Source organism: Mesorhizobium vachelliae (assembly GCF_033977325.1).
Classification (GTDB): Bacteria; Pseudomonadota; Alphaproteobacteria; order Rhizobiales; family Rhizobiaceae; genus Mesorhizobium; species Mesorhizobium vachelliae.
Map to the genome: position 1 here is coordinate 220,867 of NZ_JAVIIR010000010.1, position 46,688 is coordinate 267,554.

43 protein-coding genes are annotated in these 46,688 nt (G+C 65.0%); 28 read left to right on the forward strand and 15 right to left on the reverse strand.

What is annotated here, in order from left to right:
• Positions 1-120: 120 nt before the first annotated feature.
• The 7 genes from RFM41_RS21890 to RFM41_RS21920 all read right to left on the reverse strand — a co-directional run bounded on the left by RFM41_RS21890 (position 121) and on the right by RFM41_RS21920 (position 5,709).
• On the reverse strand, positions 121-291 hold the full coding sequence (locus tag RFM41_RS21890; RefSeq protein WP_320250961.1) for a hypothetical protein: 171 nt from the start codon (positions 289-291) through the stop codon (positions 121-123).
• A gap of 55 nt (positions 292-346) precedes the next feature.
• Complete coding sequence (locus RFM41_RS21895) at positions 347-1,510, reverse strand: YncE family protein (protein WP_320250963.1); 1,164 nt, start codon at positions 1,508-1,510, stop codon at positions 347-349.
• Entirely contained in the window at positions 1,507-2,340 is an 834-nt protein-coding gene (locus RFM41_RS21900; protein ID WP_320250965.1) for a creatininase family protein, read from the reverse strand. Before RFM41_RS21900 ends, RFM41_RS21895 begins: the two co-directional genes overlap by 4 nt.
• Positions 2,341-2,367: 27 nt before the next feature.
• Positions 2,368-3,648 carry a GNAT family N-acetyltransferase gene (locus RFM41_RS21905; protein ID WP_320250967.1) on the reverse strand — a complete coding sequence of 427 codons (1,281 nt, stop codon included), beginning with the start codon at positions 3,646-3,648 and terminating at the stop codon, positions 2,368-2,370.
• Positions 3,648-5,051 (reverse strand): lipopolysaccharide biosynthesis protein, encoded by a 1,404-nt coding sequence (locus RFM41_RS21910; protein WP_320250969.1) that lies wholly within the window; start codon positions 5,049-5,051, stop codon positions 3,648-3,650. The genes RFM41_RS21905 and RFM41_RS21910 overlap by 1 nt, the downstream gene beginning before the upstream one ends.
• Before the next feature lie 123 nt (positions 5,052-5,174).
• A complete protein-coding gene (locus RFM41_RS21915; protein ID WP_320250971.1) occupies positions 5,175-5,384 on the reverse strand; it encodes a hypothetical protein in 210 nt (69 codons plus the stop codon).
• A 52-nt stretch (positions 5,385-5,436) separates the two neighbouring features.
• A complete protein-coding gene (locus RFM41_RS21920; RefSeq protein ID WP_320250973.1) occupies positions 5,437-5,709 on the reverse strand; it encodes a DUF4242 domain-containing protein in 273 nt (90 codons plus the stop codon).
• Positions 5,710-6,009: 300 nt separating this feature from the next.
• Between RFM41_RS21920 and RFM41_RS21925 the strand changes: the two genes are divergently transcribed.
• Positions 6,010-7,431 carry an AAA family ATPase gene (locus tag RFM41_RS21925; protein ID WP_320250975.1) on the forward strand — a complete coding sequence of 474 codons (1,422 nt, stop codon included), beginning with the start codon at positions 6,010-6,012 and terminating at the stop codon, positions 7,429-7,431.
• A gap of 674 nt (positions 7,432-8,105) precedes the next feature.
• Positions 8,106-8,585, forward strand: coding sequence for a helix-turn-helix transcriptional regulator (locus tag RFM41_RS21930; protein ID WP_320250977.1), 480 nt, complete (start codon positions 8,106-8,108; stop codon positions 8,583-8,585).
• Between the two features lie 194 nt (positions 8,586-8,779).
• Here the strand turns inward: RFM41_RS21930 and secA are convergent, their stop codons facing one another.
• On the reverse strand, positions 8,780-11,512 hold the full coding sequence (gene secA / locus RFM41_RS21935) for a preprotein translocase subunit SecA (RefSeq protein WP_320250979.1): 2,733 nt from the start codon (positions 11,510-11,512) through the stop codon (positions 8,780-8,782).
• A gap of 264 nt (positions 11,513-11,776) precedes the next feature.
• Between secA and RFM41_RS21940 the strand changes: the two genes are divergently transcribed.
• Complete coding sequence (locus tag RFM41_RS21940; protein ID WP_320250980.1) at positions 11,777-12,703, forward strand: peptidylprolyl isomerase; 927 nt, start codon at positions 11,777-11,779, stop codon at positions 12,701-12,703.
• Positions 12,704-12,763: 60 nt separating this feature from the next.
• Here the strand turns inward: RFM41_RS21940 and RFM41_RS21945 are convergent, their stop codons facing one another.
• On the reverse strand, positions 12,764-13,357 hold the full coding sequence (locus tag RFM41_RS21945) for a TetR/AcrR family transcriptional regulator (RefSeq protein WP_320250981.1): 594 nt from the start codon (positions 13,355-13,357) through the stop codon (positions 12,764-12,766).
• Positions 13,358-13,545: 188 nt separating this feature from the next.
• On the opposite strand from RFM41_RS21945, the gene argJ reads away from it, so the two are divergent.
• The 5 genes from argJ (at position 13,546) to RFM41_RS21970 (ending at position 16,762) form a co-directional block, all read left to right on the forward strand.
• Positions 13,546-14,787 carry a bifunctional glutamate N-acetyltransferase/amino-acid acetyltransferase ArgJ gene (gene argJ / locus RFM41_RS21950; RefSeq protein ID WP_320250983.1) on the forward strand — a complete coding sequence of 414 codons (1,242 nt, stop codon included), beginning with the start codon at positions 13,546-13,548 and terminating at the stop codon, positions 14,785-14,787.
• On the forward strand, positions 14,787-15,566 hold the full coding sequence (locus RFM41_RS21955) for a GNAT family N-acetyltransferase (RefSeq protein ID WP_320250985.1): 780 nt from the start codon (positions 14,787-14,789) through the stop codon (positions 15,564-15,566). The genes argJ and RFM41_RS21955 overlap by 1 nt, the downstream gene beginning before the upstream one ends.
• A complete protein-coding gene (locus RFM41_RS21960) occupies positions 15,563-15,985 on the forward strand; it encodes a (deoxy)nucleoside triphosphate pyrophosphohydrolase (protein WP_320250987.1) in 423 nt (140 codons plus the stop codon). The genes RFM41_RS21955 and RFM41_RS21960 overlap by 4 nt, the downstream gene beginning before the upstream one ends.
• A 165-nt stretch (positions 15,986-16,150) precedes the next feature.
• The gene (locus tag RFM41_RS21965; protein ID WP_320250989.1) at positions 16,151-16,471 is read left to right on the forward strand and encodes a hypothetical protein; all 321 of its coding nucleotides are present in this window, start codon (positions 16,151-16,153) and stop codon (positions 16,469-16,471) included.
• Between the two features lie 111 nt (positions 16,472-16,582).
• Positions 16,583-16,762, forward strand: coding sequence for a Flp family type IVb pilin (locus RFM41_RS21970; protein WP_320251051.1), 180 nt, complete (start codon positions 16,583-16,585; stop codon positions 16,760-16,762).
• 17 nt (positions 16,763-16,779) lie between these two features.
• Here the strand turns inward: RFM41_RS21970 and RFM41_RS21975 are convergent, their stop codons facing one another.
• On the reverse strand, positions 16,780-17,652 hold the full coding sequence (locus RFM41_RS21975) for a methyltransferase domain-containing protein (RefSeq protein WP_320250990.1): 873 nt from the start codon (positions 17,650-17,652) through the stop codon (positions 16,780-16,782).
• A 66-nt stretch (positions 17,653-17,718) separates the two neighbouring features.
• On the opposite strand from RFM41_RS21975, the gene RFM41_RS21980 reads away from it, so the two are divergent.
• The 9 genes from RFM41_RS21980 to RFM41_RS22020 all read left to right on the forward strand — a co-directional run bounded on the left by RFM41_RS21980 (position 17,719) and on the right by RFM41_RS22020 (position 26,095).
• Positions 17,719-18,519 (forward strand): ComF family protein, encoded by an 801-nt coding sequence (locus RFM41_RS21980; protein WP_320250992.1) that lies wholly within the window; start codon positions 17,719-17,721, stop codon positions 18,517-18,519.
• A gap of 71 nt (positions 18,520-18,590) precedes the next feature.
• A complete protein-coding gene (gene grxC / locus RFM41_RS21985) occupies positions 18,591-18,854 on the forward strand; it encodes a glutaredoxin 3 (RefSeq protein ID WP_320250994.1) in 264 nt (87 codons plus the stop codon).
• Positions 18,855-18,856: 2 nt separating this feature from the next.
• Positions 18,857-19,723, forward strand: a complete 867-nt coding sequence (locus RFM41_RS21990) for a carbon-nitrogen hydrolase family protein (protein WP_320250995.1) — start codon at positions 18,857-18,859, stop codon at positions 19,721-19,723.
• The gene (locus RFM41_RS21995) at positions 19,720-20,145 is read left to right on the forward strand and encodes a DUF1178 family protein (protein WP_320250997.1); all 426 of its coding nucleotides are present in this window, start codon (positions 19,720-19,722) and stop codon (positions 20,143-20,145) included. Before RFM41_RS21990 ends, RFM41_RS21995 begins: the two co-directional genes overlap by 4 nt.
• Before the next feature lie 376 nt (positions 20,146-20,521).
• Complete coding sequence (locus RFM41_RS22000) at positions 20,522-20,815, forward strand: hypothetical protein (protein ID WP_320250999.1); 294 nt, start codon at positions 20,522-20,524, stop codon at positions 20,813-20,815.
• 9 nt (positions 20,816-20,824) lie between these two features.
• Positions 20,825-22,579, forward strand: coding sequence for an ABC transporter permease (locus tag RFM41_RS22005; RefSeq protein ID WP_320251001.1), 1,755 nt, complete (start codon positions 20,825-20,827; stop codon positions 22,577-22,579).
• Between the two features lie 19 nt (positions 22,580-22,598).
• Positions 22,599-23,912, forward strand: coding sequence for an ABC transporter ATP-binding protein (locus RFM41_RS22010; RefSeq protein WP_320251003.1), 1,314 nt, complete (start codon positions 22,599-22,601; stop codon positions 23,910-23,912).
• A gap of 484 nt (positions 23,913-24,396) precedes the next feature.
• Positions 24,397-25,455 carry a sensor histidine kinase gene (locus RFM41_RS22015; RefSeq protein ID WP_320251005.1) on the forward strand — a complete coding sequence of 353 codons (1,059 nt, stop codon included), beginning with the start codon at positions 24,397-24,399 and terminating at the stop codon, positions 25,453-25,455.
• A 4-nt stretch (positions 25,456-25,459) separates the two neighbouring features.
• On the forward strand, positions 25,460-26,095 hold the full coding sequence (locus RFM41_RS22020; RefSeq protein ID WP_320251007.1) for a response regulator transcription factor: 636 nt from the start codon (positions 25,460-25,462) through the stop codon (positions 26,093-26,095).
• Here RFM41_RS22020 and RFM41_RS22025 read toward each other — a convergent pair.
• On the reverse strand, positions 26,085-26,567 hold the full coding sequence (locus RFM41_RS22025; protein ID WP_320251009.1) for a MarR family winged helix-turn-helix transcriptional regulator: 483 nt from the start codon (positions 26,565-26,567) through the stop codon (positions 26,085-26,087). The two genes, RFM41_RS22020 and RFM41_RS22025, sit on opposite strands and share 11 nt — an antisense overlap.
• Positions 26,568-26,666: 99 nt before the next feature.
• Between RFM41_RS22025 and RFM41_RS22030 the strand changes: the two genes are divergently transcribed.
• A complete protein-coding gene (locus RFM41_RS22030; protein ID WP_320251010.1) occupies positions 26,667-27,599 on the forward strand; it encodes a DMT family transporter in 933 nt (310 codons plus the stop codon).
• Between the two features lie 166 nt (positions 27,600-27,765).
• The gene (locus RFM41_RS22035) at positions 27,766-28,269 is read left to right on the forward strand and encodes a flavin reductase family protein (RefSeq protein ID WP_320251012.1); all 504 of its coding nucleotides are present in this window, start codon (positions 27,766-27,768) and stop codon (positions 28,267-28,269) included.
• A gap of 219 nt (positions 28,270-28,488) precedes the next feature.
• On the opposite strand, the gene ubiG is transcribed toward RFM41_RS22035, so the two are convergent.
• Both ubiG and RFM41_RS22045 read right to left on the reverse strand, forming a co-directional pair.
• A complete protein-coding gene (gene ubiG, locus RFM41_RS22040) occupies positions 28,489-29,238 on the reverse strand; it encodes a bifunctional 2-polyprenyl-6-hydroxyphenol methylase/3-demethylubiquinol 3-O-methyltransferase UbiG (RefSeq protein ID WP_320251014.1) in 750 nt (249 codons plus the stop codon).
• 140 nt (positions 29,239-29,378) lie between these two features.
• Positions 29,379-29,687: a hypothetical protein gene (locus RFM41_RS22045; RefSeq protein WP_320251016.1), complete on the reverse strand. Its 309-nt coding sequence runs from the start codon at positions 29,685-29,687 to the stop codon at positions 29,379-29,381.
• Positions 29,688-29,900: 213 nt separating this feature from the next.
• Here RFM41_RS22045 and RFM41_RS22050 point away from each other — a divergent pair, with 213 nt between their 5' ends.
• The 8 genes from RFM41_RS22050 (at position 29,901) to RFM41_RS22085 (ending at position 41,855) form a co-directional block, all read left to right on the forward strand.
• On the forward strand, positions 29,901-31,154 hold the full coding sequence (locus tag RFM41_RS22050; protein WP_320251018.1) for an aspartate kinase: 1,254 nt from the start codon (positions 29,901-29,903) through the stop codon (positions 31,152-31,154).
• 82 nt (positions 31,155-31,236) lie between these two features.
• Entirely contained in the window at positions 31,237-33,507 is a 2,271-nt protein-coding gene (gene ptsP / locus RFM41_RS22055) for a phosphoenolpyruvate--protein phosphotransferase (protein ID WP_320251020.1), read from the forward strand.
• Between the two features lie 9 nt (positions 33,508-33,516).
• Positions 33,517-34,596, forward strand: a complete 1,080-nt coding sequence (gene prfA, locus RFM41_RS22060; RefSeq protein WP_320251023.1) for a peptide chain release factor 1 — start codon at positions 33,517-33,519, stop codon at positions 34,594-34,596.
• Positions 34,589-35,458, forward strand: a complete 870-nt coding sequence (gene prmC / locus RFM41_RS22065; RefSeq protein ID WP_320251024.1) for a peptide chain release factor N(5)-glutamine methyltransferase — start codon at positions 34,589-34,591, stop codon at positions 35,456-35,458. The genes prfA and prmC overlap by 8 nt, the downstream gene beginning before the upstream one ends.
• A gap of 314 nt (positions 35,459-35,772) precedes the next feature.
• Positions 35,773-36,771 carry a DUF4167 domain-containing protein gene (locus tag RFM41_RS22070; RefSeq protein ID WP_320251026.1) on the forward strand — a complete coding sequence of 333 codons (999 nt, stop codon included), beginning with the start codon at positions 35,773-35,775 and terminating at the stop codon, positions 36,769-36,771.
• A gap of 223 nt (positions 36,772-36,994) precedes the next feature.
• Entirely contained in the window at positions 36,995-39,601 is a 2,607-nt protein-coding gene (gene clpB, locus RFM41_RS22075; RefSeq protein WP_320251027.1) for an ATP-dependent chaperone ClpB, read from the forward strand.
• Between the two features lie 112 nt (positions 39,602-39,713).
• On the forward strand, positions 39,714-40,079 hold the full coding sequence (locus RFM41_RS22080; RefSeq protein ID WP_320251029.1) for an MmcQ/YjbR family DNA-binding protein: 366 nt from the start codon (positions 39,714-39,716) through the stop codon (positions 40,077-40,079).
• A gap of 231 nt (positions 40,080-40,310) precedes the next feature.
• Entirely contained in the window at positions 40,311-41,855 is a 1,545-nt protein-coding gene (locus RFM41_RS22085) for a L,D-transpeptidase family protein (RefSeq protein ID WP_320251031.1), read from the forward strand.
• Here RFM41_RS22085 and RFM41_RS22090 read toward each other — a convergent pair.
• Positions 41,829-42,461, reverse strand: a complete 633-nt coding sequence (locus RFM41_RS22090) for a TMEM175 family protein (protein WP_320251033.1) — start codon at positions 42,459-42,461, stop codon at positions 41,829-41,831. The two genes, RFM41_RS22085 and RFM41_RS22090, sit on opposite strands and share 27 nt — an antisense overlap.
• Positions 42,462-42,685: 224 nt before the next feature.
• Here RFM41_RS22090 and RFM41_RS22095 point away from each other — a divergent pair, with 224 nt between their 5' ends.
• Positions 42,686-44,239 (forward strand): MFS transporter, encoded by a 1,554-nt coding sequence (locus RFM41_RS22095; protein WP_320251035.1) that lies wholly within the window; start codon positions 42,686-42,688, stop codon positions 44,237-44,239.
• On the opposite strand, the gene RFM41_RS22100 is transcribed toward RFM41_RS22095, so the two are convergent.
• Positions 44,236-46,215, reverse strand: a complete 1,980-nt coding sequence (locus tag RFM41_RS22100) for a M23 family metallopeptidase (protein WP_320251037.1) — start codon at positions 46,213-46,215, stop codon at positions 44,236-44,238. The genes RFM41_RS22095 and RFM41_RS22100 overlap by 4 nt on opposite strands.
• Positions 46,216-46,688 lie beyond the last annotated feature (473 nt).

A 46,688-nucleotide genomic window follows, 5' to 3' on the forward strand; every position in this document is an offset into this window, starting at 1 on the left:
GGGCCATCCTAATCCCAGAAATTTGGGCGCAGGCCGACGACGGCCGGCCTGCGCCTTTGTTGTTTTCATGCAATTCCGGACGGAAACCGCTACGCACTTCTCCTGGAATTGCTCGAGCGGTCAGAGCGAGTGCTTGTAGCCGATCGCGATGTTGAGCTTGTCGCCGGCGAGATCGTCGTAAGGCGCCGACGTCGTGTCCGACTTTTTCCACGAATAGCCGAGGCTGGCATAGACCGAGATGGTGGAGTCGATGTTGTAGGTCACGCCGGTGGCCAGCTTCGGTAGGCTCACCAGCAACGATCGAATATCGCACAACCGGAGTTGGAACGCTCCATTGGAGCGGCTGCTACCGCATGTTCCCCGTATGCCCCTGCGAGTATCGCCCCGGCTGCGGCCACACGGTGAGGCCGTGCGGCTCGACGCCGACGCGGATCTTGGTCACCGCGCCGCTGGTCGTGTCGATCATGTAGACCTCGCTGTCGAAGCGGCCGGAGAGCCATAGCTGCCTGCCATCGGCACTGACATTGCCCATGTCGGGGCTGCCGCCGCCGGGGATCGGCCATTGCGCGACTACGGCGCGGGTTGCGAAGTCGATCACCGTCACGCTGCCCGGACCATTGGCCTTGCCCTGCTCCATCTTGTGCGAGCCGCGGTTCGAGACATAGAGGCGCTTGCCGTCGCGGCTGACGACGAAGCCATGCGTGCCGATGCCGGTTGGAATGAAGCCGATTTCGCGAAAACTGTCGCCGTCGACCAGGAACACGCCGTCATTCATCATGTCGGCCACGTAGAAGACCTTGCCGTCGGGCGAGAGCCGGATGTCCTGCGGCATCCCCATCCTGGAGAGGTCGAGATGGCCGAGCACCTTCTGGTCCTTCAGGTCGATCTTGGCCAGGCCGCCGTCGCCGTACTCGCAGGTGAAGATCGCATAGGAGCCATCGGCCGAGAAATCGGCATGGTTGATGCCGGGGCAGGTCGGCGTCGGCAGGCTCGATTTCAACACCATGGTGTGCGGGTCGCGGAAATCGAGCTGCTTCATCGCCTCGTCGACGACGATTGCCGCGCTGCCGTCCGGCATAAAATAGAGATTATAGGGGTCGTCGACCGGAATCTGCTGGCCGGGCTTGGCCGTCATCGGGTCGATCGGCGTCAGGCTGCCGTTCTTGCCGGTGCCGTTGTTGGCGACCCACAGCGTTTTCAGATCCCAGGACGGCACGACATGCTGCGGCTTGCTGCCGACCGAAAACCGGTCGACCTCCTTCAAGGTGAGGGTGTCGATCACCGAGACGGAGTTGGAGGAGCGGTTCGGCACATAGACGCGCGGCAGCGCTCTGGTCGTCACCGGGCTGAGATGACCGGCGGCGGTGTGTTTGTAAATGTCGACGGCGGGCGGCGGGGGTTCGGAACAGTCTTCCGGACAGGAGCCGGCATAGGATGTGCCGGGCTGCAGCGAGACAAGCAGCGCAAGCGGCACGCCCAGACGGATGAAGCGCAGAAAAGTCTCGATCATTTTGGCTGACTTGCGATGAAGGCGCGGATCGCATCCGTCGTCCCGTTGACGATGAGATCCACACCGAGCTGCCCAAATTCCGCGGAGGACCTTGCCGGATCGCCGCCATAAACGCCATCCCCGGCACCAAGCTTTAGCAGGCCGGCAAGACGATCCTTGCGCACCATCGACGGATCGACAGCCATCATCAGCGAGGTGTCGGCCAATCCGGCATGCGTTCCGATCTCGGTGCGGGTGGCGCCGGCGGCCAGCAGCTTGTCGGTATAGGGACCCTGCGCGAGGCGATAGTAATCGACCGCCGCAAAGACCCGAACGGGGGTCTTCTTCCATTCGGCGTTGAGCCGGTCGGCCACGTGACGTTCGTCGGCCTGATAGCCGCCATGGTCGCCGATCAGGACGATGGTCTTGAAGCCGGCGTGCCTGAAGCTACGCGCCGCGGACTCCAGCAATTGCTCGAAAGTCTTGTCGCTGATCGTGATGGTTCCCGGAAAACGCATGTGCTCGGCAGGCGGATCGATATCGCCTTCCGGCACATAGGCGATGACCGGCGCAACCAGCGCGTTGCCCAGTTTCGTCGCGATCTTTTCGGCGAGGAATTTCACTCGCACATTGTGCTTGCCCAGCGCCATTGCCGGACCGCTCTGCTCGGTGCCGCCGATCGGGATGATGATCGTGGTCGTTCCCGCCGCGACCAGGTCGCGCAACTCGGTCCAGGTCTGGTCTTCGAGGAAGACCGAAGCGCTTGCCGGATACGCCGCCGACAAGCACAGCAGCAGCGCTGCGCCAGCCAGGATGCGCCGCAGCGCGCTTCTTCCGATATCGACAAGCATGCCCCGATACACTTTTCTGGAATTGCCCTATCGACGCTTCAGCAGGCTCCGCATGCGGTTGCGCAGGATGCGCGCCATGTTGCGGGTCTCGCGGTAGAGGTGCAGTTGCGAGGCGGCCTGGCGGGCCAGCCGGTCGGCTTCCGGCGTCAGCCCGACCACCAGCGTGCCCATCGGCTTGCGCTCGCTCCACAGGCGGCTCATCACCGGATGGTCCGGAACCGCGCAGGAATCGGTCATGACGATGTTCGGGTCGTCGAGATGCTGCCTGGTCACCTCGATCATCAGAAGCGTGCCCGGCGAATAGGCGGAGAGCGTCTCGTCATAGGCCGTCTTCCAGGTATAGGCGACGCCTGCCTCGACGAAGACGACGAGGCAGGCGATGGCGCGGCCGTCGAGCGTCAAGAGGTGGATACGGCACATGTCCTGCTCGGCCAGCCGGTGCACGGCCTCGCGGGCGAAGGCGGCGCGGTAGCGATCGATCGCCATCGCGGTGCGCTCGCGACCCTTCCAGCCAGCCGCTTCCAGCGTCAGGAAGCTTTCGATGGCGTGGCGGATCTCGTCCGGTCCGCGCGCCACGACATGCTCGAGCCTGCCTTGATCGGCCAGGCGCCGCTTCAGGCGGCGGAATTCGCGATAGTGATGCGCGCGCAGCGAGGCCTTGAGATAGTCCTCGCCCTCGACGTCGCTCTCGAGCACCGGGCGCTCGACCTTGCCGGTGGTCACGAGGGTCAGGCCGCGGCTGTCGGCAAAGGAGGTCATCAGGCTCGCCACCGGGCCGTCGAGGCGCATATCGGGCAGCACGAAGACCCTGGGCAGCTTGAGATGCGGCCGCGACAGCATCGAGAAGAAATCCTCGATGACGCCGATGGGATCGTCGCGGTCGACCAGCGGCGTGCCGAGCGGACCGAACGGGCTCGACCATGTGCGCATCACCGGAACGCCGAGCGGGATCGCCGGCCGCTCGACCGAGAACGGCACCAGAAGGCGCAGCCGGTTGCGGTATTCGTCGCCGTCGCGGATGACGGCCAGCCGCACCTCGCGATCTTCCAGCCTGGGCATCGCCGGCGCCAGGAAGCGCGGGTTGAAGAAGACATTGGGCTCGATCGTGCGGGCGCTGAGATAATCGAGCTCCTCGACGAGGTCGAAGCCGGCCGAGGCCGGGTAGATGGCGAGCTTGCGCTCCGGCCTGTTGCTGGCGAAGAGCTCGATATGGGCCGGGTCGGCCTCGCGCGCCAGGCCGGCCAGGTTGGAGACCATCGCGCTGGCGGGACCGCCGCTGGTCTCTTCGAGCAACGGGACGGCGGCCATCAGGCGATTTCCTTCTTTGCAGGCACGAAGATCGCCATCACGATGCCGAGCTTGCGCCAGACGGTGAAGGAGAGGGCGCTGGCCTCGAAGACCATGGCGAGGCTGGTGGCGATGGCCGCGCCCCAGAGGCCGAACAGCGGGATGAGGATCACGTTGAGGCCGATGTTGAGCGCAAGCGTCATGGCATAGACGCCGGCGCAGATGTTCTGGTTGCCGCTCATGGTGAGCAGGCTCTCGCAGGGGCCGACGGCGGCGCGCGCGACGACGCCCAGCACCAACAGGAAGAGCAGCGGGTAGCCGGCGGTGAATTCGGGGCCGAACAGCACCAGCATCGGCTCGCCCAGAGCCAGCACCAGCAGCGCCATCAGCAGCGAGGGCCAGAAGGTCCAGGAGACGGTCTCGCGGGCGAAGGCGGCAAGCCGATGCGGCTCGCCATGGGTGAACTGGGCGTAGCGCTGGGCGACGCCCGCCTTGACCGCGAAATAGACGAAATGCACCAGCGCCAGCGTCTTCACCGTGGCGAAGTATACGGCGACGTCATTGGGATCGAGATAGGCGCCCACCATCAGCACGTCGGCATTGGTGAGCAGGAAGAAGAAGCCCTCGACCAGGAAGATCGGCAGCGAGACGAGGATCCATTGGCCGAAATGCACAGTCACCGGTCCGGCCGGTATCTTCTTGTCCATGCGCGAGGTGACGGCCATCAGCTGGCCGAGCGTGGTGACATAGGTGGCGGCGATCGAGGCGAAGATCGCGGTCTTGGCGTCGGGCACGTAGTGAAGGCCAAGCATCAGCGCCATGAAAACCAGGATCAGCACCGGGCGCACCAGATAGGTGGGCGACAGCGCCAGCAGCGCCCAGGAATTGGCGCGCGCCAGCCCTTGCAGGAGATCGCCGAGCGCGATCATCGGCAGGCAGATGACGCCGAGGATGAAGGGGATGACGTAGTAGCTCTCGATCCAGTCCGAGGCGAGCCACACGCCAAGCGCGCCGAGGCCTGCCACCAGCGTCGAGGCGACGAGCACGAAGAGGCGGCTCGCCTGCACGATGCCGCGCAGCTCGGCCAGCATGCCGCGCTCGCGATATTCGGGAATGAAACGGATGACCGAGGTGTGGAAGCCGAGGCAGGCGAGGTTGCCGACGATGACCATCGTCACCCAGACCAGCACCGAGATGCCGTATTCGAACGACCCCATCCAGCGCGCCATCAGCACCTGGCTGATAAAGGCGATAAGGGCGCTGACGATGCGGATGGAAAAGGCGATCAGCGACATGCGCCCGGCTTCGCCGCGCTCGTCGGCGGTGAAAAGCACCGCGTCGATGCGGCCAAGCAGCGGCCGCATGCGCAGCGCCCAGCGCTGCGGCAGGAACCGCCCGGCAGTCGTCGCCGCGGAAAAGCGCACCCCGAATACTCTCCGTTTTCCGCCTCTTTCCAAGGTTTCGTCTATCCGAAACACCTTAAGAAACGGTTGGGTGGGGGGCTTCCTTCTCCCCGTATAGTGACGGGGAGAAGGGGGTGCCTGAGATCAGCGGTGATACCACCAGTATTCCCAGTATTCGCGCGGCATCTCGCGCTCTTCGAGGCCGATATCGCGTCTCAGGTAATCGTCCTGAGGCGGCTGCAGGCGGCGCCGGTTCCGCAAGGGCGAAAGCAGCGCCGACAGGGCCCGTCGCATGTAGCCGCGCCGTGGCGAGGCCGCATCCGCCGCGGCGGATGCACTCTCGCTGTCCGGCACGGCATCAGGTCCGCCGGCGACGGGACTGATCTGCCCGACATGGTCTGCCCGGTCAGCGATAAAAGTAGGGGTCGAGGACCCGTACCTCCGTGATCTTGTCGACGGGGAGCGAATTCTTCTGCGCGGTGCTGCGGATCGCCTCCGGCGAGGGCGCGTCGTAGATGCAGAAGCTCTTCGACTTATCGGGCGAGACGAAGGACTGCACCCAGGTGACGCCTTTCTCCGCATTGCGGGCGATGACGCCGCCCATCGCGGTGGCGCCGGCATCGTTCATCGGTACGTTCAGGCCTTCCGGGAAGGTACGTTCAACGACATAACGTGGCACGATCGTCGTTCCTTTCGTGATTGGATTTCAAGTCTCCAGGCAATTCCGGATGGAAAACCGCTACGCGCTTTTCCCGGGATTGCTCCGCGCTCGTTTCGAGCAAGACCGATCTCATCATGTCCGCAAGCACCACGCATCGGAGCCATTCCCCATATTGGCCGGGACGATTCCCTATGTTTGGGACGTTTTATGTGGAAGACGGCACTCAAATGTGTGGAGAGTCACATTTCCGTGCCTTTTCCCAAGCTATCGCGGCGGCGGCCCGCCACGGTGGAATTCCGATTTCGCAAGAGAGCGACGATGCTTCTGGAACGGCAGCCGCAGCTGCAGCAGATGGACGCCTTGCTGGCGGATGCAACAGGGGGGCGCGGCCGCGTCGTGGTCGTCTCGGGCGAGGCCGGCGCCGGCAAGACGGCGCTGGTCGAGGCGTTCGCGAGCCGGCTGGACGGGAGCCTGACCGTGCTTCGCAGCGCCTGCGAGGACCTGTCCATCCCGGATCCGCTGGGGCCGCTTTACGATCTGGCGCGCAACGGGCAGTGGGAGTTGCCGCGAGTGATCGGCGACCGCGAGGTGCAACGGCTGCCACTGTTTTCGGAGGCGCTCGACGTCCTCGAGGCGAAAGGCCCATGCCTGCTCGTCATCGAGGATCTGCACTGGGCCGATGACGCGACGCTCGATTTCGTGCGCTTCCTCGGCCGGCGTATCGCGAACACCCGCATCTTGCTTCTGATCACGGCCCGCACCGATCGCAGCGAGGGACAGATGCGCGTGCGCCGGGCGCTCGGCGAGATCCCGGCCGGCAATGTCATGCGCATCGACGTGCCGCTGCTCAGCGAAAGCGCGGTGCTCTCCCTGGCCGAAGCCGCCGAGCGCGATGGCGGCGCGATCTACCGGGCGAGCGCCGGCAACGCCTTCTTCGTCACCGAGCTGCTCGCCGCCGAAGGAAGCGGCGCCTTGCCTGCAAGCGTGCGGGACGCCGTGCTGGCGCGCGCTGAAAAATTGTCGCCGGGCGCCCGCTCAATGCTCGACGCGGTCTCGGTGTTCCCGCGCCGCGCCGATAGCTGGGCGCTGAGCGGCCTTTGCGGAATCGCCGCCGCCGGCCAGCTTGCCGAATGCGTCGCCCACGGCCTGCTCGAGGATTTCGGCGACGGCTATGCTTTCCGGCACGAGATCGCCCGCACGGCGATCGAGATGGCGCTGACGCCCAGCAAACGGCGCGAATACAATGAGCGCGCCCTGGCAGCCTTGCGGGACAATCCGCAGGTCGCCACCGCGAGGCTCGTGCATCATGCCGTGGAAGCGCAGAACCTGGACGTGGTGCGCGAGCTCGCGCCCGTCGCCGCGCGCGAGGCTTCCCGCGTCGGCGCGCATCGCGATGCGGCGGGCTATTACGAGCTACGCCGATATCCTGCCGATCGAGACGCGGGCGGAGCTTTACGAAGGCCATGCCTTCGAGTGCCACCTGATCGGCCGCGTCGATGTGGCGATGGAGGCGCAGGGCAGGGCGCGCCAGCTGCGCCAGGCGCTGGGCGACCGGCTCAAGGAAGGCGACAGCCTCAGGTGCCTGTCGCGCTTCGCCTATCTGCTCGGCGATCGCGAGTCGGCGGACCGTTTCGGCGAGCAGGCCGTGGAGCTCCTCGAGACCGCCCCCGACAGTGCCGAGCTGGCGATGGCCTATTCGAACCTCTCGCAACTGGCGATGCTCGCCGAGCGGCTCGATGACACGCTTTCGCTCGGCGGCAAGGCGGTCGAGCTGGCGGAGCGGCTCAACCGGCCGGATATCCTTTGCCACGCCCTCAACAATGTCGGCGCCGCCGGGCAATGGCTGGATCTCACCAAAGGGCGGCGCGATCTCGCCCGCAGCCTTGGGATTGCCCTTACAGGCAACTTCCAGGAACACGCGGCGCGCGCCTTCACGAACTGCGCCTGCGTTGAGATGAACAGGCTCAACTTCGAGGAGGCGGCGGCGTTCCTGGACCGCGGCATCGGCTATTGCGTCGAGAACGACCTCGCGACATGGCGCGACTACATGCGCGGCGTGCAGGCGCAGCTTTTGCTTCGCCGCGGCCTTTGGAACGATGCGGCGACGGTGGCGCATGAGGTGGTCGACGACGACGCCACGACGCCGCTGGTGCGCTACCCGTCGCTGGTGGCCTTGGCAAGGTTGCGTATCCGACGCGGCGACCCGTCGGCCGAGCCGATCGTCGAAGAGATGAGGCTGTTCCTGGAAAAGGGCATGGAGCTGCAGCGCCTCGTGGCCTTTGCCGGGGTGCTGGCCGAATTGGCCCTGGCTCGGCCAGGCCGACAGGCAGGAAGCCCTGCGCCTGATCGCGGTTGCGGAACGCCTTGCGCCGACGCCGGCCGTGTTAGGCGAGCTTGCCATCTGGCGGGAGCTGTTGTCGCCTGGTTCGGATCCCGGCGACACGGACGGCATGGCGGAGCCGCACCGCCTGCAACTGACCGGCGACTGGCGCGCGGCCGCCGCGCTATGGGCCGAAATAGGCGCGCCTTTCGAGCAGGCAATGGCCTTGCTGCTCGGCGACGAAGCGGCGCAGCGCGAGGCGCTCGCCATTTTCGAGGACCTCGGCGCGAGGGCGGTCGCGCAGCACGCCCGCGGCCTTATGCGCGAATGCGGTGTCAGTCGCATCGCGAGAGGGCCGCGACAGGCGACGCGCGCCAACCAGGCGGGCCTCACGCGGCGCCAGATGGAAGTCCTGGGACTTCTCGAGCGGGGTTTTTCCAACAAGAAGATCGCCGCGCATCTGACGATTTCGCCGAAGACGGTCGATCACCACGTCTCGGCCGTGCTGGAGAAGCTGGAAGTCATCTCGCGCGGCGAGGCGGCGGCCGCAGCGCGTGCGTCGGGGCTGGTGTGAGGCTGCACTAGGGAAGTCTGAAACAAGCTGGCGTGCCGGAGTCGCGGAATGCCAGCGCTTCCCCCTCATCCGCCCTTCGGGCACCGGTCGGCCCTTCGCTATCGCTCAGGGCGTTCGTCGTTCGAAAAGCCAAGCAATTGGCTTTTCGTCCGCTGCGCGGACTCACCCCCGCAAGCGGGGAGAAGGAAGAAGGGTCAGGCGAAGGCGCCGTGGCAGTGCTTGTACTTCTTGCCGGAGCCGCAGGGGCAGAGCTCGTTGCGGCCGACTTTGCCCCAGCTTGCCGGGTTCTTCGGGTCGCGGTTTTCCGGCGCGACGACGGCGCTGGTGTCCTGACGCATGAGAAGCGCGGTCTCGCCGCCCTGGAAATCGTCCTCGCCGGTCGAGCCGTCTATGTGGCTGCCGAACATCTCGGGCGTTTCGGGCGGCGGCGCGTCGGCCGCCTGGCGCACCAGCTCGACGCGCATCAGCTGCGCGGTGACCGCCTGCTCCAAATTGCCGAGCATGGCCTGGAACAGCTCGAAGGCTTCGCCCTTATACTCCTGCAGCGGGTCGCGCTGGGCATAGCCGCGGAAGCCGACGACCGAGCGCAGATGGTCGAGATTGACGATGTGCTCGCGCCACAGATGGTCGAGTGTCTGCAGCACCACCGAGCGCTCGACATAATTCATCACATCGGGGCCGAAGCGATCAGCGCGCTCCTTGGCGGCGGCGTCTGCCGCGGCTGTGATGCGCTCGCGGATGTCGTCCTCGGCGATGCCCTCTTCCTTGACCCATTCCTCGACCGGCAGGTCGAGGTTGAGGTACTGCGCCACCTCTTCCTTGAGGCCGGTGACGTTCCACTGCTCGGCATAAGCATTTTCGGGAATGTTCTTGGCGACGATATCCTCGATGACGCCTTCGCGCATCTCGGCAACGGTTTCGGCAAGACCTTCTCCGTCCATCAGCTCGATGCGCCGCTGAAACACCGCCTTACGCTGATCGTTGGAGACGTCGTCATATTTCAAGAGGTTCTTGCGGATGTCGAAGTTACGCGCCTCGACCTTCTTCTGCGCCTTTTCCAGCGCCTTGTTGATCCATGGGTGGATGATCGCCTCGTCTTCCTTGAGGCCGAGCTTCTGCAGCATGCCGTCCATGCGCTCGGAGCCGAAAATGCGCATCAGATCGTCCTGCAACGACAGGAAGAATTTCGAGCGGCCGGGATCGCCCTGGCGGCCTGAGCGACCACGCAACTGGTTGTCGATGCGGCGCGATTCGTGGCGTTCGGTGGCAAGCACATAGAGGCCGCCGGCGGCCAGCGCCTTTTCCTTCAGGCGCTCGACGTCGTCATTGATCTCCTTTTCCCGGGCCTCGCGCTCGGGTCCGGCCGGCATGTCGCCGAGCTCCTCGGCAATGCGCATCTCGGCATTGCCGCCGAGCTTGATGTCGGTGCCGCGTCCGGCCATGTTGGTGGCGATGGTGATGGCGCCGGGCTTGCCGGCCTGGGCGACGATGGACGCCTCGCGCTCGTGGTGGCGGGCGTTGAGCACCTCGAAGTCCTTGAAGCCGTCCTTGCGCAGGCGCTCGGCCAGCAGCTCGGATTTCTCGATCGAGGTGGTGCCGACCAGGATCGGCTGGCCCTTGTCCCGCGCTTCCTTGATTTCCTTGACGATCGCCTTGTATTTCTCGTCGACCGTCCGGTAGACCTCGTCGTCCTCATCCTTGCGCACGACCGGCAGGTTGGTCGGGATCTCGGTGACTTCGAGATTGTAGATGTTGGCGAATTCCTCGGCCTCGGTGAGCGCCGTGCCGGTCATGCCGGCGAGCTTCTTGTAGAGGCGGAAGTAATTCTGGAAGGTGACGGAGGCCAGCGTCTGGTTCTCCGGCTGGATCTGCACATGCTCCTTGGCCTCGAGCGCCTGGTGCAGGCCTTCCGAATAGCGGCGCCCGGGCATCATGCGGCCGGTGAACTCGTCGATGATGACGATCTCGCCATTGCGCACGATGTAGTCCCTGTCCTTCTGGAACAGAAGATGCGCCTTCAGCGCGTTGTTGACGTGATGGACGATGGCGACGTTCTCGACGTCGTAGAGCGACTCGCCCTTCAGGAGGCCGGCGTCGCGCAGCATGTTCTCCAGCCTCTCGGTGCCTTCCTCGGTGAAGATCGTCGTCTTCTGCTTCTCGTCGACCTCGTAGTCGGCCGGGCCGAGCTTCAGCATGAAGGTGTCGATGGTGTTGTACATTTCCGAGCGGTCCTCGAGCGGACCGGAAATGATCAGCGGCGTGCGGGCTTCGTCCACCAGGATGGAATCGACCTCGTCGACGATGGCGTAGGAGTGTCCACGCTGCACCATCTGCGAGCGCTCATACTTCATGTTGTCGCGCAGATAGTCGAAGCCGAGCTCGTTGTTGGTGGCATAGGTGACGTCGCAGGCGTAGGCGTCGCGGCGCTCGTCGTCGGAAAGGCCGTGGACGATGATGCCGACGGTCAGACCGAGGAATTTGTAGACCCGGCCCATCCATTCGGCGTCGCGCTTGGCGAGGTAGTCGTTGACGGTAACGACATGCACGCCCTTGTCGGCGAGCGCATTGAGGTAGACGGGCAAGGTGGCGACCAGGGTCTTGCCCTCGCCGGTGCGCATCTCGGCGATGCCGCCATTGTGCAGCACCATGCCGCCGATCAACTGGACGTCGAAAGGCCGCATGCCGAGCACGCGGCGGGCTGCTTCGCGCACCGTGGCGAAGGCCGGAACCAAAAGATCGTCGAGCGAAGCGCCGTTGGCGAGATCCTGACGGAACTTTTGCGTGCGCCCCGCAAGCTCGGTGTCGGAAAGCGCCCGCATCTCGTTTTCCATGGCGTTGATGGCTTCGACCCTGGGCCGGGTCGACTTGACGCGGCGGTCGTTGGAAGAACCGAAAACCTTACGGGCGAGACCGCCGAGACTGACCATCCAATGGCCCTTTCGATAGCAATTTTGGCCGTTTGCGACAGGCGCCTGGCGGGCCCATCAAATCCGCGTGAATGCGGACAAACGCAAAAAGCGCCCGGAAAACGGTTCTGGACGCCAAGTCGTTGGACAGATAAGAGGGGGCTCAATCGATGTCAACGCCGCGTTAGCCCTATCGGCAGCGCCAAATTCCGCCACAATCCGACTGATCTGGAACCCTTTCGCTCCCGCGATCCTTATTGGCAATCCCCATTGGAGTTCATCTCGATGTCACTGTCGTTCCGCCGTGCCTCGCTCGCCAGCCTCGGTCTGGCCTTCGGGCTCTCGGCACTTTGCCTGTCACCGCTGATGGCGCAGGAGACCAAGCCCGCCCAGCCGGACGCCACGGCACCCGCGGCTGCTCCGGCGGCGCCGGTCGACCCCAACGCCGTGGTTGCCACCGTCAATGGCGAGAAGCTGACCGAGGCCGATCTGCAGCTCGCCGAAGGCGAACTGTCGCAACAGTTCGCGCAACTGCCGCCCGACCAGCGCCGCGCGGCCGCCCTTTCGGCGGCGATCGAGATTCGCGTCATGGCCAAGAAGGCGGTCGATGCGGGTCTCGACAAGGACGCCGACTTCCAGCGCCGCATGGCTTTCCTGCAGGCGCGCGCCCTGCATGGCGAGGTGGTCGAGAAGGAAGTGGTCGCCAAGGTGACGGACGCCGAAGTGCGCGCCCGCTACGACCAGGAGATCGCCAACACGCCGCCGGCCAACGAAGTGCATGCGCGTCACATCCTCGTGAAGACGAAGGAAGAGGCCGAGGCGATCATCAAGCAGCTCGACGGCGGCGCCGACTTCCAGAAGCTCGCCAACGAACACACCAATGACCCCTCGGGCAAAACCAATGGCGGCGATCTCGGCTGGTTCGGACAGGGCCAGATGGTGCCGGAATTCGACAAGGCGGCCTTCGCGCTCGACGTCGGCAAATACACCAAGGAGCCGGTGCAGACACAGTTCGGCTGGCACGTCATCAAGCTCGAAGACAAGCGCGCCAAGCAGCCGCCGGCCTTCGACGACGTCAAGGACCAGGCCAAGCAGGCAGTGATCCGCGACAAGTATTTCGCCATGGTCAAGGGCCTGCGCGCAGCCGCCAAGGTCGAGATCCCGGACGAGAAGCTCAAGAAGGACGTCGACACGCTGGAAGGCGGCAAGTAATCCGCTACCGGCTTGAATATCCGGCGGAGGGCGCCTTTCGGCGCCCTTTCGCTTTTGGGCTTAGGTGGTCAGTATCCCCCGCGTGATGTAGCGCACGGCGGCGCGGATCACCGCGTCGTCCTCGTCGAGCCGTCCGGTCAGCAGATGCCGCCAGGCGAAGGAAGCGATCAGGTCAGCGACAATCCCGGCATCGACATCGGCCGCCACCTCGCCCCGCGCCTTGGCGCGCTCGATCATCCGGCCGGTATGGCCGCGGCGTCCCTTTGAATAGTCGGCAAGCGCGGCCGCGGCTGTCTCGTCCGACTGCGCCTCCGCGATCAGCGAGCGGAAGATGTTGCCCGACGGGGTGTCGCGCCAATGCGCGAACAGATTTTCGAGGAAGCCGGCCAGATCGTCCTCGATGTTTCCGGTGTCCGGTGTCTCGACGCGCTTCTGCCGCTGGTAGACTTCGATCAACAGTGCCGCCTTGCTCGGCCACCAGCGGTAGATGGTCGGCTTTCCCGCCCGCGCCCGCCGGGCGACGGCTTCGATCGAGAAGCCCGCATAGCCGGCCTCGCGCAACACCGCCTCGGCGGCCTTGACGATGGCATCGGCGCTCTCGGGATTGCGTTTCGCGCCGATTGACTTGCGCCCGCGAGCGGCGGCTTCGCCCATCGAGGTCTTCCTTAGCCGGTGAATCTGGCGCCGATCATATTGACTTCGGCGATGAAACGAAACGACGCGTTTCCAATTGCAAAGCCGCCGGCCGGGGCGCGAAGGCGCGGCCAGAACGCCCCTTGCGCCGGCGCGCGCTATCGGGCAAACCGGCCTTGCTTTCGTATTCTTGCCGCTCCGGGGTCCCGATGTCCGCTACGATTTCGCCGCTCGCACCGAAGAAATATCCGAAGATGCCGGTCATCGAGGGTGTGCGCATCGCGACCGCCGAAGCCGGCATCAAATACCGGAATCGGACCGACCTGCTGGCTATGGTCTTCGATCCGGGCACGGCTGTCGCCGGCGTGTTCACCAGGTCGAAATGCCCGTCGGCGCCGGTCGACTTCTGCCGCCAGAACCTGCCTGCCGGCAAGGCGCGCGTGCTGGTGGTCAATTCCGGCAACGCCAACGCCTTCACCGGCAAGAAGGGCAAGGCCTCGACCGCGCTGACCGGCGAGGCGGCGGCCAAGGCCGCGGGATGCTCCGAAAGCGAAGTGTTCCTGGCCTCGACCGGTGTCATCGGCGAGCCGCTCGACACCACGAAATTCAGCCATCTGCTCGCCGGCCTGGTCAAGGACGGCAAGCCGGATCTGTGGACCGAGGCGGCCAAGGCGATCATGACCACGGATACCTATCCGAAGGTGGCGACGGCGACGGTCAAGCTCGGTGACGCCGACGTCACCATCAACGGCATCGCCAAGGGCGCCGGCATGATCGCGCCCGACATGGCGACGATGCTCTCGTTCATCGCCACCGACGCGCCGATCGCGGCCCCCGTGCTGCAGGACCTGTTGTCGCGCGGCACGGCCAAGACCTTCAATGCGGTGACCGTCGACAGCGACACCTCGACCAGCGACACGCTGCTCATCTTCGCCACCGGCAAGGCTGCGGCGCACGGCGCGCCAGCGATCAGCGATCCCAAGGATGCGCGGCTCGGCGCGTTCCGCCGGGCGCTCGGCAAGGTGCTGAAATCGCTGGCACTGCAAGTGGTTCGCGACGGCGAGGGCGCGCGCAAGCAGGTTGAGGTCACGGTGACCGGCGCCAAATCGGCGCGCTCGGCCAAGCGCGTCGCGCTTTCGATCGCCAACTCGCCGCTGGTCAAGACGGCGGTCGCCGGCGAGGACGCCAATTGGGGCCGCGTGGTCATGGCCGTCGGCAAGGCCGGCGAGCCGGCCGACCGCGACCGGCTGTCGATCTGGTTCGGCGACAACCGCCTGGCGCATGAGGGCGAGCGTGATCCGGCCTATTCGGAGGAAGCGACCTCGGCCTATATGAAGCGCGACGACATCCGCATCCGGGCCGATCTCGGCATCGGCCGCGGCAAGGCGACGGTGTGGACCTGCGATCTCACCAAGGAATATGTCGCCATCAACGGCGACTACCGGAGCTGATGGCGCCGGTGTCCAGGCATCCGGCAAGCGTGCTGGCGGTCGTGCGCCGCTACGAGGCGGCGGGTTTTCGCGCCTGGCCGGCGGCCGCCGTCCATTATGACGGGACCTGGGTGGTGCGGCTGACCGCCGGGCTCCCAGCCAAGCGCCTGAACTCGGTCAATCCGCTCGATCCGGGCGACACGCATGCCATCGAGGAGCGCATCGGCCGCGCCGCAAGGCGTTTCGACGCCTATGGCAGGCCGCTGACCTTCCGCATGTCGCCGCTGTCGGGGCAGGTCTTGTCCACGCATCTCGACAAGGCCGGCTGGAACAGGTTCGACGAATCCCTGGTCATGCGGCTGCCGCTGAAGGACCTCGAGCTTGGCGCGGCCATGGACCAGATACCGCTCAAGGACATCAGCCGCTTCATCGGCGCGTCGCTCAGGACGAGCGGCTCGGACGCCTCGCTGCGGCCCGGCCTGTCCGAGGTCATCGGCGCCATCCAGCCCGAAGCGGGGCTGTTCGCGCTGGAAGATGGCAGCGAGGCGCTGGCGACGCTGATCTGCGTGCATGACGGAGACCTCGCCGGCCTGTTCGAGGTCGCCACCGAAAAATCGGCGCGCAAGAAGGGCCATGGCCGCAATCTCATCCTGTCGGCGCTGAAATGGGCGCGGCTGCGCGGCGCGCGTGAGGCCTGGCTGCAGGTCGAGGCCGGCAATCTACCGGCGCTCTCGCTCTACCGGTCGCTCGGCTTCGAGGAAGTCTATCGCTACCATTATCGTCGGCCGCCGGGCGCATGAGCGAGGTCAAGCCAGCCGGAAAGCGCCTGCTTCTGGTCGCCGCCTGCGCGCTGGTGGACGCCGACCGGCGCGTGCTCCTGGCGCAGCGCCCCGAGGGCAAGCAGCTCGCCGGCCTGTGGGAGTTTCCAGGCGGCAAGGTCGAGCTCGGCGAGACGCCGGAGGAGTGCCTGGTCCGCGAGTTGCACGAGGAACTCGGCATCGAGACCGAGATTCCATGCCTGGCGCCGCTCACCTTCGCCAGCCACTCCTATGACGATTTCCATCTCCTGATGCCGCTCTATGTCTGCCGCCGCTTTCGCGGCATCGCGCAGCCCAGGGAAGGGCAGGGGCTGAAATGGGTCAGGCCGCGGCAGATGCGCGACTATCCGATGCCGCCGGCCGACGCGCCGCTGATCCAGTTCCTCATCGATCTTTTGTGATTTCGTGCCGCCTTCGCGTCAGTTCATCGTTTCCCGAGACGACGAAAGTTTCCGCACGTTTCCTGGACCTGCTTTAGCCAGCGTTAATGGAAGATTTATCTCGACGTGAAAAATTGCACGAGGCGCGTTCGCGCGACGAGATCGTCGATGATTGGGAAACACGGCATGAGCCTTGAAAGAGACTGGGACTCGATCCGGCCCGACCGAGGCTTCCGCGCGGTGGACGCCGGCATGGGCATCCTGCGGATCACGCTTCTCTTCGGCTCGGCCGCGGTGGCGCTGGCGCTGATCGCGACGCCCTTCCTGGACAACCAGACTAGGCCGCAAAGCGCTCGCGACGCCTTCGCCGGCGGACTCGACATGACGGCGACCGGATCGATCGGCCATCGCCTCAATACATATACGGTGCGCCGCAGCGTGCTGCAGCCACTGCCCAGTTCAATCTGCGTCATCCGCAATGACGGCAGCCGCAGCGGCGAGTGCTGACTTGGTTAATGATTTTCCGGCACAGCGGCGTTTCACTCGCTGTTAAGCTTTTACTGTTAACCTTTCTTAACGGGTAGGACATTAGAATTTCTGCATGAGGGATCGATGACCATGAAAAACCTGCTGCAGCAATTCCTTGAAGACGAAACGGGCGCCACGGCCGTCGAATATGGCCTGATCGTCGTGGTGTTGTCGCTCGCCATCATCGCCGGGGTCAAACAGGCGGCCGACGGGCTCGTGTGGTTGTTCAGCGACAACAACAGCAAGCTCGCCAACGCCTTCGCTCATTGAACGGATAACGGGCGCGGTCAGTTCTTCGGCGGGGTCTCCAGGATCGCCTTCAGCGAAACTTTGGCCGATCCGGGCTTGAGCGGCTTCTGCTGCGAGGCGTCCGGGGCCCAGCCGGACATCCAGACAATCGAAAAACTTGCCCGGATACGGCCGTCCGGATCCGAGAACCGCTCGGCATAGATTTCGGCGGCGCGGGCAAACAGGCGCCTGCTGGCCGGCCGGCGGCTGCGATCGAGAAGCGCGCTGGTTTCGCCCATGGCGCGCAGATCGGCGGCAAGATCGAACAGCGTATCGTAGCGCACCACGACCGTTTCGACATCGGCGACAGGCAACGCCAGGCCGGCGCGTTGCAACAGCGCGCCCGCGTCGCGCACGTCGGTGAAGGGAAGGATGCGCGGGCCCGCGCCGCCGTAAAGCTCCGTCTCGGCCGCGAGCATGCTCTCGCGCAATTCCGCCAGTGTGCCCGCGCCCGCGAGAGCGCCGAGGAACAGGCCGTCCGGTCGCAGCGACCGGCGGATTTGCGCGAGCATGCCGGGAATGTCGTTCATCGCATGCAACGAGAGCAGGGAGACGACGAGATCGAGGCTGCTCTCCTCGAACGGCACGGTCTCCGCCGGCGCCACCAGGCCGGGATTGCCGGCCAGAAACGCTTCGTCCATCTCGACGCGCACGATCTCGCCCGCCTTGCCGCTGCCGGCAAGCACGTCCGCCGCCGCCGATGTCTGGCAGAACAGCGCGGCCGCCTTGCCGAAGCGGCGTTCGACAGCGCCCAGCCGGTCGGCAAGATCCTCCGCCGCACGCCGCATCAGGAAATCGGCGCCTTCGACGGGGCGGGCGAGAGCCCTGCGCTTGCGCGCGAGCCAGAGCTCGGTGTCGATCAAGGGCTGCAATGAAAAGCTTCCTGTTGTCCGCGCATGCCGGAGTGGTGTTAAGGTGGCGCGGGGATTTCCTTTCACGTGGCCGATCCGGTGCACAAGATCAAGACCATAGCGGTCCAGGATATGACGCGGCAGGCGCTTGCCTGGCCGGCGCGCCTGTTGTTCCCGCCGGTTTGCGCAGGCTGCCGTCGCCATGTGTCGCAGCCTGGTGTCTTGTGCGGCGCCTGCTGGCCGAAGCTGAGGCTCTTGGAAAAACCCTGGTGCCCGGTGATGGGCACGCCCTTCACCCATGATATGGGCGAGGGGTTTCTTTCCGCCGAGGCGATCGCCGATCCGCCGCCCTTCGAGCGGGCGCGGGCGGCTGTCATCTATTCGGGCGTCGCGCGGCAGATGGTGCAGGGGCTGAAATATCAGGATCGAACCGATCTCGCGCCCTGGATGGCGAACTGGATGATGCGCGCCGGCGCGGAGCTGATCGCGGAGGCCGACCTCGTCGTGCCGGTGCCGTTGCATTGGCGGCGCTTCTTCCGGCGCCAGTTCAACCAGTCGGCGGAGCTCGGACGGGCCGTTGCAAAGCTCGGCGGGTTGCCCTTCTCGCCGTCCGCGATCAGGCGCGTGAAGCTGACGCGCCAGCAGGTCGGGCTCGAACGGCACGAGCGCGAGGAGAATGTGCGCGCCGCTTTCCGTGTGCCATCGGAGGCCGAAATCGAGATAGCGGGGCGCCGGGTGCTCGTGGTCGACGATGTCTACACCACCGGCGCCACGGTGCGGGCGGTCGCCAAGGCGCTGAAGAGGGGTGGCGCCGGAGCGGTCGACATCCTCACTTTCGCCCGCGTCCTGCCTGGGGACTTTCGGCCCGATGAGTCCGCGACTATATAGGTTTGAGTTTGTTGTTTGCCGCATGTCGCTTTCGTACCTGATTGGACGGCATGCATGAGGACTGCCGGCCAATGGCTGATGTGACGATCTATACCCGCATGATGTGCGGCTACTGCAGCGCCGCCAAGCGGCTGCTCGACCGCAAGGGGGTGGCCTATACCGAGCACGATGCCTCGTTCTCGCCGGAACTACGCCAGGAAATGATCTCCAAGGCGCATGGGCGAGCGACCTTTCCGCAGATTTTCATCGGCGACACGCATGTCGGCGGCTGCGACGACCTCCACGAGCTGGAGTCGCAGGGCCGGCTGGACACGATGCTCGCCAACGGGAGATGATCATGGGTAGTTTCAAGGTCGCCGCCGTGCAGATACGTTCGGGCACCAGCCCGGAGCGCAACGCCGCCGACATGGAGATCCTGGTCCGCCAGGCTGCCGGCCAGGGCGCCACCTACATCCAGACGCCGGAAATGACCGGAGCGCTGGTGCGCGACAAGGAAGCCGGCGCGGCTGCTTTCACCACCGAGGACAAGGATGTGATCGTCGCCACCGCGCGCAGGCTGGCGAAGGAGCTCGGCATCTACCTGCATATCGGCTCGACGGCCATTCGCCGCGCCGACGGCAAGCTCGCCAACCGCGCGTTCCTGTTTTCGCCCGACGGCGCCCAGATTGCCGGCTATGACAAGATCCACATGTTCGATGTCGATCTCGACAATGGCGAGAGCTGGCGCGAATCCGCGTCCTACGAGCCGGGAACGGAAGCGACCGTGACCGATATCAACGGGACGAAGCTTGGCTTTGCCGTCTGCTACGACCTGCGCTTCCCGCAACTGTTCCGCGCCGAGGCGATGGCCGGGGCCGAGGTGCTGACGGTGCCCGCCGCCTTCACGCGCCAGACGGGCGAGGCGCACTGGCATGTGCTGCTGCGCGCCCGCGCCATCGAGAACGGCGCCTATGTCATCGCCGCCGCGCAAGGCGGCCTGCATGAGGACGGGCGCGAGACCTATGGCCACTCGCTGATCGTCGATCCGTGGGGGCGCATCGTCGCCGAGGCCGCGCATAACGAGCCCGGTGTGATCGTCGCCGAGATCGATCCGGCCCAGTCGCTGGCCGCGCGCCGCAAGATCCCCAATCTGAAGAATGCGCGGGATTTCACCGTCAATGCCGGGACAAGCGAAGCGCCGCGTCTCAGAGGTGCAGCCTCTTGATCCGTTTTTCCCTGATCTGCGAGCACGAGCACGAGTTCGAGGCGTGGTTCCGCAGCAATGACGACTTCGACACCCAGAAGAAGCGCGGCTTCGTCGATTGCCCGAGCTGCGGCTCGCGCAAGGTCGAGAAGGCGCTGATGGCGCCCGCCGTCTCCACCTCCCGTAGCCAGGAGAAGGTTGCTTTGGCCATGGGCGAGGCGCAGAAGCAGGCGCTGGCGCAGCTCAAGGCTCTGGCCGAGAAGGTGCGCGAGAATGCCGATTACGTCGGCGACAAATTCGCCGAGGAAGCGCGCAAGATCCATTTCGGCGAGACCGATCCGCGCGGCATCTACGGCGAAGCGACGCCCGAAGAGGCGCAGAGCCTCGCCGACGACGGCGTGGAGTTCATGCCGATCCCGAGCTTCCCGGACGACCGCAACTGAGTTCCGAAAATGCCTTGGGCCGTAGCCTGTCGGCAACGGCGGCGGGCGCGCCGTCGCGCGCGGCGGCCGGCAGGCCGACCGGTGGCAATGCCGCGCCTATACCTTCGTATATCCCGCCTATACCACTGCCAAATTGACCGCCTGATCGCGTGGTGACAGAAGGTTCGTGCCTTCGCGACAAGCGATCGCTCACTGGAACAAGAAACGATGGACAGCTACCCGAGTAGCTGTCCGGTCAGGGCTTTTGCCCATGGCCGGACGGCTGCACCCCTAAACCGGATCGCTCCTGGCGCCGCCTGCCAGGCGAGCCCCGAACGGGCCTAGCTCGTCTTCGGCTCGCCGCAGGACCGCCACGGGCGGCTCCTGGAGGTGAGTCATGAACAAGATCGTCATCTTCCGCGGGAAGAACGCAGTGCCCGCCCCTGGCAAGGCTGCGGCCTGGCCTCCGGCCGGCGCGCGCGTCCTGCAGTTCCGTCCCAGGCCGCCGCGCCGCGCATCGAACGCCGTGGTGCGCGCTATCTGGCATCGCGATTCCAGGACCGGGCGGCTCGAATGCCGCTGGGTGCCGGGGCATGGCGCCGCGTCCGAAAATGGTGCGAGACCCGGCCTCGTCGTGGAGCGCGTCGTTGCCGGCGCGTCATCGCGCCGTTCGCCGTCTCTGTCGCGCTGAGGTCCCGCCATGGTGTTCCTTCCTCAAGACCGTCCGGGCCAGGGCGCCGTTGCGGCATTCGTTCGTTCCCGTCTCCTGCCAAACAGCTACGATGTCGTCGCTTTCGCCCTGGTGATCGCGACAATCGCGCTCGTGCTGCGGGGGTCGCATGAGATGCGGGCCTCGCTCGACGCGCTGTCGACGGCGCCGGTCTCGCTCGACATCGGCCATCTGCCCGAATATGCCCTGCGCACGACGCTCAGGATGTTCGCGGCGATCATCGCCTCGCTGATCTTCACCTTCGTGGTGGCGACGCTCGCCGCGAAGAGCCGCCGGGCCGAGCTGGTGATCATCCCCGCGCTCGACATCCTGCAGTCGGTGCCGGTGCTCGGCTTCCTGACCTTCACCGTCACCTTCTTCATCGGGCTGTTTCCGGGCAGCCAGCTCGGCGCCGAATGCGCCTCGATCTTCGCGATCTTCACCGCCCAGGCCTGGAACATGGCCTTTTCGTTCTATCAATCGCTGCGAACGGTGCCGAACGACCTCGACGAGGTGAGTCGTGGCTACGGTCTCTCCGCATGGCAGCGCTTCTGGCGGCTCGAGGCGCCGTTCGCGGCGCCCGGCCTGATCTGGAACACGATGATGTCGATGTCAGGCGGCTGGTTCTTCGTCGTCGCTTCGGAGGCGATCACCGTCGGCAACACGACCGTCCAGCTTCCGGGTATCGGGTCGTATCTGGCGCTGGCCATCGACCAGAAGAATTTCGTGGCCGTCGCGTGGGCGGTGGCTGCAATGGCCGTCCTAATCCTGCTCTACGACCAGCTTTTGTTCCGGCCGATCGTCGCCTGGGCGGAGAAGTTCCGCTTCGAGCAGACGGCGAGCCAGGACAAGCCCCGCTCCTGGGTCTACAGCATGATGATCCGCACCCGGCTGATGAAACGGTTGATCATCCCCTTCGGCTGGGCCTGGGACCGCCTGATGCTCGTCCGTCTCGATGCGGGAAGCATGCAGGCCCGATCGACTGGCACCGGCCGCGTGAGCCGTACCATCGACCGGGTTTGGCTGGTGCTGGTTCTGGCCGTAACGGCGTGGGGCGTGTGGATCGCTTTCGACTATATGCGCCAGACCCTGTCGTGGAGCGATGCGGGGGAGGCGTTCGGTGGCGGCCTGGTCACGCTGCTGCGCGTCATCATCCTGATCGCGGTCGCCAGCGTCATCTGGGTGCCTATCGGCGTCTGGATCGGGCTCAGGCCGGCCGTCGCCGAACGGGTCCAGCCGCTGGCGCAGTTCCTGGCGGCTTTCCCCGCCAACGTGCTGTTTCCTTTTGCGGTCGTCGCAATCGTGGCCACCGGCGTCAACCCCAACATCTGGCTCTCGCCGCTGATGGTGCTCGGAACGCAGTGGTACATCCTGTTCAACGTGATTGCCGGTGCGACCGCCTTTCCCACCGACCTCAAGGAAGCGGCGTCAGTCTACCAGATACGTTCGTGGACATGGTGGCGGCGTGTCATCCTGCCCGGGATCTTCCCATACTACGTCACGGGCGCCATCACCGCTTCCGGCGGCTCGTGGAACGCGAGCATCGTCGCTGAAGTGGCGAGCTGGGGCAACACCAAGCTCGAGGCCTATGGTCTCGGCGCCTATATCGCCAAGGCGACGGAAGCCGGCGATTTCCCGCGTGTCGTGCTCGGCATTGCCGTGATGTCGCTCTTCGTCACCCTTTTCAACCGCACCCTGTGGCGCCCGCTCTACGTCTATGCAGAGCGCCGGCTGCGCCTCGATTGACCCGTCCGGAGGACAGATCATGGATATCATCGCCAACAACACACCGCTTGTCAGCGTGAAGGGCGTCAGGCAGGCCTATGACAACGGCGCCTCGGGCCAACTGGTCGTGCTCGACAATGTCGACCTCACCCTGCGTCCGGCCGAGATCGTCGGCCTGCTCGGCCGCTCCGGCTCCGGCAAATCGACGCTGCTGAGGACCATCGCCGGCCTGATCCGCCCGACCGAAGGCTCGGTCGCCTTCGAGGGCCAACCGGTCACGGGACCGCGCTCGGGCATCGCCGTCGTCTTCCAGAGCTTTGCGCTGTTTCCCTGGCTGACCGTGCTGGAGAATGTCGAGCTAGGGCTGGAGGCGCAGGGCGTCATTGCGGCGGAAAGGCGCAAGCGCGCGCTTGCGGCGATCGACCTGATCGGACTTGACGGCTACGAGAACGCGTATCCGAAGGAGCTCTCGGGCGGAATGCGCCAGAGGGTCGGTCTGGCTCGCGCGCTGGTCGTCCATCCAAAGCTCCTCCTGATGGATGAGCCATTCTCGGCGCTCGACGTGCTGACCGCCGAGACGCTGCGCACCGACCTGCTCGATCTCTGGTGCGAAGGGCGCATGCCCATCGAAGCCATCCTGATGGTGACGCACAACATCGAGGAGGCGGTATTGATGTGCGATCGCATCCTGATCTTCGGCTCCAATCCCGGCCATGTCATCGGCGAGATCCGGGTCGAGTTGCCGCAGCCGCGCAACCGTCTCGATCCGGCCTTCCGGGCGCTCGTCGAGGATATTTATGCCCGCATGACGACGAAGACCGGAGCGACGGCCCCGGCGCGGGAAGGCCTCTTCCCCGGCACCGGTATCGCCATGGTGCTGCCGAGGGTCTCCACCAACGAACTGTCGGGCCTTATCGAGACCGTTGCAGCCAAGCCTTATGACGGCAAGGCTGATCTGCCGCCGCTCGCCGCCGATCTCAGGCTCGACATCGACGACCTCTTCCCGGTTGCCGAAACGCTGCAGCTGTTGCGATTTGCCGAATTGGAAGGCGGCGACCTTCGTCTGACCTCCGCCGGCAAGCGCTTTGCCGAAAGCGAGGTCGACGAGCGCAAACGCCTCTTCGCGCAGCAGCTGGCGACCTATGTGCCCTTGGCCGCGCATATCCGCCGCATTCTCGACGAGCGGCCGAGCCACAAGGCGCCGGCCCGGCGTTTCCGCGACGAGCTCGAGGATTACATGTCCGAGGACTACGCCGCGGACACGATCAAGGCGATCATCAGCCTGGCGCGCTACGCTGAGTACTTCGCCTATGACGAGGAAGCCGACCTGTTCACGCTCGAGAACCCGAGCTGAGCCGCGGCAGCCATTGTCTCGGAAGATCGGCCGCCCCGCGGCCGCAGGGCGGCGCTCCACGGTGCTTCGCCCGCCGCGTCAGGAGGGGCGCTCGATGCATCGGCCGCTCTTGCCGATGAAGGCATGGAGATTTTCCCATGGTCCGGCACTATCGAGAGGACTTCGAAACGGAACCTTCGTCGCGTCGCCGACACGCGAAGAGACCCGATTTGTCGACGCCATGGCAGAGGGAGCTCCGCCGGTTGTCGCTAAGCGCGGCCTTCACAGCTGCCCGCGCTTCGCTGTGGCTGGCGCAATTGCTCTCACATGTGGCGGCAGTGCTCCTGCAACGAGATTTCTTGCCGTTGACGTTGGTCCGCTGGATGTTACGGGCATCCTATGCTTTCACGCGTCTCTCCTTTCGCATCGTTCGGCACTGCACGAGAGGAAGATCGAGGCGCTAGGCATATGCGCAACCCGAGAAGTCGAATGATTGGGAAATAAGATGAAACGCGAGTCTGACGGCGTTCACCTTGAAAAGCCCCTGCTGTGGTCAGCGATAGCCGTGCTCGTCGCCGGGATATTCGTTGCCGACACCGTCACCAGTCTGGAGGTTGCGGTGGCGGTGCTCTACGTCGTGGTCATCCTGCTCTCGGTTTGGACCGGCAGCCCGCGCGCCATTATGCTGGTTGGAGCCGCTTGTGGCATCCTGACCATCGTGAGCTATCTACTGACCAGTTTTGGAGATCGGAATTCCGGGCTGGCCAACAGCGTGCTGAGTCTGGTTGCGATCGGCGCCACCACTTACCTGGCGCTCAGAATCGAGGCCGCCAACCTGGCGACGAGGCAGGCGCAAGCTGACCTTGCCCGCATGTCGCGCGTGATCCTGATCGGCGAGCTTGGCACCTCGATCGCTCACGAGGTAAGCCAGCCGCTGGCCGCGATCGTTGCCAACGGCAATGCCGCGATCCGATGGCTTGGCGCTTCGCCACCGAACGGGGGCGAGGCGCGAAAGGCGCTCGAACGGATCGTGGAAGCAGCCGGTCGCGCCGGTGATGTGATTGGCCGTGTGCGCGGCCTGGCCGCGCGCAAACCGCCGTCCCGGGAACCGGTTGACCTGGCCGAACTGGTTCAGGAGACGCTCGGACTCGCGCTCGGCGAGATACGCGGAAGCCAAATCACATTGCGGACCGAGTTGACGAATCTGCCAATGGTGTCGGCCGATCGTATCCAACTGCAACAGGTGATCCTCAACTTCATTGCCAATGCGATCGACGCCGTCAAAGCCGACCGCTCCAGCGAACGCGACCTGCTGGTCAGCCTCGCGACAGACGGCGAGAAGATCACGTTCAGCGTGCGCGACAATGGAGTGGGGCTTCCGCAGGGCTCTCTCGACAAGGTCTTCGACCCTTTCTTTTCCACCAAGCCAGGCGGCATGGGCGTCGGGCTTGCGATCAGCCGCTCAATCGTTGAGGCACATGGGGGCGCGGTCTATGCGGCGCCCAACTATCCGAACGGCGCCGTGTTCGGCTTCACGCTGCCGATCCGCGAGGCGAGGAGCTGATCCGGTGCTGGAGCAGAGCGCGACGATCTATGTGGTCGATGACGACCCGCTGGTGCGCGACGGGTTGGACAGTCTCTTGCGTTCGGTCGGTTACGAGGTTTGCACTTTCGCTTCTGTCGACGAGTTTGCCCGGCACCCTCGCGCCGATGCGCCGTCCTGCCTTGTGCTCGACGTGCGCATGCCGGGTCCGAGCGGGCTGGATTTCCAGGCGCAGCTGGCCAAGAGCGGCGATGCCATTCCGGTCATTTTCCTGACGGGCCACGGCGACGTGCCCATGTCGGTGCAGGCTATCAAGGCCGGAGCGGTGGAGTTCCTGCTGAAGCCCTTTCGCGAGCAGGACCTGCTCGACGCCATTCGGGCGGGGCTCGCAAAGGATCGTGCGCATCGCCTCGACGCCGGGCTCATGGCCGAGCTTCTAGACCGGTTCGCCACGCTCAATGCGCGCGAGCGCGAGGTGATGGCCCTCGTCGTTACCGGGTTGCTCAACAAGCAGATCGCCGGCGAACTCGGCGTCAGCGAGATCACGGTGAAGGTCAATCGCGCGCAGGTCATGCGCAAGATGAAGGCCGCCACGCTGCCCGACCTGATCAGGATGGCCGACCGGCTGGGGCTTGCCGCGAACCGCCAAGTCAAAGACTGACGATCAGTTTTTCCAGGAGCTTCGCCAGCATTTCCCGATCCTCGCGCGTCAACCCCGCGAGGATTTCATGCTCGTTGGCGACGTGGGCGGTGAGCGCCTCGTCGATGAGCTCGCGGCCTTTCGCGGTGAGCTCGACGACAACGCCTCGCCGGTCGCTGGGGTGCGGCGCGCGTCGTGTCAGCCCGGCCTTTTCTAGGCGGTCGAGGCGGGCGGTCATGGCGCCCGACGTCACCATCGTCGCCTCGTAGAGTTCGGTCGGTGTCAGCGCATGGGGCGCGCCCGATCGGCGCAATGTCGCCAGCACGTCGAATTCGCCCGCCTGCAGTCCAAAGCGGGCGAAGACCGGCGCGAGCCGGTCCCGGGCGATCAGCGCCGAAACCTCGTTGAGCCGCCCGATGACGCCCATCGGCGACACATCGAGATCCGGCCGCTCCCGTCGCCACTGTTCCATGGCTCTGCTCGCTCGGTCCATGTCGCTCACCATAAAGTATCTTGACATAAAGAATCTTTACGCTATCTTATCGCAATAAGGACAGGCCGCCAAGCGGTCACGCAGCGACAGGACAGCCCGATGAAATTTCTCTGGGATTCGGCGATCGGCCTTCTGGTGGTGACCGGCGGCCTGCTTGGCATGACGCTGCCGTTCGGCAAGCTTGCGACCGCGGCCGGGGTGCCGGCGATGGTCTGGGCCTTCGTCATTTCGCTGGGCGCCGGCGGCGTGCTGCTCTTGGCGCTCCTCTTGCGCGGCGAACGCATCCGGCTGACCCCGCACAAGCTGCGCTATTTCTTCGTTACCGCGGCGATTTCCTATGCCATTCCCAATCTCTTGATGTTCTCGGCCATCCCGCATCTCGGCGCCGGCTACACCGGCATCATGTTCACGCTGTCGCCAGTCATCACGCTGGTGTTTTCGATCCTGCTTGGTGTCCGGCGTCCCAATCTGCTTGGCGTCATCGGCATCGTCGTCGGCTTCGTCGGCGCGGTGATGGTCGCGCTCACCCGCGGCGAGGCCGGCCAGCCGGCCGATTATTTCTGGGTGGCGATCGGCCTGCTCATCCCGGTCAGCCTTGCCGCCGGCAACATCTACCGCACCGTCGACTGGCCGGAAGGCACCGGGCCCATCGAACTGGCGGTCGGCAGCCATCTGGCCTCGGCCACGCTCCTCATCATCGGCATTCTGGCGCTTCTGGGCGGGCAGGCCTTCGTCCCGCTCGGCGGTGTGCCGCTGGTGGTGGTCGGCCAAGTGGCGTCGGCCTCGGCGATGTTCGGCTTCTTCTTCCGCCTGCAGGCGGTCGGCGGCCCGGTCTATCTCAGCCAGATCGGCTATGTGGCGGCAGCCGTCGGTCTGTTCGCCGGCACGCTGTTCCTCGGCGAGCATTACCAGCTTCTGACCTGGCTGGGCGCCGCCATCATCACCGCGGGCGTCTTCATCACGACCAAGGCGCAAAGCCAGGCCGGCGCGCCTGCGCTGGTTCGGATCGAGCCGGCGGCGTCCCGCAGCTAGAGAGGGACATCCGCATCGCACTGGCCGCAATGCAGTCGGCGGCTTAAGGCGCGTCGCGATCTTTCAGTTTCGCTCCATGCGCTTTAGGTTTGATCTTATGCATGCCTTTATCCCGAAACCGGCTCCCACGTCCGGGAGACGTGCTTAAGAAACAGAGGAGGCGGCAATGCCCAACGCAGAAGGCCCGGTCAGCGTCGCGGATTTTCGCGCCGCCATGCGGCTCATCGTCGGCAATGTCAGCGTCATCACCGCCGGCGTCGGCGACGACCGCACCGGCCTCGTCGTGATTTCCGTGGTGTTGCTGTCAGGGGAGCCGCCGAAGGTGATCGCCTGCGTCAACCGCTCCTCGTCGACCTGGCCGATCATCGAGCGCTACCGGCATTTCGGCGTCAATTCGCTCGGGCCTCAGCATCAGCGGGTGGCCGAGCGGTTCTCCGGCTTCGGCGGCATCAAAGGCAAGGACCGCTACGAGGGCGCCGAATGGACGACGCTGAAGACGGGCGCATCGCTGCTTGCCGATGCGGTGGCTGCCTTCGACTGCAGCCTCGACGAGATGATCGACCGCGGCGCGCACTCGATCGTCCTCGGCTCGGTCGAAGCTGTGAGGACCAAGGACGCCGGCCAGGCGCTGATCTACTGGCAGGGAGGTTATCGGCCGCTCGAAGCGTAGGGAGTGCCGATATTCAGGTGATGCCGGCCTGCAAATTGTGATTTCCTGCGCTTCCGGCCTTCGCCGGACGAAGCACTCATGGGCGGCGGCGTGGAAGTTAGGGCTACGGCCGGCGTAGGCCGGTTCTCGGAAGCCACCCAGTTTGGTCGCTTCGCGCCCGTCTTCGACTCCGACTCGGCCTGACCTGAATCTCAGCACTCCCTTCCCGGGAGGGGTGCATCAAGCCGAAGCCTTCTCGGCCAGCACCATGTAGTTGACGTCCATGTCCCTGGACTTCTGCCAGCGGTCGGCCAGCGGATGATAGATGACGCCGGTGCAGTCGATCACCGTGAGCCCGGCGGCGCCCAACGCCTTTCCAAGTTCCTCCGGCCGCACCAGCTTGCCGAACTGGTGCGTGCCGCGCGGCAGCCAGCGCAGAACATATTCGGCGCCGATAATGGCAAGGCCGAGCGCTTTCAGCGTGCGGTTGATGGTGGCGACGAACATGATGCCGCCGGGGCGGACCATCTGGCCGCATTTGGCGACGAACAGGTCGACATCGGCGACATGCTCGACCACTTCCATGTTGAGGATGACGTCGAAGGTTTCGCCGGCATCGGCCAGCGCCTCGGCTGTGGTGGCGCGATAATCGACGCTGACGCCAGCTTCCGCCGCATGCAGCCTGGCCACTTCGATGTTGGTCGAGGAAGCGTCGGCGCCGACGACATCGGCGCCAAGCCGGGCCATCGGCTCGCACAGCAAGCCGCCGCCGCAACCGATGTCGAGGAAGCGCAGGCCCTCGAAAGGCCGGGCCGCGCGCGGATCGCGGCCGAAACGCGCCGCCACCTGGTCGCGGATATAGGCAAGCCGCACCGGGTTGAACTTGTGCAGCGGACGGAACTTGCCGTTCGGGTTCCACCATTCGGCGGCAAGAGCGGAGAAGCGCTCGACTTCTCCGGCATCGATAGTCGATCGGCGGGGTTCTGGCATGGGCGGGTCTCCTCGAACGACAAGAAATCGGGGAACGCTAGGAAGTCGGGTCCTGGCTCGAGAAAGTCAAGGCAGTTCTCGACTATCCTGGCCTGTGGCGCAGCGCCGCCTGAACTTCCTACGCCTTGTGGTGGCAAAGCTCAGAGGTGCGCCTGACGCGACAGCGCGATCGTCGCATGGTTCATGTCGACGCTGGCGGGCTCGATCGCCTGTATGGCCGCGCTGTTGCCGATCTCGGCCATGATGCGGCCGGCTGCCGCCCGGGCCTGTTCCATGCTTTGCCAGCGCACGACGTCCACCCAGCTTCCGTCCTCGAGCCTGCCGAGATGCCTTCCCAGAAAGCCCGGTTGCCGGGCGAGCCAGTCGGTCATGATCCCATTGCTGGCGACAAAGCCGGCTTCGGCGCCGGGTTTGAGGCGGAAGGTGACGATTTCAAGGGTCTCGGTCATGAGAATCTCCAAAGGCCGGTTTTTGGTCGCCTTATGGCATGATCGGCGACAGGAATCCGTCAGGATAAGCGGTGCCGGGGCGCTTACAGCCGCACTCGCTTGCGAAGCCTTGCTGTTTTGGCTAAGGAGGCCGCGCATTTCCGCGCTTGGTTGCCCAGGCGTTTTCTCCCGTTCCGGCCTTGAGCCGGCTTCAGTCAAAGGCATTTCGCTTCCATGGCGCGTATCGTGATGAAATTCGGCGGAACCTCGGTCGCCGACATCGCCCGCATCCGCAATGTGGCGCGCCATGTCAAACGCGAGGTCGATGCCGGTCACGAGGTTGCCGTGGTGGTCTCGGCCATGGCCGGCAAAACCAACGAGCTGGTCGCCTGGACGCGCGAAGCCTCGCCCATGCACGATGCGCGCGAATATGACGCCGTTGTCGCTTCGGGCGAGCAGGTCACCGCCGGTCTTCTGGCGATCACGCTGCAAAATATGGGCATTCATGCACGATCCTGGCAGGGCTGGCAGATCCCGATCAAGACGGACAATGCGCATGGCGCGGCGCGCATCCTCGACATCGACGGCGCCTTCCTGATCAAGCGTTTCGGCGAGGGCCAGGTGGCGGTGATCGCCGGCTTCCAGGGCATCGGGCCGGACAACCGCATCGCCACGCTCGGCCGCGGCGGCTCCGACACCAGCGCCGTGGCGATCGCCGCGGCGGTCAAGGCCGACCGCTGCGACATCTACACCGATGTCGACGGCGTCTACACGACAGACCCGCGCATCGAGCCGAAAGCCCGGCGCCTGGCCAAGATTTCCTTCGAGGAAATGCTCGAAATGGCCTCGCTCGGCGCCAAGGTGCTGCAGGTACGCTCGGTCGAGCTTGCCATGGTACACAGGGTGCGTACCTTCGTGCGGTCGTCCTTCGACGATCCCGATGCGCCCGGAATGGGGGATTTGCTCAATCCGCCCGGAACGCTCATTTGCGACGAGGAAGAGATCGTGGAACAGCAGGTCGTCACCGGAATTGCCTACGCCAAGGACGAAGCGCAGATTTCGCTGCGCCGCGTCGGCGACCGCCCAGGCGTCGCCGCCGGCATCTTCGGGCCGCTGGCCGAGGCCAACATCAATGTCGACATGATCGTCCAGAACATCTCCGAGGACGGCAAACTCACCGATATGACCTTCACCGTGCCGTCCGGCGACGTCGACAAGGCGCTTGCCGTGCTGGAGAAGCTGAAACCCGAAGTCGGCTATGATGTCGTGCAGTCGGAAGCCGGCATGTCGAAGGTCTCGGTCATCGGCATCGGCATGAGGAGCCACGCCGGCGTCGCGGCCACCGCCTTCAAGGCGCTGGCCGACAAGGCGATCAACATCCGCGCCATCACCACGTCCGAGATCAAAATCTCGATACTGATCGACGGTCCCTATACGGAACTGGCGGTTCGCACTTTGCATTCCGTCTACGGTCTGGATAAGCAATAGCAAGAACTGAGTCAGTTGTTGCGTGAACGCCGGCCGCGGGAGAAACTGCGGCGGGCGAATGCCCATTGGAGAACAAGCCGCGATGCGTGATACGGCCAGTGGCCCGCGCGTTCTGCTCAAACGGCTTCGCGAGCTCATGCAGGAGCCGCTGGAGCCGCAGGAGCGGCTCGACCGCATCGTGCGCGACATCGCCTCCAACATGGTCGCCGAAGTCTGCTCGCTTTATGTGCTGCGCGCGGACTCGGTGCTCGAGCTCTACGCCACCGAGGGTCTGAACCCCAACGCCGTCCACTTGGCGCAGCTCAGGCTCGGGCAGGGCCTGGTCGGCACGATTGCCGCCAGCGCGCGGCCGCTCAACCTTTCCAACGCGCAGGAGCATCCGGCCTTCGCCTACCTGCCGGAGACCGGCGAAGAGATCTACAATTCCTTCCTCGGCGTGCCGGTGCTGAGGGCAGGGCGCACGCTGGGCGTGCTGGTGGTGCAGAACAAGACCATGCGCCACTACCGCGACGACGAGGTCGAGGCGCTGGAAACCACGGCGATGGTGATCGCCGAGATGATCGCGACCGGCGACCTCGCGCGCCTCACCCGGCCGGGGCTGGAGCTCGACCTCAGCCGTCCGGCAAGCTTCACCGGCCTTTCCTTCAACGAGGGCGTCGGGCTCGGCCATGTCGTGCTGCATGAGCCGCGCATCGTCGTCACCAACCTCTTCAACGAGGACAGCGAGGAGGAGGTCCGCCGGCTGCAGTCCTCCCTCGGCTCGCTCCGGCTCTCCATCGACGACATGCTGGAGCGGCGCGAGGTCGCCTTCGAGGGCGAGCACCGCGAGGTGCTCGAGGCCTACCGCATGTTCGCCAATGACAGCGGTTGGGTGCGCCGGCTGGAAGAGGCGATCCGCAACGGCCTGACCGCGGAGGCCGCGGTCGAGAAGGTGCAGAGCGACATGCGCGCCCGCATGCTGCACATGACCGACCCTTATCTGCGTGAGCGGATGAGCGATTTCGACGACCTCGCCAACCGATTGCTGCGCCAGCTGATGGGGCGCGGCCCGGAGGATGTCGCGGCCTCGCTGCCCAAGGACGCCATCATCGTCGCCCGCTCGATGGGCGCGGCCGAGCTGCTCGACTATCCGCGCGACAAGCTGCGCGGCCTGGTGCTGGAGGACGGTGCCGCCACCAGCCATGTCGTCATCGTCGCGCGCGCCATGGGCATTCCAGTGGCCGGACAGATGAAGGGCGCCGTTTCCATGGCGGAAAACGGCGACGCCATCATCGTCGACGGCGAGGAAGGCACCATCCACCTGCGGCCGCAGTCGGACCTCGAGGCCGCCTATGCCGAAAAAGTCCGGTTCCGGGCGCGGCGCCAGGAAGTCTACCGGGAGCTGCGCAAGAAGCCGTCGCTGACCAAGGATGGCGTTCCGGTCGATCTCCTGATGAATGCGGGTCTTGCCGTCGACCTGCCGCAGCTGACCGAATCGGGCGCCGCCGGCATCGGGCTGTTCCGCACCGAACTGCAATTCATGGTCGCCTCGACCTTCCCGCGCGCCGAGGCGCAGGAGCGGCTTTACCGCGATGTGCTCGACGCCGCGCGCGGCAAGCCTGTCACCTTCCGCACCATCGACATCGGCGGCGACAAGGTGCTGCCTTACTTCAAGGGCGCGATCCAGGAAGAGAATCCGGCGCTGGGCTGGCGGGCGATCCGGCTGACGCTCGATCGCCCCGGCCTGCTCAGGACGCAGATCCGGGCGCTGCTGAAGGCCTGCGGCGGCCGTGAGCTGAAGCTGATGCTGCCGATGGTGACGGAGCTGTCGGAGATCGCGCAAGCGCGCGAGATCATCGACCGCGAGGTCCGGCATCTGTCGCGCTTCGCGCATCATCTGCCCACCAGCCTCAAGCTCGGCGCGATGCTGGAAGTGCCGTCGCTGTTGTTTCAGCTCGACGAATTGATGAAGGCGGTGGATTTCGTCTCGGTCGGTTCCAACGATCTGTTCCAGTTCATCATGGCCGTCGATCGCGGCAACACCCAGCTCGCCGACCGCTTCGACAGTCTGTCGACGCCGTTCCTTCGGGTGCTGAAGACGATCGCCGATGCCGGCGCGCGCAACAACACGCCGGTGACGCTCTGCGGCGAACTTGCCGGCAAACCGATCTCGGCGATGGCGCTGATCGGCCTGGGCTTCCGCTCTATCTCGATGTCGCCGGCGTCGATCGGTCCGGTCAAGGCGATGCTGACCGAGCTGCCGCTGCAGGAGCTGAAAGACTTCTTCAAGGACAATCTGATGGCGCCCAGCCAGGGAACGCCGATGCGGGCCTTGCTTCAAGCGTTCGCCGACGATCGTTCAATTCCGCTATAGCACGCCATTATGATCAACCTGCCTCGCGACCGCATGGATCAAGTCGTCAAGCGTTTCGACATGCTCGAAGCGCAGATGTCGGCCGGACCCGCTGCCGATCAATATGTGAAGATGGCCTCGGAATATGCCGACATCCAGGAGATGGTGGGCAAGATCCGGGCGTTGCGCGCCGCCGAGCAGGAACAGGCCGATCTTGAGGCGATGCTGGCCGACAAGGCAACCGACGCCGACATGCGGGCGCTGGCCGAGGCGGACCTGCCGGAGGTCGAGAGCCGCATCGAGGCGCTGCAGAAGGACATCCAGATCCTGCTGCTGCCAAAGGACGCCGCCGACGAAAGGAACGCCATCCTCGAAATCCGCGCCGGCACGGGCGGCGACGAGGCGGCCTTGTTCGCCGGCGATCTGTTCCGCATGTATGAGCGCTATGCCGCCGCGCGCGGCTGGCGCTTCGAGGTGGTATCGGCCAGCGATGGCGAGGTCGGTGGCTACAAGGAAATCATCGCCTCGGTGTCGGGCAAGGGCGTGTTCGCGCATCTGAAGTTCGAATCCGGCGTGCACCGCGTCCAGCGCGTGCCGGAAACCGAAGCCGGTGGGCGCATCCACACCTCGGCGGCGACAGTCGCCGTGCTGCCCGAGGCCGAGGAGGTCGATATCGAGATCCGGGCGGAGGATATCCGCATCGACACGATGCGCGCCTCGGGCTCCGGCGGCCAGCACGTCAACACCACCGATTCGGCGGTTCGCATCACCCATCTGCCGACCGGCATCATGGTGGTGCAGGCGGAGAAGTCGCAGCATCAGAACCGGGCGCGCGCCATGCAGATCCTGCGCGCGCGGCTCTATGATCTCGAGCGCAGCCGGGCCGACGAGGAGCGTTCGTCGTCGCGCAAATCGCAGGTCGGCTCGGGCGACCGGTCGGAGCGCATCCGCACCTATAATTTCCCGCAGGGACGCGTCACCGACCACCGCATCAACCTCACGCTTTACAAGCTCGACCGGGTGATGATGGGTGAGCTCGACGAGGTGATCGACGCGTTGATCGCCGACCATCAGTCGAAGCTGTTAGCCGATATGAGCCTCGATGGCTGATCGACTGCCCGCCGCGCTCGGGCCGCTGCTCAGGGCGGCGCGCGAGCGTCTAGCCGCCGCCGGTATCGACGATCCGGCGCTCGATTCCCGGCTGATCGTGGAACATTTCTCCGGCACGACCCGGACCCAGGCGATTGCCGAGCCTGGGCACGAGGTGGGTTCGGCGACGCTTTCGGCTGTTGAAGCGGCCCTGAGGCGTCGCGTCGCAGGCGAGCCCGTGCACCGTATCCTAGGCTACCGCGAATTCTACGGTTTGCGGCTGTCGCTTTCGCCGGAGACGCTGGAGCCGCGGCCGGACACCGAGACGCTGGTCGACGCTGTCCTGCCCTTCGCCCGGGCAACAGCCGAAAGGCTTGGCGAATGCCGTATCCTCGATCTTGGCACGGGCACCGGCGCCATCGCGCTGGCGCTGCTCAGCGCCGTTCCGGCGGCCACCGCGACAGGCGTCGACATTTCGGCCGACGCGTTGGCGACAGCTGCCGGAAACGCCCGGGATCTGGGGCTCGGCGAGCGCTTCAAAGCCTTGCATTCGAACTGGTTCGAAAAAGTTTCGGGCCGCTACCATGTAATTGCCTCGAACCCTCCCTATATACCCACTGGAGAGATCGGAAATCTGCAGGACGAGGTCCGCGATTTCGACCCGCACCGGGCCCTGGGCGGCGGCGCGGATGGTTTAGGCCCCTACAGGGTCATCGCCGCCGAGGCGGCAGGATTTCTGGAAACGCAAGGCAAGGTAGCGGTCGAGATCGGCCACACGCAGAAAAACGAGGTCAGCGGGATTTTCGCGGCAGCCGGCTACAGGCTTGCCGGAGCCCATCCGGACCTTGGCGGCAATGACAGAGTTCTGGTGTTCGAGCGTTGAAAGCCCTGATGCAGTGCGAAAAAACCGCTTGGCAATACCGGGGAATGCAGTTAGGGTCCGGCTCAACCGGATGAGACGAAGCAGGCAGTGCTCCCAGCGATTCGGTTTTCCTTGGAAATAGCTGCCTTCTTGCGCAAAACGACGCCCAAGCTTCGTGCGGGAATCATCCGGCAAGTGATGTAACCGGAACAGGATGGCACGTGGCGCCAACGCAATTGATGCGGGCGAACGCCGGTGAAGAAACGAAACGGCTGGCTGCATGAGCGCCTCCGTTCGTGAAGAGTTTTTCGAAAATTCACTATGAAGAGAGTCTAATGAGGCCACAACAGCAGAACAGGCGCATGCGCGGTCGCAACAACAATGGCGGCGGTGGCAACAACAACAACCGCAAGGGGCCGAATCCCCTGACCCGCACCTACGAGAGCAACGGCCCGGACGTGAAGATCCGCGGATCGGCTCAGCAGATCGCCGAAAAATACGCCGCACTCGCCCGTGACGCGCAAAGCTCCGGCGACAGGGTGATGGCGGAGAACTACCTCCAGCATGCCGAACACTACAATCGCATCATTGCCGCCGCGCAGGCGCAGATGCCGATCCAGAACGCTCCGCAGAACCGCGAAGACTTCGATGACGATCTCGATGAGGATCGTGACGAGTTCGACAATACCGGCAATGGGGCCGGGGCGTCGGCGAGCGGCTCCGGGCCGCAGCCGGTGATCGAAGGCACGCCGGCGGAACTCGCCTACAACCAGGAAAACGGACGCGACAACAATCGCCGCGACAATAACCAGCGCGACAACAACGGCCGCGACCGGCATCGCGACCGCCGCAATGGCGGCTACGGCCAGAACGGTCAGCGCGGCGAAAACGGCCAGCGCGGCGAGCAGGGCGGCCAGCAGTTCGATCAGAACCGCCGCAACGAGGCGCAGCCCGAGGCAGCCGGCGAGGCCGGAGCCCAGGGTGAACAGGCGCCGCAGTTCGACAGTTTCTCGCCGGCCGCGCTCGCCGCCCAGGCCGAGCTCAACGAAGCCTCCATGGACAATGCCGGTGGCGGCCGCCGGCCACGGCGCCCGCGGCGCCCGCGCGGCAATTATGCCGAGCAGCCCGGCAATGGCGAGCAGGGTGGCCAGTCTGAAGGCGGGAGCTCCGAAAATTCAGGCGAAACGCATAGCGCGATGAGCAATGGCGATGAGGCCAGCGCCAGGCCAGCCGAAGCGGCAAAGTCGGCGAGCGAGCCTGTCGCCAGCGAGCAGCAGGCGCCCGTTGCCAACGAAGCCCCCGGCGAGCCTGTCGCCGCCGACGCGAACAACTGATCGAAACGCCATTCCAGGTATTGCAGACGGCGGGGAGCAATCCCCGCCGTTTTCGTTCGTGCGTAGCTGGAATATTCTGCTTTGATCGGCATCAAGGCGTCTTGAGGGACCGCGGCCCATACACCATATCTGCGCTGAACAGGGCCCGGCTCGAATGAGCGGGTCCGTCACCGCAATCTGATCCGGTGCCGCAAAGCGGGCCGGTGATGGAAGGAGACAGAGAATGAATCTTGAAAAATACTCGGAGCGCGTGCGCGGCTTCATCCAGTCCGCGCAGACCATGGCGCTCTCGCGCAGTCACCAGCAATTCACCCCCGAACATATGCTGAAGGTGCTCGTCGACGATGACGAGGGCCTTGCCGCGTCCCTGATCGAGCGTGCCGGCGGCAGCGTCCGCGACGTCAAGCTCGGCGTCGAGGCTGCGCTCGAAGCCATGCCCAAGGTCGAGGGCGGCAATGGCCAGCTCTATCTGGCCCAGCCTCTCGCCAAGGTGTTCTCGACCGCCGAGGACCTGGCCAAGAAGGCCGGCGACAGCTTCGTCACCGTCGAGCGGCTGCTGCAGGCGCTGGTCATGGAGAAGTCTGCCAAGACCGCCGACATCCTGTCCAAGGCAGGCGTGACCGCGCAGGCGCTGAACCAGACCATCAACGATATCCGCAAGGGTCGCACCGCCGACTCGGCCAGCGCCGAACAAGGCTATGACGCGCTGAAGAAATACGCGCGCGACCTGACCGCCGACGCTCGCGCCGGCAAGCTCGATCCGGTCATCGGCCGCGACGACGAGATCCGCCGCACCATCCAGGTGCTGTCGCGGCGCACCAAGAACAACCCGGTGCTGATCGGCGAGCCGGGCGTCGGCAAGACCGCGATCGCCGAAGGCCTGGCGCTGCGCATCGTCAATGGCGACGTGCCGGAATCGCTGAAGGACAAGCAGTTGATGGCGCTCGACATGGGCGCGCTGATTGCCGGCGCCAAATATCGCGGCGAGTTCGAGGAGCGGCTGAAGGCGGTGCTCAACGAGGTCACCTCGGCCAACGGCAACATCATCCTGTTCATCGACGAGATGCACACGCTGGTCGGCGCCGGCAAGGCCGACGGCGCGATGGATGCGTCGAACCTTTTGAAGCCCGCGTTGGCACGCGGCGAATTGCACTGCGTCGGCGCGACCACGCTCGACGAATACCGCAAGCATGTCGAGAAGGACCCCGCCCTTGCCCGCCGCTTCCAGCCCGTCTTCGTCGACGAGCCGACGGTTGAGGACACGGTCTCGATCCTGCGCGGCCTGAAGGAGAAATACGAGCAGCATCACAAGGTGCGTATCTCGGATTCCGCGCTGGTGTCGGCGGCGACGCTTTCCAACCGCTACATCGCCGACCGCTTCCTGCCGGACAAGGCGATCGACCTGGTCGATGAGGCGGCGTCCAGGCTGCGCATGCAGGTCGATTCCAAGCCCGAGGCGCTGGACGAGATCGACCGCCGCATCATGCAGCTCAAGATCGAGCGCGAGGCGCTGAAGGTCGAGAAGGACGAGGCCTCGAAGGATCGGCTTGCCCGGCTGGAGAAGGAGCTTGCCGACCTCGAGGAGGAATCGAGCGAGCTGACCACGAAGTGGCAGGCCGAAAAGCAGAAGCTTGGCCTTGCCGCCGACCTGAAGAAGCAGCTCGACGAGTCGCGCAACGAACTGGCGATCGCGCAGCGCAAGGGCGAGTTCCAGCGCGCCGGCGAGCTTGCCTATGGCAAAATCCCGGAGCTCGAGAAGAAGCTCAAGGAGGCCGAAGCGCAGGACGGCAAGACCGGCATGGTGGAAGAGGTGGTCACGCCCGACCATGTCGCGCATGTCGTGTCGCGCTGGACCGGCATTCCGGTCGACAAGATGCTGGAAGGGCAGCGCGAGAAGCTCTTGCGCATGGAAGACGAGATCGGCAAGCGTGTCGTCGGCCAGGGCGAGGCCGTGCAGGCGGTGTCCAAGGCTGTGCGGCGCGCCCGCGCCGGGCTGCAGGATCCGAACCGGCCGATCGGCTCGTTCATGTTCCTTGGGCCCACCGGCGTCGGCAAGACCGAGCTCACCAAGGCGCTGGCCAGCTTCCTGTTCGACGACGAGACCGCGCTGGTGCGCATCGACATGTCGGAGTTCATGGAAAAGCACTCCGTCGCCCGGCTGATCGGCGCGCCTCCCGGCTATGTCGGCTATGAGGAAGGCGGAGCGCTGACCGAAGCGGTGCGGCGCCGGCCCTATCAGGTCGTGCTGTTCGACGAGATCGAGAAAGCGCATCCGGACGTGTTCAACGTGCTGCTGCAGGTGCTCGACGACGGCCGGCTGACCGATGGCCAGGGCCGCACGGTCGACTTCCGCAACACGCTGATCATCATGACGTCGAATCTCGGCGCCGAATATCTGGTCAATCTCAGCGACGACCAGGATGTCGATGCCGTGCGCGACGAGGTGATGGCCGTGGTGAAGGCCTCGTTCCGGCCGGAATTCCTCAACCGCGTCGACGAGGTGATCCTGTTCCACCGGCTGCGCCGACAGGACATGGACCGCATCGTCGAGATCCAGCTCAAGCGGCTGGAGAACCTGCTTACCGACCGCAAGATCACGCTGTCGCTGGATCATGACGCGATCGAGTGGCTGGCCTCGAAGGGCTACGATCCGGCCTATGGCGCCAGGCCGCTGAAGCGGGTGATGCAGAAGGAGCTGCAGGACCCGCTGGCCGAGAAGATCCTGCTCGGCGAGATCCTCGACGGCTCGACCGTCAAGGTCACGGCGGGCTCCGACCGGTTGAACTTCCGCTCGAAGCCGACCGTGGTGGCGACGGAAGCCGCCGCCTGATCTCGGCAAGTTGAAACGAAAGGGCGCGTCGCACCACCCAGTGCGGCGCGCTTTTTTATTTCCGACGACTGCGCATAATCAGCTGCCGATTCGAATGACCGGGAAGGCCTCAGTGAAGCTCGACGACTACAACGGCTTCTGTGCGTCGCTGCCCGCCACCACGCATGTGGTGCAGTGGGGCGGCGCGCATGTCTGGAAAGTCGGAGGCAAGGTGTTCGCCATCGGCGGCTGGAACGAGGGCGGGCAGCTTTTCGTCACCTTCAAATGTTCCGAGATGGCCTATGATGTGCTGAAGGACCAGCCGGGCTGCCGGCCGGCGCCCTATCTCGCCTCGCGCGGCATGAAATGGATCCAGCGTCAGACAAGCCAAAGCATGGATGATGCGGCGCTCAAGGACTATCTGCGCGAGAGCCATCGCCTGGTCGTCCTCAAGCTGACCAAACAGGCACGCAAGGAATTGGGCCTTGCCGCGTCCTAAACGCGTCGCGATCTTTCAGGTTCGCTCCCTGCGCTTTAGGTTCTTGATTCCACGCATGTCGCGCAAAACCGCGGCACACTTTTGCGCGACGTGCATTAGCCGATATTCCTCCAGGCACCGGAAAACCGCCATCTTCATGCCCGGTTCATGTTGGAATCTTAATTTGGGTGACTGGTTTGCTGGCGAAGATTCGCCCGCCAGGAGCCTAGTCGACCGGAGAGCTGGACCCCCATGCTGCGCTTGATCTTTTCCCTTTCGGCACTCGCGGCCGGGCTGGTGTCTTCCAGTGCGTTCGCCACGCCGAGCGTGGATGGTGCGCCGCAGGCGGCACGGCCCGCCCAGCGCGGCGCACTGGTGCTGGCGCAGGAAGGCAATATCGACATCTATTACGACGCCAGAGGCAACCGCGTGCTGGTCGATGCCGACACCGGCAAGGTGATCGCCATCCAGCCGCCTGGGAGCAGGCTCGATCGCCGCGCGCTTCGCCGGCAGATGCGCGTGCAGGAGCTCGGCCGCGCGCAGCCTGAGGGCGACGACCGCTACTATCTCGACAACCCCGAGGACATGGCCCGCTTCCGCCGCCGGCAACTGGAGGAGAACGGCCGGGTCATTCCGCCGCCGGCCGATGAGTACGATCCCAACGGCGACAATTCCGTCGATGCCTATCCGCCGGCGCCCAACAATGATGAGGGCTACGCCACCACCTATCCGGAGGCGCCGAAGTCTGACACCATCAAGCGCCAGCCGCTGAACGAGGCGTCGATCGACCCGGAGCAGCCGGGCCAAGGCGAGGTGCTCCAGACCAATCCGGATGCCCAGCCGTCGCTGCCGCCGAACACCGGCGGCAAGGCCGCGGTCGATCCGTCGCTGTCGCTCGGGGTGCGCCAGGACGTTGCCGCGCTGCAGGTGCTGCTCGACCGCGGCGGCGCTTCGCCGGGCGTGATCGACGGGCGCTTCGGTTCCAATGTCGACAAGGCGCTGGCCGCCTATAACGAAATAAACGGCACGAATTTGAAATCGACCGATGCAGTCGGCATCCAGGCGGCGCTTGCCCAGTCGGGCGGCGACCCCTTTGCCAACTATACGATCACGCCGGAAGACGTGGCCGGCCCTTACGTCGCTTCGATCCCCGAGGACTACAGCCAGAAGGCCAAGCTCAACTGCATGTGCTACACCTCGGTCACCGAGGCGCTGGCCGAACGCTTCCACATGGATGAGACCTATCTGAAGTCGCTCAACAAGGGCGTCGACTTCAATCACCCCGGCACGATGATCAAGGTCGCCAATTTCGGCAAGCTGGTCTCGACGCCCGTAACGCGTATCGTCGCCGACAAGACCAAGAAGGAAGTCTACGCCTATGATGGCAGCGGCAAGCTGGTCGCGGCCTATCCGGCAACCATCGGCTCGGCCGACACGCCGTCGCCGACCGGCATCCATGCCGTCTCGCGCATCGCGCTCGACCCGAACTACACCTACAACCCGAACATCAATTTCAAGCAGGGCCAGAACGACAAGATCCTGACCGTCCCGCCGGGACCGAACGGCCCGGTCGGCTCGGTGTGGATCGCGCTCGACAAGCCGACCTACGGCATCCACGGCACGCCCGATCCATCCAAGATCGGCAAGACCGAGAGCCACGGCTGCGTGCGCCTGACCAACTGGGATGCGCGCGAGCTTGCCAAGCTGGTGTCGCCGGGTGTCACGGTGGAGTTCGTCGGCGGACCAACAATCGCGGAAGTCGGTGGGACCTCAACCGATGAGTTTACGCAGCAGTGAGCTGCGCGGCGCGGCGGCGTAAACAAGCTGCACCAGCAGGATGAAGACGATGCTGAGCAGCGGCGTCGCCAGGCAAAGCGCTGCGCCGACCGCCCACAATATCTGCGCCTTGACGATGCGATTGTAGACGGTGCGCCGCGTTTCGGCCTCGACGTCCTCGGCGATCATGCCATTCCGGTCGGCATACCACCAGCTCGCGAACAGCGTGGCGCCAAGCATCAGCAGGTTCAGCCAGTAGACCAGCACCGCGATCCTGAATTCCAGGAAGTCGGCCAACAGGTCGGTCGAGAACGGCAGCAGCGCGACAAAGGCAAGAAAGCACAGGTTGAGCGTCGCGAGCCTGCGGTCCGATCTTATGATGAGGCCATGCTGAGCCTGCTGGCCGAACCAGAAGATGGTGAGCGTCAGGAAACTCAGCGCATAGGTCAGGAACCGCGGCCCGAGCGCCAGGATCGCCGTGAGCAGCTCGCCTTCCGAATGCACCGCCTCATGCGATGGCACCCTGATCTCCAGAACGATCAAGGTCAGCGCGATGGCGAAGACGCCGTCGGTTATGCCGACGATGCGTCCGCGTCCTTCCGCCGACGGTTCGAGCGGCCGCTTCATGGCTTCCCCTCCATGCGTAATGATGGAACCTAGCACGCGATCGGCGGTTTGCATCAGAATTGGCGCCCGCCTCGCCATGCGGCCAGGGCCGGATGATTTGAGGTCGAGTCGACAACGGATAACTGCGGTGCATTCTCCTGGAATGCCCCTGGGGCATCTGGTTTCAAGAACAGCCATGTTCTGGCTTGTTGTTGCGGCCGCAACGGAGGACTAAGCAGGGATCTATGTCATCCGCGAACGAAACCACTGCCGACTCGCATTCGCCTGTCCGCGCTAACGGTACGTTTTGTCCTCAGACGCAGCGAAAATTCGTGTTGGTCGCGGCGATCCTCGCCTCGGCGCTCGGCTTCATCGACGGCTCGATCCTGGCGATCGCCATGCCGGCGCTGCGCGTCGATCTCGGCGCCAGCCTTGCGCAGGCGCAGTGGATTTCCAACGCCTATGCGCTGACGCTGTCGGCGCTCATCCTGGCGGGGGGCGCCGCCGGCGACCGGTTTGGCCTGCGGCGCGCCTTCGTGACCGGCATCGGGATGTTCATCACGGCCTCGCTCGCCTGCGCGGTCGCGCCCGATCCGCCTGTATTGATCGTCTTCCGCGCCATCCAGGGCATCGGCGCGGCGATCATGGTGCCGGGCAGCCTCGCCATCATCGCCAAAGCCTATCCGAAGAAGGAGCGCGGCCGGGCGATCGGCATCTGGGCCGCCGCATCGGCGCTGACCACGGCGCTCGGCCCCGTGCTGGGCGGCTTCGTTTTGACGACTTTCGGCAATGGGGTCTGGCGCGCGATCTTCGCCATCAACCTGCCGCTTGGACTGATCTCGATCTATCTGCTTCTGGCCAAGGTGCCGGCCGACCAGCCGACTGAAAAGCGCAGCCTCGATCTTGGGGGCGCGGCGCTGGCGACGCTGGCGTTCGGATCGTTGGCCTATGGATTGACGGCGATGAACGCCGAGGGCGGCGGGATGATGGCAGGGCCGGCGATCGTCGCCGGCGTCGTCCTGCTTTTCGTCTTCATCCTTTACGAGCGCTGGCAGCGCGAGCCGATGATCGATCTCGGCCTGTTTCGCATCGGCGCCTTTGCCGGCGCCAATCTGGCGACCTTCTTCCTCTATTTCGCGCTGTCGGCGAATCTCTTCTACCTGCCGATGGTCCTGATCGCGGGTTGGGGATTGAGCTCGGCCGAGGTGGGATTCATCTTCTTGCCGTTGTCGGCATCGATCGCGTTGCTGTCGGGGCCGGTCGGCCAGTGGTCCGACAAGATCGGCCCGCGCCTGCCGATCGCGGCCGGCAGCTTTATCGTCGCCATCGCCTTTGCCGGGCTCGCCCTGCTCTCTCATGCGGGCATCCATAATTTCTGGGCTGGCGCCTTTCCGCTGATGGCTGTGATGGGGCTTGGCATGGCGCTTGTGGTGTCGCCGCTGTCGACGGCGGTCATGACCTCGGTCGAGGACAAGGACACGGGGGCTGCATCAGGCATCAACAATGCCGTCTCGCGTGTCGGCGGGTTGATCGCGGTGGCGGCGATGGGCTCGCTGGCGGCTTTCGTCTATGCGCGGATGACCGGCAGTGCCCCCGGCATGCCCGGTTTCGGCGAGCCGCCCGCATCCGGGCTTGCCGCCAATCTCGATGCGGCTCGGGTGGCGGCAAGCGATTCGGCTTTCGCCGCGGTCGCGGCGGTCACGACGCTGCTTTGCGTGCTTTCCTCACTCACCGCCTGGTTCACGGTTCCCGGACAGGCGTCGCCATGGCCGCGGCAGACAGACGATTCGCAGGATTAGTTCGGAAGCTGCGAATCGGTCTTGGCGCTGGCAACCTTCAGCGCGTTGCCGTCTTCCTGCTTCAGAAGATCGTCGATGCGCTCGCGCTCGCGCTTGAAAGCGACGAGATCGTCTCCCTTCAACACCTTGCCGACCGGCAGACGCACGCGCATCGGGTCGACCTTGGTGCCGTTGACGATCAGCTCGTAGTGAAGATGCGGACCGGTGGCGAGACCGGTCTGGCCGAGATAGCCGATCGTCTGGCCCTGGCGCACGCGCATCCCGGGCTCGATGCCCTTGGCGAAAGCGCTCTGGTGATTATAGGAGGTCTCATAGCCATTGGCGTGGCGGATGATGATCTGCTTGCCGTAGCCGCCGGCCCAGCCGACCTTCTCGACGACGCCATTGCCGGCGGCGATGATCGGCGTGCCGATCGGCGCGGCCCAGTCGACGCCGGTATGCATGCGCACATAGCCCAGAATCGGGTGCCGGCGCGCGCCGAAGCCGGAGCGGAATTTGCCTGCGGGTAATGGATTACGCAGCAGGAACTGCTGGGCGCTCGAGCCGTTTTCGTCGAAATAGTCGGTGCTGCCGTCCTGCATCTGGAAGCGGTAGAAATTCTTCGTCTGGCCGCCGAAGGTCGCCGACACATAAAGAAGGTCGGAATTATCGGAGGTCTGGTCGTCGCTGTCGGGCTGCGAGAACAGGACCTCGAGGCGGTCGGCCGGTGAGATCCGCGACTGGAAATCGACATCGGAGGCGAGAAGCTTGATCAGCTTCTGCGTCATCGCTTTCGACATGCCGTAGGAATAAGCGGCGCGGTAGATTCCGTCATAGACATTAGGCAGGTTGCCGCGCACCACCACGGGCTGCGAATCATCGAACGCCGTCAAAAGCTCGGGATTGGCTTCCGGCTCCTGCGCCGGCACATACTGGCCGCGGTCGTTAAGCGCGATGGTGACGATATGCGTGGTCTTGTCATAGACGCTGGTGCGCACGACCTTGGCGATGTCGCCGCGCACTTCGAGGCCGACGCGCAGCACCGTTCCGGCCTTGAGCGCCGGGGCGTTCAAGAGCTTGCCGATCGCCTCCGCCATGCCGGTCGCGTCGTCGCCGGTGTAGCCCGAATCGGCAAAGGCCTCGGCGATATCGGTATCCCTGGTGAAGGGAATGATTTCCTCGGCGAAGGCCGGCGCCTGATCGTCCGGCGTGGCACGCGGCGCCACCGAAACATTTTCCTGCGTGATCTTCACGTCGTAGGAGCCGGCCATCGATTCGGCGAAGGCGTCGCCGAATCGCTGCGGGTCGACATAATGCAGCGCGGCGACCTGGACGGCGCCGTCGCTCAAGCCGTTGCTGGCGTCCCGCACCACCTTTTCCACCTCGTCGGCGGAGAGGTCGCTCTTTTCGTCGAAGGAAGCGGTCTCGACTGGAAAATCGACCGTCTTCAGGCTCATCTCGCTTTCGACCTTGGCGCCGTAGATCTGTCCGGCGGCCGCGGTGGCCGTTGCCGGCTGCGCATTGTCGTCGCCGTCGTCGCCGAATACCTGCATCGGGTCGAATGGCGGGTAGGGGCGGTTTGTGGTGTGGCCGGCGGCCAAGGCCATCTTGATCTGCACGAAAGGCATGGTGTGGATAACGTCGCGGTCGCCGACCTTGGTGACCATCGACACTTCCATGCGGCGCCGGTCCTTTGCCCGGGCGATCTGGCGGGGTGCTACCAGCCTTGTGGTCTTTGCCTGCTCGCCGGAATCGTCGCCGCCGCCGGCAAGGCCGATGAGCTCGGCGATTTCCGGCGGCGTCGCCAATTGCTGGCGGCCATCGAGGGCGGCGAACAAGGCCACGCCCATCAAAACACTCGACGTAATGCCGGTAAGGAACGTGCCCGACAGCCAGCGCGCCGAGACCTCGCGGCGGTCCGGCGGACCGCTGCGGCCGTCCGCGATCAGCGGCGGCTCGTTGCCGAGTTCGGCTATGACATCTTCCGTGTCTGGCATCCAGAAAGGCTGCTTCTTCCCCGGGCGAACGGCTTGTCGTTCTCGTTGCGGCCATGACATTTGCCTGTCACGGCGGTTGAAGTCAACGAAACGGCATGCCGGGGCCGATATCCCCAATCATGCGTTCTGCGCACGGCGCACTCGTCGTCTGTTGCGGTCGTCTGTCCTGGGGCGCCTCACACATATGCGCGCCTTCCTTATAGGCGCCGGTTTCACGCCTCAATGCGGCGGCAATAGGGCCTCGTTGTGGATGACCTGAGGGCTGCCGCAAGGGCAGCCGGCTAGCGAAAAAGCGGCTCGAAAAAATCGTCGCAAAAAATTCAAAAAAGTTCGAAATCGGTGTTGACGCGTCGAGGGAGCTCCGACTATATACGGCCCACGAACGAGGGCGGTGCGCCGCTGGCGGCAGAGAAGTTCGCTTCTAGGTTTGCCCTCTGAAGAATTCAAGAGAGCCGCGTGAGCGACACTCGGAC

Coding starts and splice junctions, on each gene's coding strand:
- RFM41_RS21895 (WP_320250963.1), bottom strand. CDS start 1,510: ATGATCGAGACTTTTCTGCGCTTCATCCGTCTGGGCGTGCCGCTTGCG.
- RFM41_RS21900 (WP_320250965.1), bottom strand. CDS start 2,340: ATGCTTGTCGATATCGGAAGAAGCGCGCTGCGGCGCATCCTGGCTGGC.
- RFM41_RS21905 (WP_320250967.1), bottom strand. CDS start 3,648: ATGGCCGCCGTCCCGTTGCTCGAAGAGACCAGCGGCGGTCCCGCCAGC.
- RFM41_RS21925 (WP_320250975.1), top strand. CDS start 6,010: ATGCTTCTGGAACGGCAGCCGCAGCTGCAGCAGATGGACGCCTTGCTG.
- secA (WP_320250979.1), bottom strand. CDS start 11,512: ATGGTCAGTCTCGGCGGTCTCGCCCGTAAGGTTTTCGGTTCTTCCAAC.
- RFM41_RS21940 (WP_320250980.1), top strand. CDS start 11,777: ATGTCACTGTCGTTCCGCCGTGCCTCGCTCGCCAGCCTCGGTCTGGCC.
- RFM41_RS21945 (WP_320250981.1), bottom strand. CDS start 13,357: ATGGGCGAAGCCGCCGCTCGCGGGCGCAAGTCAATCGGCGCGAAACGC.
- argJ (WP_320250983.1), top strand. CDS start 13,546: ATGTCCGCTACGATTTCGCCGCTCGCACCGAAGAAATATCCGAAGATG.
- RFM41_RS21955 (WP_320250985.1), top strand. CDS start 14,787: ATGGCGCCGGTGTCCAGGCATCCGGCAAGCGTGCTGGCGGTCGTGCGC.
- RFM41_RS21960 (WP_320250987.1), top strand. CDS start 15,563: ATGAGCGAGGTCAAGCCAGCCGGAAAGCGCCTGCTTCTGGTCGCCGCC.
- RFM41_RS21965 (WP_320250989.1), top strand. CDS start 16,151: ATGAGCCTTGAAAGAGACTGGGACTCGATCCGGCCCGACCGAGGCTTC.
- RFM41_RS21970 (WP_320251051.1), top strand. CDS start 16,583: ATGAAAAACCTGCTGCAGCAATTCCTTGAAGACGAAACGGGCGCCACG.
- grxC (WP_320250994.1), top strand. CDS start 18,591: ATGGCTGATGTGACGATCTATACCCGCATGATGTGCGGCTACTGCAGC.
- RFM41_RS21990 (WP_320250995.1), top strand. CDS start 18,857: ATGGGTAGTTTCAAGGTCGCCGCCGTGCAGATACGTTCGGGCACCAGC.
- RFM41_RS22000 (WP_320250999.1), top strand. CDS start 20,522: ATGAACAAGATCGTCATCTTCCGCGGGAAGAACGCAGTGCCCGCCCCT.
- RFM41_RS22005 (WP_320251001.1), top strand. CDS start 20,825: ATGGTGTTCCTTCCTCAAGACCGTCCGGGCCAGGGCGCCGTTGCGGCA.
- RFM41_RS22010 (WP_320251003.1), top strand. CDS start 22,599: ATGGATATCATCGCCAACAACACACCGCTTGTCAGCGTGAAGGGCGTC.
- RFM41_RS22015 (WP_320251005.1), top strand. CDS start 24,397: ATGAAACGCGAGTCTGACGGCGTTCACCTTGAAAAGCCCCTGCTGTGG.
- RFM41_RS22025 (WP_320251009.1), bottom strand. CDS start 26,567: ATGGACCGAGCGAGCAGAGCCATGGAACAGTGGCGACGGGAGCGGCCG.
- RFM41_RS22030 (WP_320251010.1), top strand. CDS start 26,667: ATGAAATTTCTCTGGGATTCGGCGATCGGCCTTCTGGTGGTGACCGGC.
- RFM41_RS22035 (WP_320251012.1), top strand. CDS start 27,766: ATGCCCAACGCAGAAGGCCCGGTCAGCGTCGCGGATTTTCGCGCCGCC.
- ubiG (WP_320251014.1), bottom strand. CDS start 29,238: ATGCCAGAACCCCGCCGATCGACTATCGATGCCGGAGAAGTCGAGCGC.
- RFM41_RS22045 (WP_320251016.1), bottom strand. CDS start 29,687: ATGACCGAGACCCTTGAAATCGTCACCTTCCGCCTCAAACCCGGCGCC.
- RFM41_RS22050 (WP_320251018.1), top strand. CDS start 29,901: ATGGCGCGTATCGTGATGAAATTCGGCGGAACCTCGGTCGCCGACATC.
- ptsP (WP_320251020.1), top strand. CDS start 31,237: ATGCGTGATACGGCCAGTGGCCCGCGCGTTCTGCTCAAACGGCTTCGC.
- prfA (WP_320251023.1), top strand. CDS start 33,517: ATGATCAACCTGCCTCGCGACCGCATGGATCAAGTCGTCAAGCGTTTC.
- prmC (WP_320251024.1), top strand. CDS start 34,589: ATGGCTGATCGACTGCCCGCCGCGCTCGGGCCGCTGCTCAGGGCGGCG.
- RFM41_RS22070 (WP_320251026.1), top strand. CDS start 35,773: ATGAGGCCACAACAGCAGAACAGGCGCATGCGCGGTCGCAACAACAAT.
- clpB (WP_320251027.1), top strand. CDS start 36,995: ATGAATCTTGAAAAATACTCGGAGCGCGTGCGCGGCTTCATCCAGTCC.
- RFM41_RS22085 (WP_320251031.1), top strand. CDS start 40,311: ATGCTGCGCTTGATCTTTTCCCTTTCGGCACTCGCGGCCGGGCTGGTG.
- RFM41_RS22090 (WP_320251033.1), bottom strand. CDS start 42,461: ATGAAGCGGCCGCTCGAACCGTCGGCGGAAGGACGCGGACGCATCGTC.
- RFM41_RS22095 (WP_320251035.1), top strand. CDS start 42,686: ATGTCATCCGCGAACGAAACCACTGCCGACTCGCATTCGCCTGTCCGC.
- RFM41_RS22100 (WP_320251037.1), bottom strand. CDS start 46,215: ATGCCAGACACGGAAGATGTCATAGCCGAACTCGGCAACGAGCCGCCG.